The following is a 54,653-nucleotide window of genomic DNA, read 5'->3' on the forward strand; positions in this document are numbered from 1 at the left end:
CTCCCCCCCCCACCCCCACCCACCCCCCCCCCCCCCCCCCCCCCCCCCCCCCCCCCCCCCCCCCACCCACCCCTCCCCCCCCCCCCCCCCCCCCCCCCCCCCCCCCCCCGCCGAGGGGAACACCGCCCCGGCCGCGGAGACCGGCGCCCCGGCCGCCGCCGAGCCGGAGCCGGTCGTCGAACCGCCCGTCTACGCCGACTCCGAGGCCTGGATCGAGCACGTCCCGCAGCCGCCCGTCGAGCCGGCCCCCGCCCCGGTGCCCGCCGAGGCCCAGGCCCCGCTGCCGGCCCCGGCCCCCGCCGAGCAGCCGTACGGTGACGGCGGCTACGACACCGGCGTGTACGACACCTCCGCGCTGACCGGGATGCGCCCCGGCATCCCCGCCCAGGCCGTCGGCGACCAGGTGTACTACCCCCAGGGCTACCCCGAGCAGGCGTACCAGGCCACCCCCGCGCACGGCACCTACGTGCCGGCCGGCTACCCGGACGGCCACCAGCAGCACACCGGCTACGACACCGGCTACGACGCCCCGGTCTACGAGCCCACCCCCGCGCACGGCACCCCGCTGCCCGAGGCCGTCCACGACGGCACGCCCCCGCACGGCACCCCGTACGCGGACCCGCACGGCACCCCGGCCGAGGCCGGCGTCCCGACCACCGGCGTCCCCTACGGCGCCACCCCCGCCCACGGCATCCGGCTCCCCGAGGACGACCACGCATCATGACGTCGCCTACCGACATCGGCGCAGCACTCCAGCAGGACGGCGGCGAGGGCGGCGCCGCACCGGAGCCCTTCGGCCTGGGCAGCTCCCCGCTGCGCAGCGACGCGCTGCCCAAGGCGCTCGGCATCTACCCGTACGCGGCCGACCTCTGGGCCGAGGGGCTGCTGTGGGGCGCGGTGCTGCGCTCGCCGCACCCGCACGCCCGGATCCGCGGCATCGACACCTCGGCCGCGCTCGCCCTGCCCGGGGTGCACGCCGTGGTCACCGCGGCCGACCTGCCGCCCGGCCCGGACGGCCTGCCGGACGGCGCCCCGGCCGGCCCGATCGTCTCCGACCGCCCGGTGCTGGCCGCCGGCGTGGTGCGCCACCACGGCGAGCCGATCGCCGCGGTCGCCGCCGACCACCCCGACACCGCCCGGCTGGCCGTCGGCCTGATCGCGGTCGACTACGAGCCGCTGGAAGCGGTCACCGACCCCGAGCAGGCCTTCACCGCGCCGGCGCTGCACCCGGACGGCAACCTGTTCCGCCACCTGCCGCTGCGCACCGGGGACCCGGACGCGGCCGGCGAGATCATCGTCGAGGGCCTCTACCAGGTCGGCCGGCAGGACCCGGCCCCGCTCGGCGCCGAGGCCGGCCTGGCCGTGCCGCGCCCGGACGGCGGCGTCGAGCTGCACCTGTCCTCCACCGACCCGCACGGCGACCGCGACCGCACCGCCGCCTGCCTGGGCCTGGAGCCGGACCGGGTCCGCCTGGTGGTCACCGGCGTGCCCGGCGCCACCACCGACCGCGAGGACCTCTCCTTCCAGGTCACCCTGGCGCTGCTGGCGCTGCGCACCGGCCGCCCGGTGAAGATGACCCTCACCCGCGAGGAGTCCTTCCACACCCACGCCTCGCGCCACCCCGCGCTGCTGCGCTACCGCCACCACGCCGACGCCGACGGCACCCTGGTGAAGGTGGAGGCGCAGATCCTGCTGGACGGCGGCGCCTACGCCGACGTCTCCGCCGAGGCGCTGGCCGCCGCGACGGCCTTCTCGGTCGGCCCGTACGTCTGCCCGAACGTGTTCGTGGACGCCTGGGCGGTGCGCACCAACAACCCGCCGGCCGGGCGGATGCGCGGCGAGGGGGCGCTCCAGGCCTGCTTCGCGTACGAGTCCCAGCTGGACCAGCTGGCCGCCCGGGTGGGCGTGGACCCGGTGGAGATCCGCCGCCGCAACGCGATGTCCACCGGCGACCCGCTGCCCACCGGACAGGCCGTCACCTGCCCGGCCCCGGTGAAGGCGCTGCTGGACGCGGTGGCCGCCGAGCCGCTGCCGGCCCTGCCGGTGGACGACCCGGACGCCGAGTGGCTGCTGCCGGGCGGTCCCGGCGGGGCCGGGGACCCGGCCGCGGTGCGGCGCGGGATCGGCTACGCCGTCGGCATGGTGCACATGCTGGGCGCCGAGGGCGAGGACGAGGTCTCCACCGCCACCGTGCGGGTCAGCGGGGACCACGCCACGGTGATCTGCGCGGCCGTCGACGCCGGGCAGGGCTTCGCCACGCTGGCCCGGCAGATCGTGCAGACCGTGCTGGGCGTCAGCGAGGTCTACATCGCGCCGGCCGACAGCGACCAGTCGATCGCCGGGCCCTCCGCCCGGGGCCGGCACACCTGGGTCTCCGGCGGGGCGGTCGAGCGGGCCGCGCTGATGGTCCGCCACCAGTTGCTGCAGCCGATCGCGGCCGACTTCGGGATGTCGGTGGAGCTGCTGCAGATCGCCGACGGCAAGATCACCTCCTACGACGGGGTGCTCGGCATGCCGGTCGCGGAGGCGCTGGAGGGCAAGGAGCTCTGGGCCACCGCGCAGTGCCGCCCGCACCCGACCGAGCCGCTGGACGAGTCCGGGCACGGCGACGCCTTCGTCTCCATCTCCTTCTGCGCGATGCGCGCGGTGGTGGACGTGGACATCGAGCTGGGGTCCGTCCGGGTGGTCGAGATGACCGTCGCCCAGGACGTCGGCCGGGCGCTGAACCCGCGCCAGATCGAGGACCGGATCGAGGCGGGCGTGGCCCACGGGGTGGGACTGGCGCTGATGGAGGACCTCCAGACCTCGGGCGGGGTGATGGCCAACCCCTCGCTCACCGGCTACCGGCTGCCGACCTCGCTGGACACTCCGGAGGTGCGGATCGCCGCGCTGCTGGAGGAGCGGGACGTGGTCGCCACCTTCGGGGCCAAGGCGGTCAGCGCCGTGCCCGCGGTGGTCGCCCCCTCGGCGGTCGCCGCCGCCGTCCGGGCCGCCACCGGGCTGCCGGTGGGCCGGCTGCCGATCCGCCCGGAGGACGCCGTCACGGCCTGAGCCGGTGCCCGGCCGCCGCGCCCGGTGCGGCGGCCGTCGTGCCGGGCTCCCGCGGCGGCCGGAAATGGAACGGGAAATGCGGAATTGCCGGTCGACTTCCAGTCGACCGGCAATTCCGTTTCCGAGGCCGTGGCGGGAATTGAACCCGCGTACATCGCTTTGCAGACGATTCCCTGAGCCACTCGGGCACACGGCCAGTGAATTCAGGATGGCGTACCGGCCGAATGGGGTCAATGACGTTCTGTAAATTCTGTGTGGCAATGTGTGCTACCGTCGGAACAGGTGGTTGATTCCCCCGCCACCCCGGACGAGCGCGTCGTACCCGGTGACGACAAGACGGCGCAGTTCAGCGGCAATCCGGCCGCTGTGGACTGCGGAGGTACGGCCGTCATGGCTTGGCTCGTTCTGATCGTCTCGGGTCTCCTGGAGACCGTCTGGGCGGTGGCCCTGGAATCGTCCAAGGGCTTCTCCCGGCTCACCCCCAGCCTCGTGTTCGGCGTCGCGCTGCTGTTCAGCATGGGCGGGCTGGCGTACGCGATGCGCACCATCCCGATCGGCACCGGCTACGCGGTCTGGGTCGGCATCGGCGCGGTCGGCACCGCGCTCTACGGCATGGCCGTCCTGGGCGACGCGGTGACCATGGCCCGGATCGGCTGCCTGCTGCTGATCGTCTGCGGTGTGGTGGGGCTCAAGGTGCTGCACTGACGCCTGTTCCGGGGCCGGTCCTAGGCCCTGCGACGGATCCGGCCAGGGACTCCGGTCAGGAGTCAAGGGCGCGGACGGCTCTTACGATGTCACCCATGACCACTGCCTCCCCCACCTCGGTCGACTCGCCCTCGACACCCTCCGGAGCCGACCCCGGGGGCGGGGTCATGAGCGGCCGCTTCCGGGCCCTGACGCTCGGGATCGTGTCGGTGGTGCTGGTGATCGCCTTCGAGGCGACCGCCGTCAACACCGCGATGCCGACCGCGGCCCGGGAGCTGGACGGCCTGGGGCTGTACGCCTTCGCCTTCTCCGGCTACTTCACCACCACGCTGTTCGCCCTGGTCGTCTCCGGCCAGTGGTGCGACCGGCGCGGCCCGCTCCGGCCGCTGTTCACCGGCATCGCGGTGTTCGGCGCGGGCCTGGTGGTGGCCGGGACGGCGCCGGGCATGTGGGTGTTCGTGGCCGGGCGGGCGATCCAGGGGCTGGGCGGCGGGCTGGTGATCGTCGCGCTGTACGTGGTGGTCGGCCGGGCCTACCCGGAGCGGTTGCGGCCGGCGGTGTTCGCCGCCTTCTCCTCGGCCTGGGTGCTGCCCTCGATCGTCGGGCCGCTGGTCTCCGGGGCCGTCACCCAGCACCTCGGCTGGCGCTGGGTCTTCCTGGCGGTGCCGGTGCTGATCCTGCTGCCGCTGGCGGTGATGGGCCCGGCGCTGGCCCGCTCCGAGCGGGAGCACCCGGTGCCCAAGGGTGCCGACTTCGACCGCCGCCGCACCCTGCTCGCCGCGATGGCGGCGGTCGGTGCGGGCCTGCTGCAGTACGCCGGCCAGCGCCGGGACCTGGTCGGGCTGCTCCCCGGCGTCGCGGGGGCGGCGCTGCTGGCCCCGGCCGTGCTGGGGCTGCTGCCGAAGCGGACCCTGCGGGCCGGGCGCGGGCTGCCGACGGTGATCCTGCTGCGCGGGCTGGCGGCGGGGGCGTTCCTCGGGGCCGAGGCCTTCGTCCCGCTGATGATGACCACCCAGCGCGACCTCTCGCCGACGCTGTCCGGGCTCACCCTGACCAGCGGCGGGCTGACCTGGGCGCTGGGCTCCTGGCTGCAGGGCCGCCCGGGGGCCGAGCGGTACCGCGAGGCGATGATCCGGGGCGGCTTCGTGCTGACGGCGGTGGCGATCGCGGCCGCCGCGCTGGTGCTGGTCCCGGCGGTGCCGGCCTGGGTGGCCTCGGTGGCCTGGGGCGTCGGCGGCATCGGGATGGGGCTGACGGTCGCGAGCGTCAGCGTGCTGATGATGAAGCTCTCCGCGCCCGAGGACGCGGGGGCGAACTCGGCCGCGCTGCAGATGAGCGACGCGCTGGGCAACGTGCTGCTGACCGGTCTGGCCGGGGTGCTGTTCGCGGCGCTGGGCGGCGGCTCGCCGGTCGCGGCGCACGAAGGCGCCGGGGCCGACGGCTCGCCCGGCGCCTTCGCGGTGATCCTGCTGGTGATGGCCGCGGTGGCGGCGCTGGGGGCGCTGCTCGCCGGGCGGGTACGGGTCCGGGCCTGACCGGCGGTCAGGAGGCGGTGGCGGTGGCGGTGGGGGAGGCGGCCGGCGGCGCGGCCGGGGTGCCGAGGAAGGCCTCCCAGCCGCCGGCCGGGGACTGGCCCGGGCCGAGGCTCTGGAGCTTGCGCAGCACCGCCGGGTCCTGGGCGTCCAGCCAGTCGACCAGCTGGCGGAAGGAGACCAGCCGGACCTCCGGCTTGCCCGCGATCGACTTGAGCACGTCCTCGACGGCGTTCATGTAGATGCCGCCGTTCCACTCCTCGAAGTGGTTGCCGATGATGTACGGCGCCCGGTTGCTGTTGTAGGTGCGGTCGAAGCCCATCAGGTAGGAGTCCCGGGCCTGGGCCTGGAAGCCCGGGTAGAGCGCCGGGTCGGCCTTGGTGTTGGGGCCGCACTGGTTGAACATGATGTTGTAGTCCATCGACAGCACCTGGAAGGTGTGCCCGGGGAAGGGGATGGCCTGCAGCGGGAGGTCCCAGAGCGCGCCGCCCTGGATCTTCTGCGGCCAGACCTGGGTGCCGTTGCCGCTGCTGTCGTAGCGCCAGCCGCGCTTGACGGCGGTGGGCAGCAGGTTGCGCTGGCCCTCCAGGCAGGGCGTGCGGCTGCCGATCAGCTCCTTGCGGTAGTCGAAGGGCAGGGCCGGCAGGTCGGTGAAGCCGGTGTTGGTGCGCCAGCTCGTCACGAACTCCATCGCCTGCTGGATCTCGCTCTCCCACTCCTCCGGGGACCACGCGCCGACGCCGGTGGGGCCGCAGAAGTGGCCGTTGAAGTGGGTGCCGATCTCGTGGCCCTCCAGCCAGGCGGCGTGCACGTTCTCCAGGGTGTCGTGGATGTGCTGGTCGCTCAGGTAGCCGATCTCGGAGGCACCGACCTTGTGCTGCGGCGGGCGGTACAGGTCCTTCTTGGACTCCGGCAGCAGGTAGAGGCCGCTGAGGAAGAAGGTCATCGAGGCGTTGTGCTCCTGGGCCAGCCGGCGGAAGCGGGCGAACAGCCCGTTGTCGAGCTCGCCGGCGCCGTCCCAGGAGAAGACCACGAACTGCGGGGGCCGCTGGCCGGGCTGGAGCCGGTCCGGGACGGGCTGGCGGGGCTGGGGGCCGGTGTCGGAGGTGGAGCCGTCGCCGAGCAGGACGGTCTGCGGCTTCTGCGGGACCGCGGCCGGGGTGGCGCTCTGCCCCTCGGACGCCGGGGTGGCCGGGGCCGCGCCGTCGGCCGCGTGCTCCCCGCCCCCGCCGGCCCGGTCGCTGCCGCAGCCCGCCGCCAGGGTGGCGGCGGTGGCCGCTCCGGCGGCCAGCAGGGTTCGGCGGGAGAGCGCGTCCATGGTCACTCCGTTCGTGAGGTGTTCGACGGGCGGGCGGAGTCCGGCAGGCGTGCGGGGTGCGTGCGGCGCGCGGGGGGTCCGGTCGGCCCGGAGGGGGTGGAGCCCGTGACCGGGTCAGGATGGCATGTGGACCGGAACGGTCGTAGAGGCGCAGCGAACGGTCGCAATCGATCGCCCGATTGACGCAACCGAAACGGCGGACCGAAACGTCGAAGGTGTTCGTACGGGTGGGGGCCGGGTGGGGGCGCCGCATCCGGACGCGGAAGCGGAAGGTCACTTTCCGTGGCCGCGCACCCACTCCGTGCAGGTCCGAAGCCGTCATCCCTGCCGATCGGCGGGTGCGGATCGGGCCGTCGTGAGGACGTGCCCCAGGGTCCGATCCGATTGAATGAGTTCCCAGCAAACTCTCAGGAATGGGATCCGGGCCGGCAGAAGGGAGCACCCGTGGGCGACCGGCAGAGCAGCAGCCCCTGGCCGGGCACCCTGGCGGCCGGCGCCGCCCTGGTGCTCGGCGCCTGGCTGCTGAACGGCGGCGGCTCGCCCGTACTGCCGCCCGCGCCGAGCGGACAGTCGCTGTCGGGCTTCGCCCCGGTCTCCGTCGTCCCCCCGCTCGGCCCGTCCGCCCCGACCCGGATCCGCATCCCGGCCGTCCGCCTGGACGCCCCCGTCACCGAGCTGGGACTGGACCCCGACGGCCACCTCCAGGCCCCGCCCGCGGCCGACCGCAACCTCGCGGGCTGGTACCGCGGCGGCGCCAGCCCCGGCCAGCGCGGCACCGCCATCCTGGCCGGGCACGTCGACAACAAGGCCGGACCGGCCGTCTTCTACCACCTGGGAGCACTCCACCGGGGCGACCGGATCGAGATCGCCCGCGCCGACGGCGCCACCGCCGTCTACCAGCTGTACGCCATCGAAGTGCACGACCGAAAGGACTTCCCGGACGACCGGGTCTACCGCCAGGCCGCCGACGCTCAGCTGCGGGTGATCACCTGCGGCGGCGCGTACAGCGAGGAACACGGCTACGAGGGAAACGTCGTCGCCTACGGATTCCTGGCCGACACCACACCGCCGGGCAAAGCCGCATGACCACGCTCACCCTCGCCAGCCGCTGGAACCCGATCGACTGGCCGCTCACCCACGGTCCCATCCCGCAGGCCGTCCTGCTGGCCGGCTGGGCCGCGCTGTTCGCGCTCGCCGTCGGCCGCGGCCGCAGCTGGTGGCGGGTCCGGCTGCCCGCCGCGCTGATCACCGCGGCGGCGCTCAGCCTGCTGCTGGAGGTCGTCGTCGACGGCTGGTGGCACCCCTTCCCGGAGGGCACCCCCCGGTACGTCACCTGGTGGATAGCCGTCGCCCTGCTGGGCTTCTGCCTGGCGGGGTACCGGATGCGCCGGCTGTCCTGGCCGCGCCGGGGCCTGGCGCTCGGCCTCAGCGGGCTGGTCCTGCTGATGGCCGCCTCCGAGGTGAACACCGGCTTCGGCCAGTTCCCCAACGGGCGGGTGATGCTCGCACCGTGGCTGACCAGGACCGAGGGCCTGGTCGCCGCCAAGGTGGCGCAGACCGTCTCCGCCCAGCCGCAGCAGGTGCTGGAGGAGGTCTGGCAGCCCCCGGCGAACCTGCCCGACAAGGGCACCGTCTCGGTGGTCCCGATCCCGGGCCTGCGGTCCGGCTTCAAGGCCCGGGACGCGTACGTCTACCTCCCGCCCGCCTACCAGGCCACCCCGCGGCCGCTGCTGCCCGTGGTCGTGATGCTCCCCGGCCAGCCCGGGCAGCCCGGGGACTGGGTGCTCTCCGGGCAGATCAACGCGGCGATGGACGCGTTCGCGGCCGAGCACCACGGCCTGGCGCCGATCGTCGTGATGCCCGACCAGCTCGGCTCGACCTGGGCCAACACGCTCTGCCTGGACTCGAAGATCGCCAAGGTGCAGACCTACCTCGCGGTGGACGTCCCCCGGTGGGTCCAGCAGAACCTCCAGGCCGCCACCGGCCCGAAGGCCTGGGCGATCGGCGGCGCCTCGATGGGCGGCACCTGCGCCCTCCAGCTCGGGGTCAACGCGCCCGACGTGTACGGCACCGTGCTCGACATGTCCGGGCAGGAGGAGCCCACCCTGGGCACCCGCGAGGAGACCGTCAAGGCGGCCTTCGGCGGCGACGGGAAGAAGTTCGAGGCGGTCGACCCCGCCCATGTGATGGCCCGCCGGAAGTTCCCGGACACCAGCGTCGCGCTGGTCGTCGGCGAACACGACGGGGAGTTCAGACCGCAGATGGAGAAGGTCTACCAGCTCGCCCAGGAGGCCGGTATGAAGGCGAAGTTCGAGCTCATGCCGGGAGGTCACGGCTGGGTCGTCTTCCGCCCGGGCATCGTCCGGCAGATACCGTGGCTGGCCCAGCAGACCGGCCTGACCCGGTGATCGGGACGGCGGCGCGCACCGCCAGGGGGCGGGAGCGCGCGGAGGGGCGGGACGCGCAGGGCGCGCAGCCGCAGGACGCCCACCTGGCCCCGGTCACCCCGACGCCGGAGGCCGGGCCGCAGCGGATCCGCCGGGCCGTCCGGGTGCTCGGCGACCGGCTGCGCTCGGCGCCGCTGACCCTGGCGCTGCTGGCCGGGCTCTGGGCCCTCGGCGCGGCGACCGGCAGCCTGTCCGGCGGGCCGTCCGGGCGGCTGCTCGCCCGGGTCGGCGTCGGCCTGCCCACCCTCGGCGAGGGCCGCTGGTGGACGCCGGCCAGCTCGCTCCTCTTCTCCACGGGCATCGGCTCGTACGTCTTCACCAGCCTGCTGCTGCTCCTGGTCGGCCCGGCCGCCGAGCGCCGGTTCGGCCGGCTGCGCACCCTCGCGCTGCTGGTCGGCGGGCAGGTGGCCGGCACCCTGCTGGGCACCGGGCTGGTCGCCTTCGGCTCCTCGGCCGGGGAGCAGTGGACCGCCTCGGTGGCCGACCAGACCTCGGTCGGGCCCGCCGTCGGCCTGTTCGCCGTGGCCGGGGTGCTCGGCTACCGGCTCACCGTCCTCTGGCGCCGCCGGCTGCACCTGCTGGTGCTGCTCGTCCCGCTGGTCATGACCCTGTACGTGGGGCACCTGCAGAGCGTCCAGCGCTGCGCCGGCGCGCTGTTCGGCCTCGGCCTGGGCGCCCTGCTCAGCCGCGGCCGGCCGTACCTGCGCGCCCACCGCTCCTCGCACGGCGAGACCCGGGTGCTGGTCGCGCTCTGCCTGGTCGCCGCCGCCTGCGGGCCCCTGATCGCCTCGCTGTACGACAACGCCAGCGGGCCGTTCAACACCTTCTCCGAGCTGTACCTCTCGCACCGGCTCAGCCCCGAGGAGGTGGCCGACTTCTGCGCCGCCTCGGCGCACGACTGTGCCCGGGCGCACGCCGTCGAGCGGATCTTCGACACCCCCGCCCGGCTGATGGCAGCGCTCTTCCCGGCCCTGCTGCTGGTGCTCGCCGAGGGGCTGCGCCGGGGCCTGCGGTTCGCCTGGCGGATCAGCGTCGTCACCGAGGTGCTCTGGGCCGCGCTGCTGGCCTGGCTGTACTTCGAGGCCGGGCCGGTCGACGGGGACGCGGTGCAGTACTTCGTCGAGGCGATGCTGCTGCCGCTGCTGACCACCGTGCTGCTGCTGGCCACCCGGCAGCGGTTCCGGCTGCGGCTGGCCGGCCGGGCGGTGCGCCGACTGGCCGCCGTGGTCGGCGGGGCCGCGCTGGTGGCGGCGGCCGCGTACGTGGGCCTCGGGCGGCTGGTGGCCGGGCAGTTCGAGCCGGGGGCAGGCGTGCGCGGGCTGGTGAGCGGGCTGCCCGCCCAGTTCCTGCCGCCCGCGTACAACGACCTGCTGCCGGACTACCCGATAGCCGTCGGCCCGATGGCGCTGTTCCTGGAGACGTACTGCGGGCTGGCGTTCTGGGTGGTCGCGCTGCTCGCGCTGCTGTCGGCGTTCCGCCGTCCGGTGCTGCGCACCGACACGGCGGCGGCCGCCCGGGCCCGGGCGCTGCTCGCCCAGCACGGCGGCGGGACGCTGTCCTTCATCACCACCTGGGAGGGCAACCACTACTGGTTCGACGAGCGGGGCCGGGCGGCCGTCGCCTACCGGGTGGTCGGCACCGTGGCGCTGACCACCGGCGACCCGTTCGGCGCCCCGGAGGAGCGGGCCCGGGCGGTGGCCGGATTCGCCCGCTACTGCGACGCCCGCGGCTGGACGCCGTGCTTCTACAGCGTCTGCGCCGAGACCAGGGCGGCGGCCGCGCAGCTCGGCTGGCGTTCGGTGCAGGTCGCCGAGGACACCGTGGTGCCGCTGCCGGAGCTGGCCTTCACCGGCCGCAAGTGGCAGGACATCCGCACCGCCCTGAACAAGGCCGGCAAGCAGGGCATCACCGCGGAGTGGTGGACCTACCAGGAGGCGCCGCTCGCGCTGCGCGACCAGATCCGGGCCATCTCCGAGGAGTGGGTCTCCGAGAAGGGCCTGCCCGAGATGGGCTTCACGCTCGGCGGACTGGAGGAGCTGGACGACCCGGACGTGCGGGTGCTGGTCGCGGTGGACCAGGACCGGGTGGTGCACGGGGTCACCAGCTGGATGCCGGTGTACGAGGACGGTGTGCCGGTCGGCTGGACGCTCGACTTCATGCGGCGGCGCTCGGACGGCTTCCGCGGCGTGAGCGAGTTCCTGATCGCCTCGGCCGCGCTCGGCTTCAAGGGCGAGGGCGCCCGCTTCCTCTCGCTGTCGGGGGCACCGCTGGCCCGCGCCAGGCAGGACGAGGAGCCCGCCGGTCTGCAGCGGATGCTGGACTGGATGGGCCGGGTGCTGGAACCGGTGTACGGCTTCCGCTCGCTGCTGGCGTTCAAGGCGAAGTTCCAGCCGGAGTACCGGCCGATGTACATGGCGTACCCCGACCCGGCCGCGCTGCCCGGCATCACCAGGGCGATCGGCAAGGCCTATCTGCCGCACCTCACGGCGGCGCAGGGGGTCCGGCTGATGCGCAAGCTGTCCGGCTGAACCGGGTGATGCGCAAGGAGTCCGGCTGAACGGCTGAACGGCTGACCACCCGCCCCGGAGGCGAGCGGGCGAACGGCCGTCAGCCGAGCAGCTGGGCGAGGGCGCGGTCGGCGTCCAGGTGCAGGTGCTCCTCGCCCTCCGGGACGAGCAGGCGGCTGCGCCACAGGAACCGGCGCAGGTCCCCGGTGTCGAACCGGAGCAGCGCGGTGCCCTCCGGGGCCCGCAGCTCGACCATGGTGCGCCGGTCGAGGGTGGGGCGGACGTGGACGTCGCCGACGCCGGCCGGCAGCTCCAGGCCGGCCGAGAGCAGCTGACGGGCGAACACCCAGACGATGTCCTCGCCGGCCCGCTCGTCCGCGGGCCCGTCCAGCGAGAACTCGGCCGGGAAGGCCATCCGGACCGCGTACGGGTCCTCCGGCAGGTACGACAGGACCACGCGCAGCCGGGCGGAACGCTGCGGGGAGAGGATCAGACGGGCCTGGACGGTCTCTTCGACGGCGGAGTACAAGGGGTGGGTCCCTTCGTTCGGCGCGGGCCGCCCGACGGCAGGTGGGGTTGGGGCGGCCTCACCCTGGTGAGAGTGCCGGGGGCGGTGGGGATTACCCGGTTCCACGGGTGAATCGACGTGACCTGCGTCACATCGATTTCCGGCCGTCCGGGCCCGGCGCGGAGCCCGTCCTGGAGGTCCGAGCGGCGCCGGGCCGGTAGGCTGGGCGGGTTGTCCGATCGCCGCCCGACCGCGGGACGGGGCCGCAAAACCGCCTCTGACCTGCGATGATCCCCCCTCGGAGACCGTGAGTACTGCCGCCGCCTCCTCGATGCCGCTGTTCTCCGACGCACCGGAGCAGCAGGAGCCCGCCCGGGTCGTCGGCCACGCCGCGCCCGCCGCCTCGCACCACCTCTCCCCGGCCTTCCCCGGTCGTGCCCCCTGGGGCACCGCGGGCAAGCTGCGGGCCTGGCAGCAGGGTGCGCTGGACAAGTACATCGAGACCCAGCCGCGGGACTTCCTCGCGGTCGCCACCCCGGGCGCCGGCAAGACCACCTTCGCCCTCACCCTGGCCTCGTACCTGCTGCACAACCACCTGGTGCAGCAGGTGACCGTCGTCGCCCCGACCGAGCACCTGAAGAAGCAGTGGGCCGAGGCCGCCGCGCGGATAGGCATCCGGCTGGACCCGGCGTACTCCTCCGGCCCGCTCTCCCGGGACTACCACGGCATCGTGGTCACCTACGCGGGCGTCGGGGTCAACCCGATGCTGCACCGGAACCGGACCGAGGCCCGCAAGACCCTCGTGATCATGGACGAGATCCACCACGCCGGTGACTCCAAGTCCTGGGGCGAGGCCTGCTTCGAGGCCTTCGAGCCGGCCACCCGCCGACTGGCGCTGACCGGGACGCCGTTCCGCTCGGACACCAACCCGATCCCCTTCGTGGCCTACGACGCGGGCAGCGACGGCATCCGCAAGTCCATCGCCGACTACACCTACGGCTACGGGCACGCGCTCGCCGACCACGTCGTCCGCCCGGTGATCTTCCTCAGCTACAGCGGCAACATGCGCTGGCGCACCAAGTCCGGGGACGAGCTGGAGGCCCGGCTCGGCGAGCCGATGACCAAGGACCTGATCGCCCAGGCCTGGCGCACCGCGCTGTCCCCGCAGGGCGAGTGGATCCCCTCCGTCCTCCAGGCCGCCGACCGCCGGCTCACCGAGGTCCGCAAGGCGATCCCGGACGCCGGCGGACTGGTGATCGCCACCGACCAGAACGTGGCCCGCGCCTACGCCAAGATGCTGCGCGAGATCAGCGGCGAGAAGGTCACCCTGGTGCTCTCCGACGAGGCCGAGGCCTCGCAGCGGATCTCCGACTTCGCGGCGGGCACCTCGCGCTGGATGGTCGCGGTCCGCATGGTGTCCGAGGGCGTCGACGTGCCCCGGCTGTGCGTCGGGGTGTACGCCACCTCGATCTCCACCCCGCTGTTCTTCGCCCAGGCCGTCGGCCGCTTCGTGCGCGCCCGCAAGCGCGGCGAGACCGCCTCGGTGTTCCTGCCGACCATCCCGATGCTGCTGGGCTTCGCCAACGAGATGGAGCTCCAGCGCGACCACGTGCTGGACCGGCCGAAGAAGGAGGGCGACGGCCTCTTCGACGAGGAGGACCGGCTGCTCGCCGAGGCCGAGCGCGCCAACGACGGGCCGGACGGCGCGGGCGGCGAGGAGTTCTCCTACGAGGCGCTGGGCTCCGAGGCGGTCTTCGACCGGGTCCTGTACAACGCCATGGAGTTCGGCATGCAGGCCCACCCGGGGAGCGAGGAGGAGGAGGACTACCTCGGCATCCCGGGCCTGCTGGAGCCGGACCAGGTGCAGATGCTGCTGCAGAAGCGCCAGCACCGGCAGATCCAGCGCAGCAAGACCAAGCCCGCCGAGGAGGCCGACCTGCTGGAGCTCCCGGCCGAGCAGCGGCCGGTGGTCACCCACCAGGAGCTGCGCGAGCTGCGCAAGGAGCTGAACGCGCTGGTCGCCGCCTGGCACCACCGCACCAACCAGCCGCACGGCACCGTCCACAACGAGCTGCGCCGCCAGTGCGGCGGGCCGCTGACCGCGCAGGCCACCGCCAACCAGTTGAAGGCGCGGATCGCCAAGATCCGGGAGTGGGCGAAGTAACGGTCCGGCAGGCGATCCGGGCCGCCAGGGCAGTCCTGGGCCCGGACCGCCGCCCCCCCGGGGTGTCCGGACATCGGACCGGGGTCGAACTGGCGCCCTGGTCGGGCCGGTGGATCGGCATGATTTGTCCGGAATTCCCGGCGGCGGTGATGCCGATCACGACCGAATTTTGGACAACCACTTCCGCCGCGGGAATTACTTCACTACCTTTCCCCCACGCTCTTCCGCCGGGCAACCCCCGCGGGACGGGCTCCGCAGGACCGTGCGGTCGTCAGGGACGACGCCGCACGGCCCGAGCGCGGCCACCCCCACCTGCGCGCGACACCGACCTTCTGGCCCGGCGCCGCACGCCCCGCGAGCGCCGCGGAAAGGACTGCCCGTCGTGACAGCAGAGACCTCCCAGACCTTGGACCGCGGCGTCCGCGTCCTCAAGCTCCTCGCCGACTCCGAGCGCGGGCTCACCGTCACCGAGCTGGCCGCCCGGCTCGCCGTCAACCGCACCGTGGTCTACCGGCTCCTCGCCACCCTGGAGCAGCACGGCCTGGTCCGCCGCGACATCGGCGGTCGGGCCCGGGTCGGCCTCGGCGTGCTGCGGCTGGCCCACCGGGTGCACCCGCTGCTGCGCGAGGCCGCACTGCCCGCCCTGCGCAGCCTCGCCGAGGACCTCGGCGCCACCGCCCACCTGACCCTGGTGGACGGCAACGAGGCCCTGGCCGTCGCCGTCGTCGAGCCCAGCTGGACCGACTTCCACGTCGCCTACCGCACCGGCCTGCGCCACCCGCTCGGCGAGAGCGCGGCCGGCCGGGCGATCCTGGAGGCCCGCACCTTCCCCAGTCAGCGCCGCCCCGAACAGGGCTTCGTCATCACCCGTGCGGAGGAGCAGTCCGGGGCCAGCGGGGCCGCCGCCGCGCTGCTCGGGCTGAGCGGCATCGAGGGCAGCGTCGGCGTGGTGATGCTCAACGGGCTGGTGCCCGAACGGGTCGGCCCCCGGGTGGTGGAGGCGGCCACCGAGGTGGCCGACGCCCTGCGGTAGCGCTCGCGCGGGGTGTCGGGTGTGTTTGGATTCCCCTTGTGTCCGACACCAAGCTGCCCAAGGCCCTCCCGTCCCCGCGGACCCGCTCGCTCGCGCTCTGCGGGGTGCTGGTCGCCGCGCTGTTCGGCGTGGCGGCCTTCGTCCCGCTGCCGTACACCGTCACCTGGCCGGGCCTGACCGCGGACACCCTGGGCACCTACCAGGGCCGGCCGGTGCTCACCATCACCGGGGCGCCGCTGCGCAGCACCGACGGTGAGCTTCGGATGGTCACCATCTCGGCCACCAACCCGGGGCAGCAGACCACGTTCTGGCGGGGGCTGCGGGCCTGGTTCGACCAGGACGAGGCCGTCCGGCCGACCGAGACGGTGTACCCGCAGAGCGACCCGGCCAAGGCGGAGCAGGTGACCGCCCAGCAGATGGCCGAGTCCCAGGACAGCGCCACCGCGGCCGCGCTCGGCTACCTCCACCTCTCGCCGGCCCAGGTGAAGGTCAAGGTCGACCTGGGCGACGTCGGCGGCCCCAGCGCCGGACAGATGCTGGCGCTGGGCATCGTCGACAAGCTCGCCGGTGACGGCAAGGGCGGCGACCTCACCGGTGGGCTCAGGATCGCGGGCACCGGCACCATCGCCGACGACGGCACCGTCGGCCCGGTCGGCGGCGTCCCGTTGAAGACCCAGGCGGCGGCCCGGGACGGCGCCACGGTGTTCCTGCTGCCCAAGGAGGAGTGCACGGACGCCAAGGTGAACACCCCCAAGACGCTGCGGCTGGTGCCGGTGGGCACGCTCGCCGAGTCGGTGCAGGCGCTGGAGGCGTTGAAGAGCGGCGGCAGCGTTCCCAGCTGCTGAGCGTTCCCGGCTGCTGGGCGCTTTTCGGCTGCTGGGCGGGCCCAAGTGCTGAGCGGGCCTAGCTGTTGGGCGCTTTCGGCTGCTGGGCGGGCCTCGGGCTACTCGGCGGCCGCCTGGTCCACCAGGGGCAGGATCCGGTACGGCACCGGGTTCTCCAGCACGATCGCGGTGGAGGAGCGGACGATCCCGTCGAAGCCCACCACCCGGTCGATCACCCGCTGGAGGTCCGCGTTGGAGCGGGCCACGATCCGCACCAGCATGTCGCCGATCCCGGTGATCGTGTGCAGTTCCAGCACCTCCGGCACCCGCGCCAGGTGCGCCCGCACGTCCGCGCCCTGGCCCTGGGAGATCTCCAGGGTGGCGAAGGCCGTCACCGGGTAGCCGATCGCGGCCGGGTCCACCTCCGGGCCGAACCCGCTGATCACCCCCTTGGCCTGCAACCGGTCCAGCCGGGCCTGCACGGTGCCCCGGGCGACCTGGAGCCGGCGCGAGCACTCCAGCACGCCGATCCGGGGCTCCTCGGCGAGCAGCCGGATCAGCCGGCCGTCCAGCGCGTCGATGGTGTCGTTGCCGCCGCCGCTGCTGGCCGGGGTTGCGGGGGCGCCCTGGGGGGTGGACGGGTCGGGGTCGGGGGAGCCCGGGGCGCTCGGGGAGTGGGCGGGGGGCATCGCGGCTCGGTCCTCCGGTGGGCATTCTGTACAGCGGTGCCGCCGATTCTCCCGCTCCGGGGCGCAGCTTGACCAGGAGGAAACGGAACAGTTGCGCGTAGGTCGGCCCGGCGCCACCCTCCAGCCACGATCCCGTGCTCCGGGCCCCACCCCGGGTGCCGGGTGGTCCGTACGCCTACCGGGAGGGCCGTCATGACCGACACCGCCGCCGAATCCGTCCTGCTCGCCGCGGGCCCGGCCGGGGGAGCGGAGGACCCCGGCCCGCTGCCGCCCGGCCGCGCCGACGCGGTGGTGTTCGTGGTCGGCGACGCCGAGCGGGCGGCCCGCCGCTACCAGGCGGCGCTCGGGCTGCGCTGTACGGCGTACGCCGGGCCGGGGACCGGCGATCCGGAGGCGGTCTCCTACGTGCTGGCCGGGCCCGGGACGCGGATCGTGCTCACCTCGCCGGTGCAGGTGATCGGCCCGCGCGGCCGGGAGCTGGCGGCACACCTGGAGCGCTACGGGGACGGGGTGCTGGACCTCGCGGTCGGCGTGCCGGACGTCCCCTACGCGTACGACTACGCCGTGGACCGGGGCGCGCTGTCGCTGGCCGAACCGTACGAGGTGCGGGACCGGTACGGCTCGGTGGTGCTGGCCACCATCGCGGTGCCGGGCGGCTCCCGGCACACCCTGGTCGACCGGCCGGGGTACGCGGGGCCGTACCTGCCGGGGTACCAGGCCTTCGCGGGGTGGTGACCGGGGCGGTCGCGGGGGCCGGAGGGGCAGCGGGTGTGGCGGGTGTGGCGGCGGGTCAGCGGATCGCCGTCTCCACGACCGGCGGGTGGCCGTTCCAGTAGACGAAGACCGAGTTGGCCTGGTTGTCCTTGGTGAAGTCCACCCGCATCCACTGGTCGCCGTTCCAGACCTGCATCTGCCAGCCCGGGTCCGGGGTGGCGGAGACCAGCGAGGCCCGGTCGGCGCGGATGTCCAGGGCGACCCGGCCGCCGGGGACCGGGTAGCTCTTCACCGTCGACGTCGGGGTGGTGGCGGCGGGCACGGGCTTCCTGGTCGGCGGGGCGGCCGCGGTGGTGACCGGGGCGTGCGCGGCGGTGGCGGCCGTGCTCGCGGTCGGGGAGGCCGGCGGGGAGGCGGGTGAGGACGGTGCGTCCTCGACCGGCGTCCGGCCGGGGGTGGCGCTCGCTCCGTACGGAGTGCTCCCGGCCTTCGGGGAGGGCAGCGGCAGTGCGGTGGGCCGCTCGGACGCGGCTCCGCCGAGCACGGCGTGCACGCCGAGCCAGGACAGCGCCACCGCCGCCCCGGTGGCCGCCGCCCAGGCGCAGAGCTGTACCAGTCCGTTCCGCATCGTCCGCACATCCTGCCGTACTTCCGGGCAGGTGGTGACGGGTACCCCCGGTGTTCGGCAGGGGAGTTGCACACTGTCCGGAGGCCGTGCGGAGCCGCCCCCGAGGTACAGACCACTGCCTGCCGATGGCGTACCGTGCAGGGCCATGGCAACAGTGCTCGTGGTCGAGGACGACCCCTTCGTACGTTCCGCGCTCATCCGCCACCTGACCGACACCGGTCACGCGGTCCGCAGTGTGGGCACGGCCCTGGAGGCGCTGCGGGAGGTCGCCCAGGTCGGCTGCGACCTGGTGATCCTGGACCTGGGCCTGCCCGACCTGGACGGCAGCGAGGCGCTCAAGATGATCCGGGGACTGACCAACGTCCCGGTGATCATCTCGACCGCGCGGGACGACGAGGCCGAGATCGTCCGACTGCTCAACGACGGTGCCGACGACTACCTGGTGAAACCTTTCTCCGGGGAACACCTGAGTGCCCGGATGGCCGCCGTGCTGCGCCGGCTCGGCGGCGGCGCCGCCCCCGTCGCCCAGGTGCTGCGGGTCGGCGGACTGGCCATCGACCTCCAGCGGCGCGAGGCCGTCCTGGACGGGCGGCTGCTCGACCTGACCCGGCGCGAGTTCGACCTGCTGGCCTTCCTGGCCGCCCGGCCCGGGGTGGTCGTGCCGCGCAAGGAGATCCTCGCCGAGGTCTGGCAGCAGACCTACGGCGGCGACCAGACCATCGACGTCCACCTCTCCTGGCTGCGGCGCAAGCTCGGCGAGACCGCCTCCAACCCCCGCTACCTGCACACCGTCCGGGGCGTCGGGGTCCGGCTGGAGGCGGTCGCGGGCACTGCCGGGGCTGGGGGCGCTGGGGGCACCGCCGGTGCTGGGGGCACTGCCGGTGCTGGGGGCACTGCGGACCCGGCGGACCCGGCGGGCACTGCGGAGCACCGGACATGAAGCGGTTCACCCACTCGCTGCGCTGGGCCCTGATCAAGGCCGCCGTGGCCGGGACCACCATGGTCGCGCTGGCCTTCCTCATCCCGCTCGGCCTGATGGTCCAACAGACCGCCCGGGACCGGGCGTTCACGGCAGCCGAGCGGCAGGCCGCGGCGCTCGGGCCGGCCCTGGCGATCACCACCGACCAGGACGCCATCAACCGCGCGCTGGCCAGCACCGACGCGGGGGGCCAGAGCCGGATGGCGGTGCACCTGCCGGTGCCCCCGGGGGAGTCCTGGGCCCCGGGCGGGGCCGGGGTGGCTGCGGAGGCCGGTGGGGCCCGGGAGTCCGCGGGGGCCGGTGGAGCCGGGGTGGCTGCGGGGTCCGGTGGGGCCGGGGCGTCCGGTGGGCCCGACGGGCCGACCATCGGGGAGGGGCGCGCTGGCGCGGCGGACGTGGCCACGGCCGGTGGCCAGGGCCGGGCCTTCACCGTCGCGGTGCCCGGCGGCTACGCGCTGCTCCAGCCGGTCGCGGTGGACACCGGGCGGACCGCCGTGGTCGAGGTGTTCGTCGCCGAGAGCGACCTCACCCGGGGAGTCTCCACCGCCTGGCTGGTGCTCTCCGCCGTCGCGCTCGGCCTGGTCGCCCTCTCGGTGCTGGTCGCCGACCGGATGGGCGGCCGGATCGTGGCCTCCGCCCGCCGACTCGCCGCCGCCGCCCGCTCGTTGGGCGCCGGGGACCTCGCGGTGCGCGTCCCGGTGACGGGCAAGCAGGTCGACGGCAGCCCGGAGGAACTCCGCGAGGCCGCCCACGCGTTCAACGCCATGGCCGACCGCGTCGTCCAACTCCTGGCAGCCGAGCGCGAGTTGGCCGCCGACCTGTCGCACCGGCTGCGCACCCCGCTGACCGTGCTGCGACTCAACGCCGCCTCCCTCGGCGACGGCGACGCGGCCGACGCCACCCGGCACGCGGTGGCCCAACTGGAGCGCGAGGTCGACCAGATCATCCGCTCCGCCCGCCGCGCCCCCGAGGACGCGCCCGCCGTCGCGGTCGGCTGCGACGCCGCCGAGGTGATCCGCGAACGGGTCGGCTTCTGGTCCGCGCTGGCCGAGGACGAGGGCCGCCGCTGGCAACTGGCCGGTGCCGAACGCGCCGCACCCGTCCCCGTCCAGCGCGGCGACCTGGCCGCCGCGGTCGACGCCCTGCTCGGCAACGTCTTCCGGCACACCGCCGTCGGCACCGCCTTCTCGGTGGACGTCCTGGTCACCGACTCCTCGGTGATCGTGCTGGTCGGCGACGCCGGGCCCGGCTACAGCGACCCGGCCGCCGCCCTCAAGCGCGGCGAGGGCCACGGCGGCGAGGGCTCCACCGGCCTCGGGCTGGACATCGTGCGCAAGCTCGCCGAGTCCACCGGCGGGGACCTGGCACTCGGCCGCTCCGCCGTGCTCGGCGGCGCGGAGACCAGGCTGCGGCTGCGCACCCGCCCGACGGAGGCCCCGACCACCCGGGCCGGCCGGCGGCGGACCCGGGGCGCGCTGTTCCCGAAGTGACGGTGGGTGGGGCGGGAGGGTCGTCGTACGGGCTGCGCCCCGTGGTCCGCCGCTCGGCGGGCCTCTTCCTTGGGCGGACCTCTTCCTTAACTGCGGCCTAAGGGACCTTCACCCCTCGCTCAGCCCACGGCTTCCGGCCCCCGGGCGCGGCTAGCGTCGGTCGCGCCGGTCACCCGACCGAGCCGGGCCGGCCGCCCGGGACGTCCCCGCGCACCCGTGCGCGGCCCGTCCGGACTGCGGCCGACCGCAGGCACCGGCGAACGGTGCCGACCGCAGGCACCCGCGGAGGTAACGCGCATGACCACCCGACCCACCCGCCGTTCCGGCCGCCGCAGGCGCAGCCGTAAGGGGACGATCATCGGGGCCTCGGCGGTCGCCGCCGTCCTGGTCGCGGGCGGGACCGTGGTGCTCGCCTCCGCGGCCAGTGCCGCCCCGCTCGGCGCCGTGTTCAGCCGGACCAGCAGCTGGGACGCCGGCTACACCGGCCAGTACCTGGTCACCAACCCGGCCGCCGACCCGATCGAGGACTGGACGCTGAGCTTCGACCTGCCGGCCGGCGCGAAGATCGACTCGCTCTGGAACGCCACCTTCACCGCCGCCGGGCAGCACGTCACCGTGCGGCCGGAGGCCTGGAGCAGGCGGCTGGACCCGGGGAAGAGTGTGGTGGTCGGCTTCGTCGCCCAGGGCGCCGGCGCGGCGCAGGCCGAGCCGGGGAACTGCCTGATCGACAACGCCTCCTGCAAGGCCGGTGAGGGCCCCGCGCCCACCCCCTCCGGGCGTCCGACCACCACCCCCACGCCCTCGCCCACCGGCCCGGCCTCGCCCACCGCGACCGCCTCGGCCTCGGCCACCGCCACCGGGAAGCCGAGCCCGACCGCCACCGCGAAGCCGACCCCGACCGCGACCCCGACCGCCACCCCCACGGCGACCGGTGTGCCGGTACCCCCGGCCGGCGCCGGGGGCGGCTTCGCCCCGTACGTCGACACCTCGCTCTACCCGCCCTACGACCTGGTCGCCACCGCCAAGGCCACCGGGGTGAAGCGGTTCAACCTCGCCTTCGTGGTCTCCGGTGGCGGCTGCGTACCCAAGTGGGGCGGGGTCAGCGACCTGTCCGCCGACGCGGTGGCCGCCCAGATCGGGGCCCTGCGCGCGATCGGCGGCGATGTCCGGGTCTCCTTCGGCGGCGCCAACGGCAGCGAGCTGGCCCTCGCCTGCGGCTCCACCGCCGACCTGGCCGCCGCGTACCGCACGGTGATCGACGCGTACGGCGTGACCCGGCTCGACTTCGACGTGGAGGGCGGCGCGATCGCCGACAGCGCCGCCAACACCCGGCGGGCCCAGGCCGTCGCCCAGCTCCAGCGCGAGGCCGCCGCGAAGGGCAGGCCGCTCGACGTCTCCTTCACCCTGCCCGCACTGCCCTCCGGCCTGACCCAGGACGGCGTCGACCTGGTCGCCGGTGCCAAGGCCGCCGGTGTCGCGGTCGGTGCCGTCAACATCATGGCCATGGACTTCGGCGACGGCGTCGCCCCCGACCCGCAGGGGCGGATGGGCACGTACGCGATCGCCGCGGCCACCGCCACCCAGGCCCAGGTCAAGAGCGTGCTGGGGCTCGACGACGCGGCCGCCTGGCGCAAGGTCGCGGTCACCCCGATGATCGGCGTGAACGACGTCGCCAGCGAGGTCTTCACGGTGGCCGACGCCGAGCAGCTGGCCGACTTCGCGGCCGGCAAGCACCTCGCCTGGCTGGCCATGTGGTCCGGCACCCGGGACAAGGCCTGCGCCGGCGGCGCCAAGGCCTCCGCGGACGCCAGCTGCAGCAGCATCGTCCAGCAGCCGCTGGACTTCACCCGGGCCCTCGGCCGCTACACCGGCTGAGGCGCTCAGCCCGGGTCCGGCCCCCTGCCCGGGTCCGGCGCCCTGGACCGCCCCGGACGCCCGTGCTCAGCCCGCAGCCGAGCACGGTCGGCCGGGGCCCTTTCGTCACTGTGAGTAGTTGATCGCGCCCAGGACGGGATGGGTCGCATCCGGTATCGTCGCTGGTTGGCCGAGCGGTGGACGGAGTGGACAGTGACAGCGGTGCAAGACGAGCGCAGCCCGGTGCGGACGGTACCCGCCCCGTCGCCCGTTCCCCTGTCCGACCGGCTGCGCGTCGCGCTCGGTGCCCCCGTGCGCGCACTGCGTGAGGCCCCCCGCCGCCCGATGCTGATCGCCTCGTCCGTGGCACTGCTGTCGCTGGTCGTGTACGCAGTGGTCCGCCACTTCGTCCACACCTCGATGGTCGACATGATCGTCTACCGGGCCGAGGGTGCCGCCGTCGCCAACGGCACCGACCTCTACGCGCTGCGCGTCACCGAGTGGAACCTCCCCGCGACGTACCCCCCGTTCGCGGCCATGCTGTTCGTCCCGACCACCTGGCTGCCGATCCCCGTCCTCCGCGTGGTGATCACTCTCGGCAACCTCGGGCTGCTCGCGCTGATGGCCCACCTGTCCTTCAAGCTGGTCGGCTGGCCGCGCCGCGAACTCCGGCCGATCGGCGTGGTCCTGATCACCGGCCTCGGCGTCTGGCTCGAACCCGTCTTCACCACGCTCCGGTACGGCCAGATCAACCTCGCGCTCGGCTGCCTGATCCTCTGGGACCTCACCCGGTCCGACGCCCACCGCAGCAAGGGCATCGCGATCGGCATCGCCGCCGGCCTCAAGCTCACCCCCGGCCTGTTCGCCGTCTACCTGCTGGTCACCGGCCGGGTCCGGGCCGCCTTCACCGCCGCCCTCACCTTCCTCGGCACCTTCCTGATCGGCGCGCTCTTCCTCCCCGACGCCACCTGGGGCTTCTGGACCAAGTACCTCTACGACTCCTCCCGGGTCGGCAAGACCGAGATCGTCGACAACCAGTCGCTGCGCGGCGCCTTCGCCCGCCTGCTGCACAGCGCCGACCCCGGCTTCCTCGCCACCCTCGGGGCGGGCCTGGCCGCGGTGGCCGGCCTCGCCGTCGCCGCCTGGGCCGTCCGCAGCGGCCGCTGGCTGCCCCGGGCCGAGGCCTGGGGCTTCTGCGTCACCGCCGTCACGGCCGTGCTGATCTCGCCGATCAGCTGGACCCACCACTGGGTCTGGTGCGTGCCGGTGCTCGTCCTGCTCGCCGCCGAGGCCTCCGTCGAGCGCGCCCGCCCGGCCGGCGTGCGCCGACTGCGCTGGCGGGCCGCGTTCTGGGCGACCCTGCTGGCCTTCCTGTCCTTCGCGATGTGGGCCGCCAAGCCGGTCGGCGCGGCCGTGCTCCACATGTCACCGCTGAGCCAGCTGCCGACCTCGATCTATCCGTGGGTCGGCCTCTGCTTCCTGCTCGCCGCCGCCATCCGGATAAGGGCACGCCGGCGCTCCGCCGGCGCCCCGCTGGTCCGGCTGCCCGGACAGCGCGACGGCGGCGGCGGCCCGGACGCCACCCGCGGTCGTCAGCAGGCCCCCGCGGCCCGCTGAGCCGACGGGGGCGCCGTCGCTGCTGTGCCGGTGCTGCTGGACGGTCCAGTGCACGCTGCGGCGCACGACCCGTACGCCTCGCCCGTCCCGTACCTCCCGCACGCCTACGCGAGCAGCTCGGCGAGCGAGCCGTCCATGTCGAGGGCGGCCAGCTCACTGCCCGGCGGCACCAGCCGGTGCGCCCGCTCCAGCCAGGCCGCGACGACCGGCAGCGGCGCCTCCAGCAGCGCGTCCCCGGCCGGGGAGCTCAGCGCCATGCACAGCACGCTGCGTCGGCCCGAACGGGTCGGCCAGATCCGCACGTCGCCCTGGCCGCACGGGCGGAAGGTGCCCTCGACCAGCAGCTCGCGGGCGAACACCCAGGTCACCGGGGAGCCGGTGTCCAGGTGGAAGGTGATGTACACGGCGTACGGGTCGTGGCTGCCGTAGGTCAGCCGGGCCAGGACGGGGACGCTGTGCTCCGGGGAGAGCACCAGGTTCAGCTCCAGCTCGTGCTCCACGACGCTAACGGGGCGGTCCATGATCGTCTTCCTCTCTGCCTTCGGTTCGTGCCCGGTTCCGGGCCCTGTGACCTTTGAGAGGGCGGTTCGCGCCGGGTCTTACACGCGTTTCCGGGATTTCTTCGGGAAGTTTTGGGTGGCGGGGGTGTCGCGGCGGGGGCGTTGCCGCTGGGCGGGGCGGCGGGGCGGTGGGGCGGGGGCTCCCGCCCCGGGTGGGCCCTTACCCCGGGCGGGCCTCCGCTGTCCGGGGAATCGTCGGTTTTCCCTCGGGGCTCCGGCGAGGTACTACCCTTTGTGACTGTCCGGCGACTGTCCGCCTTCGGTGGTGCCCCCACGCCCCGAGCGCCCCGTATGCCCCCGGGCGTACGCGGGCGTGTGCGGGCGGCGGCGTGGCCCTGTGCTCGGACCTACCCGGTTCCGACCACGTTCCGATCTTTGGATCTGCCGACTTTGGATCTGCCGAGGCCCGCCCCTCAACGGCCCTCGTCAAGGCCCGACAGGAGAGAAGACCCCCATGGCGGACCGCCCCTTCGCCGCCGACGGCGACCCGGCCGTCGCACCCGAGCCCGGCTACTACCCCGACCCGTCCATCCCCGGGTTCGTCCGTTACTGGGGCGGCTCGGCCTGGGTGCCGGGCACCAGCCGGCCTGCCCCCGTCGAGGGCGAGGTGCTGCAGCCGCCCCGGTACGCCACCCGGCGGGCCGCCCCCGCCCCCGGCCCCGCCCCCGGCCCCGGCCCTGGCACCGCGGCCGCGCGGGCGGTGCCGCCGCCGGTGGTGCCGGTGCCGCTGGCGCGGTCGGAGTCGCCGGCACCGGGGGTCGTGCCGGTGCCGGTGTCGGCGTCCGTGCCTGTGCCTGTGTCGGTATCGCCCGCGCGGGAGGCTCAGGGGGCGGGGGACACCGGGCCGGTGTACCTGGACCAGACCACGGGCGGGGCGTCCTTCGTGGTCGGGCCGCGGGTCGCCGAGGTGATCGGCGGGCCGGTGTTCCGGACCGTCGAGCCCGCGTCGGAGGAGGGTCCCGGGGTGGGCGGGGCCGCCGAGGCCGCTGCCGCCGATGCTGCCGGTGCCTCGGGCTGGCAGGCCGATCCGCGGGCGCAGCGAGGCCTGATGGAGACCGGTGGGGCGCCGCGTTGGGTGTCCTGGGGGGTGCTTCCGGGGGCGCTCGAGGAGGAAGAGGGGCGCGCGGAGGGGGAGCGTGCTGCGGTTGCCGTGGAAGCGGCGGTGGCCGTCGCGCCCGCCGTGACGGGCCCGGTCCGCGAGGTGACGGCGCCGACCGCCGCGGTGGCGGTCGAAGAGGCGGCCCAGGTGGCGGCCGAGGTGGCCGCCGAGCCCGGGGCGGCGCCGGTTCGTACGGTGGCGTCCGCGGTGCCGGTGCCGGCTCCCGCCCCGGTGCCCGTGCCTGTCCCCGCCGTCGCTGCCGCCGCCGCGTTGCCGGTGGCGCGGCCGGCCCGGGAGTCCGCCGTCCGCCGCCGGTCGGCACCCCCGGCGCCCCCGGTGCCCGCCGGGCTGGGGCGGCGGCTGGTGGCCCGGGTGGTGGACACCGCGGTGCTGCTGGTGGTCGCCGTCGCGGCCGGGATCCCGCTCGGCAGCTCGGTCTCCGACCACCTCCAGCAGAAGGTCGACCAGGCCAGGATGGCCAGCTCCCTCGCCCGCCGCCACGTGCAGGTCTGGCTGGTCGACGACGTGGTGCTGGGCAAGCTCGCCGCCCTGGTCGGAATCCTGGTGTTCGTCAGCCTCGTCTACGAGGTGCTGCCGATCGCCCGGACCGGCCAGACCTTCGGCAAACGGCTGGCCCGGATCCGGGTCGTGGACGCCGGCGCCTCCGGTGGACGGACCAGACCGAGCCTCGGCCGCTCGCTGCTGCGGTGGCTCGTCCGGCAGCTCGGCACCGTACTGCTGCTCGGCCTGGTCTGGCCGGTGTTCGACCGCCCGGCCCGGCGTGGCTGGCAGGACCGGGCGGCCCGGACCCGGGTGGTCCGCAGCTGAGGCGGCCGTTGCCGTCCCGGGCCCACCCGCTGGTCCCCTCCGGTCCACCCTCCGGTCCACTCTCGGGTGCGCGACAGCAAAACAGACACAATGTCCCAAAAGCTGAGAATCCGCGATGTTCTACTCGGGGGATGAGCACCCACGACCCCTCAGGCCCCCAGCCGGAGGGGGGCGGTCAGCCCTCCTTCGACAAGCAGCCCCCCACCCCGGGCGGCGGCACGCCGGACGGCGAACCGCCACGCCCCGCCCCGTCCGGTGCCCCCGGGGAGGGCCCCGGCGCCTACCAGGGCAGCTACGGCGGACCGACCCCCGGTCAGAACCCCTACGGCGGGCAGCCCTACGACCAGCCCCCGTCCGGCCACGGCCCCGACTCCGCCCCGTACGGCACCCCCAGCGGCGGACCCGTCCCCGGCATGCCACCGATCGGCACCTGGCCCAAGCGGATCATCGCCCGCCTCGTCGACTACGTCCTGATGCAGGCCATCGGCGTCCTCGTCATCGGCCCCTTCGTCGACCTCAGCACCCGCCAGGGCACCACCGAGGCCTTCTGGCTCGGCTGCGCCGTCTACCTCGTCTACGAGGCGCTGATGCTCAGCCGGGACGGCCAGACCCTCGGCAAGAAGGCCATGAAGATCCGCGTCGCCATGCTGATCGACGGCAACTCGCCGACCCAGTCCGCCGCGTGGACCCGGGCCGCCGTCTTCATCCTCCCGGCGGTGCTCTGCTGCGCCGCCCTGTGGTGGGTCATCGACGGCCTGTTCGGCGTCGTCGACAAGCCCTACCGGCAGTGCCTCCACGACAAGGCCGCGAAGACCGTGGTGGTCACCACCGAGATCTGACCGCGAAAGCGGGAGGACGACGCCCGGCGGCGGATCAGCGCTGCCGGGCGTACTCGCGCCCGGCGGCGGCTGCGGAGGCTCCGGACCGGTCGCCGACCGCGGCCGAACGGGCGGACACCGACATCGAGAGCACCGTCACCACGGTGCCGAGCGCCAGCGCGAACCCCACCAGCACCGCGACCTCCAGGACGCCCGCGGCGCCCGAAACGGCCAGCAGCGCCACTGTGGTGGCGACGACGGTGAACGAGCCGAGGCAGAGCTGGGCAGCGGACGGACGTGGCATGGCGGGGGTCCTTCGCACGTCGGGGGAAACGGGCGGGAATGATGCCGGTGCCAGAAGTCGTACCCGGCAAGGGAGTTCGGCACGACCAGGCTAGCCCGCGAGGCCGGGGGCACAGGGGGCGCACGGGCTCACCCCGGGGTCGTCCGCACCCCTCGGTACGGTGGGACCCGTCCGACACCACGCAGACCCGGGGGAACCGACCGTGCCCATCCCCGCCGACTGGCCCACCACCGAGGCCCAGGCGCTCGCCGAACAGGAACGACTGCGGCCGCTCGTCCGGGCCCAGGACGACGGCACCCCCGGCCGGCTCATCGCCGGAGTCGACGTCGCCTACGACGACGACCACGATCTCGTCGCCGCCGCGGCCGTCCTCCTCGACCGGGACACCCTGGACGTCGTCGAGGAAGCCACCGCCGTCGGCCGGATCGCCTTCCCCTACGTCCCCGGACTGCTCGCCTTCCGCGAACTCCCCGCCGTCCTCGACGCGCTGGCCGCCCTCACCCGCACCCCCGACACCGTCGTCTGCGACGGCTACGGCCTCGCCCACCCCCGCCGCCTCGGCCTCGCCAGCCACCTCGGCGTCCTCACCGGACTGCGCACCCTCGGCGTCGCCAAGACCCCCTTCACCTTCGACCACCACGACCCCGAGGCGGCCCGCGGCTCCTGGACCCCGCTCACCGACCCCGCCACCGGCGAGGAGGTCGGCCGCGCGGTGCGCACCCAGCCCGGCGTCAAACCCGTCTACGTCTCCGTCGGCCACCGGATCGGCCTCGACACCGCCGTCCGCACCACCCTCGACCTCGCCCGCCGCTACCGGCAACCCGAGACCACCCGGCACGCCGACTCCCTCTGCCGCCGCGCCCTCGCCGAAGCCCTGCACACCAGGACGCCCTCGAACTGACCGTGCACCGGGCGGGGTTCCGACCCGGTGTGTTAGACATGAGACACCGGGGCCCGGGCCCCGAAGGCCAGGAACGGACGCACGGGGGGCGCCGCAATGGGAACAGGGACCGGCTCGACCGGCGGGGCCAACCAGGGCTACCGCGTCGAGGTCGAGCAACTGCGCACGTTCGCCGGGCAGGTGCGGCTGCTGTTGAAGGAGTTCGAGAAGGACGCCAACGGCAGCACCACCCACGGGCGCAGCGGCATCGGCAAGACCGCCTTCGGCACCTTCGCGGAGGCGACGGAGATCCACGGCCGCTACAGCACCATGCGGGACGCGCTGCGGGACGTGCTGAACCAGCTCCAGCAGGCGATCGATCAGGCCCAGAAGAAGGCAGAACTCACCGCGACCAACTACGAGGAGCAGGACCAGCACGTGAGCACGAAGCTCAAGCTGGCCGGTGACGGTTGGTCCGTGGCCGCCCCCTCGGCCAGCAGCGAGGTCGCCTACCAGGCCAACCAGGTCCCGTCCCAGCGCGGCAACGCCACCATCTGACCGACCGCCCGACCGGAGGTGAACCACCCGTGACCTACACCGATTTCACCAAGTACAGCCATGCCGATCTCCGCAAGATGGCACAGGCCCTCGACCCGGGCGCGGTGATGGCCGCCGGCGACCCCTGGCGCAAGGCGGCGACCACGCTCAAGGAGATCCGCAAGACCCTCACCAACGTGAGCACCGAGGCGGCCACCACCTGGGAGGGCACCACCAGCGACTCCTTCCACACCTCGATGCTGACCCTCGCCGCCAACATCAACGAGGCCGCCGCGTACGCCAACGACGCGGCCAACACGCTGCACAACATGTCCGAGGCGATGGCGACGGCCAAGCGCACCATGCCCGAGGAACCGGGCACCTGGGACCAGTTCAAGGACAAGGTCGGGGACTTCTTCAGCAGCGAGGACGACCACATCCAGCTCACGGACCAGAAGAAGGCCGAAGCGGCGGCCGTCATGCAGACCCTCGCCATGCACTACCGCATCGCGACCCCGGCCTTGAAGGCTCCGTCACTGCCGGGCTCCAAGCCGCCGGCGAAGCCCGGGTTCTACGGCGAAGACACCCGTGACGTCGGATCGCAGAACGATCCGGGCGGGGCAGCGGCCATGGCAGCCGCAGTGATGTCGGGGACGTCGATCGGAGCAGGGGGGACGTCGGCGAGGTCGGCGTCCGGTGCTACGCCGCAGCGATCGAGGTCGTCCACGCTGTCGGTGGCCTCCGGCTCCTCGTCGAGGAACGCGGCAGTTCCGACGGATTCCGGAATCAAGGGTGGGACGGCACAAGCTCCGCCGAAGTCGGCGACGATGACGAGCAGCGCCGCAGAGGCGGGCATCTCGGGCACTCCGGCGCCTCGTCCCGGCGGAAATGCGTCCGGTCCTGTCACCTCCGGTACCCAGACGTCCGCCCTGGGCACCACCGCGTCCGCGGGTCCTTCGAACGGACCGGTGGCCGGCGGAGGGGGACAGCCTGTCGTCACGCCCACGGGCCCGAGCGTTCAGAGCACTCCGATCGGGCCTGACTTCCGCCAGGGCAAGACCGGTTTTGGCGGAAAGGAGCTTCCCGTCGGCGAGTACCCGGGCATTGGTACCGGGGGCCGCGGAGCGGCCGGGGCTCAGCAGGCGGGCGGCTCCTTGGCCCGGCCCGGTGGCGCTGTGCGGGTGGTGCCGCCGGGCGCTGGAGCGGGCAGGCAGGCCTTCACAGAAGGCGGATCCGGGCTGGGGGCTCGTAATCGGGTCGGTACCGAATCCGGGCCCCGTGGGACCGGCGTCATGTCTCCCGGCATACCGATGAGTGAAGCGCAGCGCCGTAGGAAGGAACGGGGAAATGGTGGCAAGCGCCCGGACTACCTCGTCGAAGACGAGGAGACCTGGGCGTCGGACAAGCCCGCCAACCCGAACGTGGTGGAATGAGACCGGTCCGTGGACGGACGGGTGAGCTGATCTCTGAGTTGGGGTGACCGGGTTTGACGAGCCGCCTGTTGGCGCGCGGTACGGCGATTCTCGCCGCTGGGGCATTGGTTTGGGCCGCTGCTGCACCGGGGGCGTGGGCTGACCAGATCAGGGACCATCAGTGGGCGCTGAAGACCTTCGACGCCGAGACGAAGATCTGGTCGGTCAGCGAGGGCGACGGGGTTGTGGTCGGCGTGGTCGACTCCGGAGTGAATCAGGATCACCAGGATCTGACCGGACAGGTCCTCCCCGGAGCCGACTACTCGGGTGGAAATTCCGATGGCCGTGTGGACAGCAAGGGCCACGGAACTGGAATCGCGAGCCTGATTGCGGGGCACGGGCACGGGACGCAGGAAGGAGTCATGGGGTTGGCTCCCAAGGCCAAGATCCTGCCTGTGAAGGTGGGGGCGGAAGGCGATGGCTCCGATCCCCAGCAGACGGGGTTCGCGGACGCGGTCCGTTTCGCGATCGACCATGGTGCGACCGTCGTCAACTTGTCCCTCGGAGGGAAGTTTCGCCTTGATGCGGAGTTGCGGAAGGCCGTCAACTACGCAATCTCGAAGGATGTCGTGCTGGTTGCGGCGGTCGGAAACTTCGGCGAGGACGCGGACGGTGTTCGATACCCGGCGGCCTTCCCAGGGGTCGTGGCTGTAGGAGCCGTGGACTCGAAGGGGAGCGTATGGGGCCGTTCCACGCCAGGTCCCGAGACCACAATCGTCGCGCCTGGTGTGGACATTTACCTCGCCACGGCCAAATCCTCTACGAGTTATGGAGCTGGAGACGGTACGTCCGAAGCCACTGCGTACGTTTCCGCCACTGCGGCGCTCATCCGCTCCAAGTACCCGAACCTGTCCGCCGGGCAGGTGATCAATCGGATGATCAAGACAGCCACCCCGCCCGCTGATGGGACGGTGGTGCCCAACAACCACTACGGCTATGGGATCGTCTCGCCCGCGAAGGCTCTGGAGGCGAACCCGGCAGTGGACAATGGCCCCCGGGAGAATCCGCTGGTGAAGCGGGCGGAATCGCACGGCACACCACCGAGTGACGATGAGACCGATCCGGCGGAACAGCCCACCGTGGCCCCCGAAGCCAACGCCGGTGGTGGTGGCAGCGGCGGCAGTGGCCCGGTGCTGGTCGCCGGTGCGGCCGGGGTCGTGGTGGTGGGGGCCGCGGTGGCCGCCGTGGTGGTGCGGCGGCGGAGGCGGCGGGTGGGTCAGTGAGTGCTGAGCCAGTCGTCGCGTAGGGCGGCCATGTGGAGGACGTCCCAGTAGCGGCCGTCCCAGTGGTGGGCCTGGCGGGCGCGGCCTTCGAGGACGAAGCCGGCCTTGGTGTAGGCGCGGGCGGCGCGTTCGTTGTACTCGAAGACGTCGAGGTGGACGCGGTGGAGGCCGACGGTGGCGAAGGCGTGGCGGAGGACCAGGATGGTGGTCTCGGTGCCGATGCCGCGGCCGACGCTGTCGGGGGTGAGGGCGATCCGGTAGTCGGCGGAGTTGTTGTCCGGGTCGACGTTGGTGAGGGCGGTGTCGCCGAGGAAGCGGCCGGTGGTCGGGTCCTCGACGGCGAGGTCGAGCCGGTCGGGCCGGTCGGCGCGGGTGGCGCACCACTGGGCGATCTGGTCGCGGGTGAAGGCGGTGCGGGTGCCGGTGAGGCGGTTGGTCCCCTGGTCGGTGCAGTGCGCCCACAGTGGGTCGGTGTGCCGGGCCGCCAGGGGAACGAGGCGGATGGTGGGGCCGTGCAGGGTGGGTTTCACCGCGAGGGCTGAGAGGTCCGTGGCCATGGTGCCCAGGATGCCCGGTGGGGCCGGTTCGTGCCGGGATTTTCGGTGCGGGGCCTATTCGGCGACGGCGATCTGCTGCCGGTGGTGGGCGGGGGTGGTGAGTTCGTCGACGAGGGCGAGGGCGAGGTCGGCCTGGGCGATCCGGGGGCCGAGGACGTGGGGGCCGCCGACCCGGTAGCGGCCGGTGCCGGGGGCGGTGCGGTCGAGGTCCATGGGCGGGGTGACGACGACCCAGTCGAGGGTGGCGGGGGAGGTGTGGAGCAGGTCGAGGGCGGCGGAGTGGCCGAGGGAGAAGGTGCGGTGGGCCTCGGGGAACGCGGGGTCGTCGTGGACGGCGACGCCGGGGGCGGTCTGCAGGGTGGTGGCGACGCCGACACTGAGCAGCCGCGGGACGCCGGCGCGGCCGAGGCCGTCGACGAGGGCGCTGGTGGCGGCGCGGTAGAACTCGGTGGACGGGGTGTCGGGGGTGTAGACGGAGCTGACGGCGGCGGGGTGTCCGGGGGCGGTGGCGGCGACGGCGGCCGGGTCGGTGACGTCGCAGCGCACCAGGGTGACGCCCTCGCGGGCGAGGTCGGCGTGGCGCTCGGGGTCGCGGACGGCGGCGGTGACGGTGAGGCCGCGGCGGCGGGCCTCGGTGATCAGGGCGCGGCCGACCTGCCCGCCCGCGCCGTAGACGATGACGTCCGCGCGGTGCTGCTGCTGGGGCGTGGTGGTGGTCATGGGGGCCTCCGTCGGGTCGGTGGCGGGCCGTTGGGGCCCGCCGGTGCAGTGACGGTAGACCGGGGGGTGCCGGTTACTTCAACGGAACCGGCGCCGACGGCCGGGGACGGGCTGCCGCGGAGCCGGCCCGGCGGGTACGGTCGGGGCATGACGCAGACGGGGCCGGCGCCGTTGCCGGCGGACTTCTTCCCGGCCGACTGCACGGTGCAGTCGGTGCCGGTGCTGGGCAGCCGCAAGTGGGCCTGGCGGATCATCCGTTGTCTGGAGGGCGGGCCGCGCCGGTTCTCGGAGCTGCGGGTGCCGTTGGCGGGCATCACGGCGAAGGTGCTGACGGAGTCGCTGCGGTCGATGGAGCAGGACGGCGCGGTGGTCCGGACCGAGTACGCGGAGAATCCGCCGCGGGTCGAGTACGCGCTGACGCCGTTGGGGCGGACGCTGCTGGGGCCGATGGACGCGGTGTGCGCGTGGAGCCGGGAGAACCTGGGCAGCCTGCTGGAGGCCCGGCTGGAGTACGAGCGCGCCGGGGGCTGATCCGGCTCGCCAGGGGCTGATCCGCGCGCGCCGGGGCTGGCAGCATTTCGGCGGTCGCTGGCGGCATTGCCGCTGGTGGGGCGGGGTGCGGGGCGGCCATGCTGGGCCCATGAGCACTTCTGACCAGCACCTCGCGAACCCCACCGACGCGAACCCCGCAGACGCGAGCCCCGCCGACGCGAGCCCCGCCGGCACCCTCGTCCCCGACGCCCTCGTCCCCGACACCAAGGACTGGACCTGGGTGCTCGAACGCGCCTGCCCCGACTGCGGGTTGGACACTCCGGCGGTGGCCCCGACGGACGTCGCCGCGATGGTCCGGGCGAACGCCGCGGCCTGGCTGGCGGTGCTGGCGGGGGACGAGGACGGGCTGCGCCGTCGGCCGGCCCCGGGGGTGTGGTCGGACCTGGAGTACGCCTGCCACGTCCGGGACGTCTTCCGGCTGTTCCTGGTCCGGCTGGACCTGATGCTCGACCAGGACGGCCCGCTCTTCGCGAACTGGGACCAGGACGAGACGGCGGTCGCCGAGCGCTACCGGGAGCAGCGGCCGCAGGTGGTGTCCGGGGAGCTGGCGGAGGCCGCGGAGGCGTTGGCGGCGGCGTTCGGGGCGGTGTCGGGGGAGCAGTGGGGGCGGACCGGGAGCCGTAGCGACGGGGCGCGCTTCACCGTCGAGTCCTTCGCCCGCTACCTGATCCACGACCCGGTGCACCACCTGTTCGACGTGACGGGCGAGCGGGTCTGACCCGGTCGCCGCGGTTCACCAGCCGGAGGCCTCGCGGAGCATGGTGCGCCGGAGCCGGCCGGCGACGCTGGCGGTGTCGGTGCCGATGACGTCGGCGATCTCGGGGGCGGCGAGGCCGACGACGTAGTGCAGGATCGCCAGGTCGTCGTCGGCGGGGTGGCGGTCGGGGACGGGGGTCTCCTGCGGGGTGTGTTCGGCGACGGTGCCGCGCAGGATCTGCCAGGCGAGCGCGGTCGGGTTGGGGCTGGTGAGCAACTCCCGCCACTGAACGGCGATTTCGGCGAACGCCTGTTGGACGGCGGTGGCCGCGTCAGCGTGCTCGGTCAGCCACACCCGGGCGTAGCTGAGGTACCGGGGGCGGTGGAGTTCGCAGAAGGCCGCGAACTCCAGCGGTACGTCCTCCGGTTCGCCGGACCCCGGGGGTGGTTCGGCGGCGCTCGTGTGACGGTTGGTCATCTCGTCTTCTCGGAAGGGGAGATGGGTTTCTGATGGTCGATCATCTGTGCTCACTCTACGGTAGGCCCTCGGTGCGCTGGGTGACCAATCCGATGGAATGCCTGGAACCCGCTGCGGCGCGTCCGGATCCGGTGACGGGCGGTGCGGCGCGGCGGCGGTACTGCCGGTGGAGGCCGGTGGCGGGCCGATCGAGGGCCGATCGAGGGCCGGTGGTGGGTCGACCGGGGCCGCCGGGGCCCGGCCGGGAGGGAGTGCTGCACAGTGCTGCGGGGGGCGTAGGTGCGAGCGTGTCGTAGCTGGTCAGGTGGTACGGGACGGCAGGGGTCGCACGGCAGTTGAGGTGCCACCGTAGGGCCTGCCGGGTCCGGCGTCCACGCCCAGGGCGCGAAGCCGGGACCGCACAACCGTCTGCGCAACCGCGCTCACGACGGGGGGTTGCGCCGGGCCGGGTGGCGGTGGGTGCGTCGAAAGCGCCCCGGCGGCCTGCGGCGACCGGGGCGCGGATCGGGGCGGGGAGGTGCCGCCCGGTCAGGGGTTCGGCCGGGCCTCCGTGGGGGCGGTCAGGTCGTCGGCGGTGTTGCCGCGCTCGACCTGGGCGGGGAAGGACTCGACGGCCCGGCGCCGGGCCAGCTGGGCGGCCGTCGCGGCCGCTGCCGCGGCAGCAGCGGCGGCGCCGGCGGCGGCCTCCTGGCGCTCGCACCGGTGGGTGCCGGGCGCGGCGGTGGCGTGCGCGGCCGAGGGGTGACCGGCTGCGGCGTGTGCGCCCGAGGGATGCCCGCCGACCTGATGCCCGTTGGCCGGGTGGCTGCCCGCCGGATGCCCGCTGACCTGGTGTCCGTTGGCCTGATGTCCGTTCGCCGGGTGGCCGCCTGCCGGATGCCCGTTCGCCGCGTGGCCGACGGCGTGCTGCCCGGCGGCGTGCGCCCCTCCGGCGTGCGTCGCGCCCGTGCGCGCCCCCGCCGCCCGTCGTCGGCGCCCGAGCTCGACCCGCTCGGCGTGTTCCTCGGCCGCCTGTCTAGCGGCCAGGTAGGCCTGGACGGCGGCCATGCCGTAGACCGGCTGGATGAGCTGGTGGCCCTTGAAGAAGGGTCTGGCCGGGGCGAACCCGGCGGCGACCACGAGGTCGCGGATCTCTGCTATCTCGGCCTCGCTCCGGGCGGTGAAGCGGACCTCCCAGCCCTTCTTGTACGTATGGCCCTTCTCGCCGCTGCGGCGGGCCGGATCCGGGCGGCGGACGTACCCGGGCAGACGGCCGAGGCGGAGCTGGGCCGCGCGGAGGCCGGCGGTCTCGTCACGTGACATGACGTAAGCCTAGGCAATCCCGGAAGCGCGTTTGACGCCCCGGGGGTCCCTCGCCGTATGCCCTTGATCACTCTGGGTCAGACGGCCAGGTGGGCGATCCTTTTCGATCAAACCTGATAGCCATATGAACGTCATTTACTCCAAATGAGTGAGGGTATGAGGACTTTAGTGCAGGCTGGTCCCGGTTTCGCGACGGTTGAGTAACAGTGCGTCAGGCAGTTGCACGGGGGGCGTGGCGGTTGGGGATGGTGGGCGCATGAGCGAACGTAGTGAGCGATTCGTCGAGGGGCGCGCATGAACTACCGGATCCCCTCGCCGCCGCCGTCCCTGGAGGAGCTGGCGAAGCGTCAGCAGAACGTCGTCACCGCGAGCCAGCTGCGCGCCCGGGGCGTGCCGGCCCGGGTCATCACCGAGCACTGCCGCCACGGCGGCCCCTGGCAGCGGCTGCTGCCCAGGGTCTACCTGCTCCAGTCCGGCGAGCCCACCCCGGAGCAGCGGATGTGGGCCGCGCTGCTGTACGCGGCGCAGAACGGCCGGGAGGAGGGCCGCCGGGAGGGCGCGGTGATCACCGGGGCGGCCGCGCTGGCGCTGTACGGCTTCGCCGCCGTGCCCCGGCTGCCCGCGGTGACCGGGGTGGACGTCCTGGTGCCCCGCCAGCGTCGGCTCAAGGACGCCGGCGATGTGCGGATCCGGCGCACCGAACGGGAGTTGGTGGCCCGCTCGGTGCACGGCCTGGCCTGCGCGCCGGTGGCCCGGGCGGTCTCCGACGCGCTGGTCGAGTGGACGGCGGACGGGCTCCCGGTGGACGCCCCGGTGCCGGTGCGCGAGGTGCTCCGGGAGGCCGTCGCCCGCCCGGAGAACCGCTGCACGGTACGGGAGTTGGCCGCCGAGCTGATCGAGTCGGGGCTGACCGGGGAGCCCCGGGTGCGCGCCGCGCTGGACGAACTCCTCGCTGCCGAGCGGGACTTCGTGCTGGAGCAGGTCGACCGGCTGGTGGACGAGTGGCTGCTGCCCGCCCCGCTGGTCGCCCCGGAGCTGCGGATGCGCGGCGGCACCTACATCGGTGTCCCGGACCTCTACTGGCCGGAGCAGGGCGTCGCGGTGGAGGTGGACTCGGACCTGCGCTGTGTCAGCGAGGGCGAGGCCGCCTGGGTGCGCGGCGGCCAGCACCGGATGGAGTACCTGGGGATCCGGGTGGTGTACGTCTCCGGCGCCCGGCTGGCCGTGGAACCGGAGGCGGTCGGCGGCGAGCTGCGCGAGGCCTACCGGGCGGGCGGGACGGACGTGGTGGAGCTGATGGTGGTCTGAGCACGGGCCGCGCACCCGGCCCCCGGGCCCCGATCGGGCCCGGGCCGGGCCCAGCGGCCGGGCTCAGTACGCCGGGCCGAGCGACCGGGCCCAGCAGCCGGATCGAGCGACCGGGCTCAGTACGCCGGGCTCAGTACGCCCCGTTCAGTACGCCCGCCTCACGCCGGCCGGACCACCGGCACGCCGACCAGCTCGACCCCGGCCGCCTCCAGCTCCGCCAGCGCCGCGGCGGTGGTCTCCGGCGCCACCCCGGCGGTGAGGTCGAGCAGCACCCGGGTGGTGAAGCCGGCCCGGGCGGCGTCCAGGGCGGTGGCCCGGACGCAGTGGTCGGTGGCGATGCCGACCACGTCGATCTCGTCGACCTGCCGTTCGCGCAGCCACTCCACCGGGCCGCGGTTGTTCTCGTCCAGCCCCTCGAAGCCGCTGTAGGCCGCCGAGTAGGCGCCCTTGTCGAAGACCGCCTCGACCGCGCCAGAGATCACCGCGGGGGCGAAGTTGGGGTGGAAGCCCACGCCTTCGGTCCCGGCCACGCAGTGCACCGGCCAGCTGGAGACGTAGTCCGGCTCGGCGGAGAAGTGCGCGCCCGGGTCGATGTGGTGGTCGCGGGTGGCGAGGATGTGCTGGTAGCCGGCGGAGGACTCGGCGATCAGGTCGGTGATGGCGGCGGCCACCTCGGCGCCGCCCGCGACGGCCAGGCTGCCGCCCTCGCAGAAGTCGTTCTGCACGTCGACGACGATCAGTGCCCGGTGCATGGCTCGCATCCTCGGATGTGGGGGCGGGTGCGCCCCGGTGGCGGGTTCCTCGCGAACGCCGGACGGCCGGGGAGGAACTCCAGGGGAACTCTACGGCTGACTCTAGGGAGTGGCGCGCGGCGGCGGAAGGCTTGGGGCCCGTCTTCGGGCTCCGGCCCACGGGCCGGAGCCCGGGAGTCGGGCAGTCGATCAGGTCGGTCGGTCGATCAGCTCGGGCAGTCGGTCAGATCGGTCAGTCGATCAGCTCGGTGGGGATGACCGGGTCGCCCTTGGACAGCTGGGTGGCTGACAGGGGCAGCGCGGCCCGGGCCCGGACGTGCCGGTCGCGGGCGGCGGTCAGCGGCTCGCGGCCGACGGTCTCGCCGGCCAGCACCAGCGGCACCTGGACGAGGTGGGGCCGCAGTTCCTCGGGGACCGGTCCGGTGCCGACCACCTCGGCCTCGGCGACGCCCTCGGCGTCGGGTCGGCGGGCGGCCCACTTGCGGCCGCCGATGCTGGTCTTGCCGCCGGCCGCGCGCTTGGCGACCGGGACGAGCGGGCCGTCCGGGGTCTGGGCGCGGGCGACCAGCTTGTAGACCATGGCGCAGGTCGGGTGGCCGCTGCCGGTGACCAGGCTGGTGCCGACCCCGTAGCCGTCCACCGGGGCGGCGGCGAGGGCGGCGATGGCGTACTCGTCGAGGTCCGAGGTGACGATGATCCGGGTCTTCTCGGCGCCGAGCTCGTCGAGCTGACGGCGGACCCGGTGGGCGGCCAGGATGAGGTCGCCGGAGTCGATCCGGACCGCGCCGAGTTCGGGCCCGGCCACCTCGACGGCGGTGCGGACGGCCTCGTGCAGGTCGAAGGTGTCGATCAGCAGGGTGGTGCCCCGGCCCATCGACTCGATCTGGGCCCGGAAGGCGTCGCGTTCGCTGTCGTGCACCAGGGTGAAGGCGTGTGCGGAGGTGCCGGTGGTGGGGATGCCGTGCAGGTAGCCGGCCTCCAGGTCGGAGGTGGCGGCGAAGCCGGCCACGTAGGCGGCCCGGGCGGCGGCGACGGCGGCCTGCTCGTGGGCCCGGCGCGCGCCCAGTTCGATCACCGGCCGGCCGCCGGCCGCGGCGGTCATCCGGGAGGCGGCGGCCGCGACGGCGGAGTCGAAGTTGAGGATGGAGAGGATGACCGTCTCCAGGATCACCGTCTCGGCGAAGCTGCCCTCGACGGTGAGCAGCGGCGAGCCGGGGAAGTAGACCTCGCCCTCGGGGTAGCCGTGGATGTCGCCGCGGAAGCGGTAGTCGGCCAGGAACCGCAGGGTGTCCTCGTCCACGACGCCCTGCTCGGACAGCCAGTCCAGCTGGGCGGTGTCGAAGCGGAAGTTCTCGACGGCGTCCAGCACCCGGCCGGTGCCGGCCATCACGCCGTAGCGGCGGCCGCTGGGGAGGCGTCGGGTGAACACCTCGAAGACGGAGCGGCGGTGCGCGGCCCCGCTGCGCAGGGCGGCCTGCAGCATGGTGAGCTCGTAGCGGTCGGTGAGCAGCGCGGTCGAGCCGGCCGCGCGCACTGATGTGGCGTCCATGAGGATGATGCTACTACCACTTAGCGTCAGAGTGACGATTTCTCTCGACCTGACCCGGGGCGGAATCGCCCGGGTGTCCCCCGGATGGCAGCATGGGGCGTGAGGAGTCACGGACGAGTGTGCAACGAGGAGGCCTGCCGGTGAGTGTCGCGCCCGTGGAGATCGAGCGCCCGGAGGTCGAAGGACAGCCGGTGACGGAGCCGGACACGCCCTGGGTGACCATCGTGCACAACGACCCGGTCAACCTCATGAGCTACGTCCAGTACGTCTTCCAGGCCTACTTCGGCTACCCGAAGGACAAGGCCCGGAAGCTGATGATGGACGTGCACACCAAGGGTCGGGCGGTGGTCTCCAGCGGCTCCCGCGAGGAGATGGAGCGGGACGTCCAGGCGATGCACGGCTACGGCCTGTGGGCGACGCTGCAGCACGACTGACCTCCCCTCCGGCGCCCGACCGACCGGGCGACCGACTGACCGCCCGCCTCCCCGGCGGTGCGGCCGAAGACGACGAAGACGGGCTGACCGATACAGATGGCTGGGTTGTTCGAGAGCACCGGCGATGGTGGCGCGGCGATCGCGCTGGACGAGGTGGAGGCCTCCATCCTGCGCTCGCTGGAAGTGCAGATGCTGGAGCTGATCGGCCCCGGCCCGGGTGGGGAGAGCGACGATCCGCTGGCGGCGCTGTTCGCCGAGGGGCCGAGCGAGGCGCCCGCCGACCCGGCGCTGGCCCGGCTGTTCCCGGACGCCTACGGCGACCCGGCCGCGCCGGCCGACGCCGAGGCGCAGGCGGCCTCCGCCGAGTTCCGCCGCTACACCGAGCTCGACCTGCGGGCCCGCAAGCGGGACGACGCGCTGGCGGTGGTCCGGTCGCTGGACGGCCTCGGGGGCGGCGGGGTGCTCAAGCTGGCGGCCCCCGACTGCCTGCACTGGCTGGGCGCGCTCAACGACCTGCGGCTGACCCTCGGGGCGCGGCTGGAGATCACCGAGGAGGACGAACAGGGCCTCTACGGACTGCCGGACGGCGACGAGCGCAAGCCGCTGGTGATGGCGTACCTCTGGCTCGGGGCGCTCCAGGAGTCGCTGCTGGAGGCGATCACCGACTGACCACGGAGGGGCGATTGCCGACTGACAGTGGAGAGGCGATCGCCGACTGACCGCGGAGCGATTTCCTCCGCTCCGCCCGGCGATCCTGCCCGCTTTCGGGCAAGCCCCGGCCGTTCCGTCCAGTATGTGGACGATCGGCCGGGGCATTTTCGCATAAATCGGGCAAAACCTAGCAGGGCATGCTCAAATATCGCTCAGATGAACACCGGTATCCGGATCGGGCGTGGTACGACTTCTCCCCACAAACGAGACCCACCAGGACGGGTGACCATGGCCGAGCAGATCTACGACCAGGTGGTCGACGGGAAACCGGACGAAGAGGGCTACGAGCGGGGGCTCGGTAGCCGCCAGATCCAGATGATCGCGATCGGCGGCGCGATCGGCACCGGCCTCTTCCTCGGCGCCGGCACCGCGATCTCCAAGTCCGGGCCGAGCCTGATCCTCTCCTACGCGGTGGCCGGCCTGGTGATCTTCGTGATCATGCGCGCCCTCGGCGAACTGCTCACCTACCGCCCGGTCTCCGGCAGTTTCGCCGAGTACGCCCGGGAGTTCCTCGGCCCCTTCGCCGGCTACGTCACCGGCTGGACGTACTGGCTGTTCTGGGTCGTCACCGGCATGGCCGAGACCACCGCCGCCGCCGTGTACGTCAAGTTCTGGGCGCCCGACATCCCGCAGTGGGCCAGCCCGTTGACCTTCCTGGTCATCCTCTACGCGGCCAACCTGATCTCGGTGAAGCTGTTCGGCGAGATCGAGTTCTGGTTCTCCATGGTCAAGGTCACCGCCATCATCGGCATGATCCTGATCGGCATCGGCGTGCTCACCCTCGGGTTCAGCAAGGCCGGTGACACCGCGTCGATCACCCACCTGTGGCAGGACGGCGGCTTCTTCCCCAAGGGCATCGGCGCCACCGTGATGACCCTGCAGATCGTCATGTTCGCCTACCTGGGCGTCGAACTCGTCGGCGTCACCGCGGGCGAGAGCGAGAACCCCGAGAAGACCCTGCCGCGCGCCATCAACACCCTGCCCTGGCGCATCGCGCTGTTCTACATCGGCGCCCTGGTGGTCATCCTCTCGCTGGTGCCGTGGCGGGAGTTCCAGCCCGGCGTCAGCCCGTTCGTCGCCGCCTTCGGCAAGATCGGCATCCCCGCCGCGGCCGGCATCATCAACTTCGTGGTGCTCACCGCGGCGCTGTCCTCCTGCAACTCCGGGATGTACTCCACCGGCCGGATGCTGCGCGACCTCGCCCTGCGCGGCCAGGCCCCCGGTCAGCTCACCAAGCTCAACAGCCGCCGCACCCCGGCCTTCGCGATCACCGTCTCCTGCCTGCTGATGGGCGCCGGCGTGGTGCTCAACTACCTCGTCCCGGCACGGGCGTTCGAGTACATCACCTCGGTCGCCACGGTCTGCGGGCTGTGGACCTGGGCGATGATCCTGATCTCCCAGATCCGCTACCGCAAGGCCTGGCAGGCCGGCCACCTGCCGCCGCCCACCTTCAAGGCCCCCGGCGGCGCCTGGGCCAGCTGGGCCGCCCTCGCCTTCCTCGCCATGGTCGTGGTGCTGATCGCCCTGGACGCCGACAACCGGATCTCGCTGTACGTCTTCCCCGGCTGGGCGCTAGTGCTGGTGATCGGCTACCAGGTGCTCAAGCGCCGCAACCCGGAGTCCGTCCACGGCGTCGCCCACGACCACCTGCACGCCCGCAACGGCGGCTGACACCCCCGGCACGGCCGGGCGTCCGCGGGCCCGCGACCGGGTGGCGGACACCCGGCGACCGGGCCTCGGACGCCCCGGCGGGCATCGGCCGGGGCGTGGCATCCTGACCGACATGCTGACCATCACCCGAGAAATCCGCGACCGGATCGTGGCCCACGCCCGCGCCGACCACCCGGACGAGGCCTGCGGCGTGGTTGCCGGACCGGCCGGCAGCGGCCGGCCCGAGCGGTTCATCCCGATGCTCAACGCGGCCCGCTCGCCCACCTTCTACGAGTTCGACTCGGGCGACCTGCTCAAGCTCTACCGCGAGATGGACGACCTGGACGAGGAGCCGGTGATCGTCTACCACTCGCACACCGCCACCGAGGCCTACCCCTCCCGCACCGACGTGAGCTACGCCTCCGAGCCGTTCGCCCACTACGTCCTCGTCTCCACCGCCGAGGGAACCGCCGAGGACGACCCCTACCAGTTCCGCTCGTTCCGCATCGTGGACGGCGAGATCACAGAGGAAGACGTCCAGGTCGTCGAGGCCTACCCGGCCTGACCGGCACCCACCTGGACCCGGCCCGCCGACCCGCCCCGAGCGGTCGGCGGGCCCCTGTCGTCCCCGAGGAATCTCAGCATCGGAAACGAAAGCATCCGGATCGCGGGACGGGCATGTCGGAGCGGGCCCGGGAATCTATACGATGAGCCCATGCGTTCCGTCGATGTGAGCAACCAGGCCCCGGGCACCCGCCTCGTGGCGCGCCTGCACATCGACCTGTGCCGGCACGCCGGTGCGATCTGTCCCGGCACGCCCGCGCGCTCGCGCTGAGAGCCGCCCCGCCCCACCCGGGCCCCGCCGCCTCCCCGGCGACGCCGAGCCCCGGGCACCCTCCGCCCCGCCGCGCCCGCTGCGGCCCACCCACCTCACACGACTCGCACAGGAGCGCACCCATGGCCATCGAGGTCCGCATCCCGACCATCCTCCGCACCTACACCGACGGCGCCAAGGCCGTCGAGGGCAACGGCAGCAACCTCGCGGAACTCTTCACCGACCTCGACGCCCGCCACCCGGGCATCGCCGCCCGCCTGGTCGACGGCGGCGAACTGCGCCGCTTCGTCAACGTCTACCTGAACGACGAGGACGTCCGCTTCCTGGAGGGCATCTCCACCGCCCTCGCCGACGGCGACAGCGTCACCATCCTGCCCGCCGTGGCCGGCGGCGCCCGCTGACCTCCCGGTTCCCCCGGCGCCGCCCCGCCCCTGCCCGTGACGGGTCCGGGGTCGGGGCCGGGGCCGGGGGAACCGCCCCTCTTCACCCTCACCGCCGTGGCCGGAGGCCTCCCTTGCGATACGACAGTCCGCTCGAAGCCGTCGGCAACACCCCGCTGGTCCGCCTGCCGCGGCTGTCCGCCGCCGTCCCCGGCAACGACGGCGGCCTGGTGACCCTCTGGGCCAAGCTGGAGGACCGCAACCCCACCGGCTCCATCAAGGACCGCCCGGCGCTGCACATGATCGAGCGCGCCGAGGCCGCCGGCCGGCTCACCCCCGGCTGCACCATCCTGGAGCCCACCAGCGGCAACACCGGCATCTCGCTCGCCATGGCCGCCAAGCTCAAGGGCTACCGGATGGTCTGCGTGATGCCCGAGAACACCAGCGAGGAACGGCGCGAACTGCTCCGCATGTGGGGCGCCGAGATCATCGCCTCCCCGGCCGCCGGCGGCTCCAACACCGCCGTGCGGATCGCCAAGGAGATCGCCGCCGAGCACCCCGACTGGGTGATGCTCTACCAGTACGGCAACCCCGACAACGCGGGCGCCCACTACGCCACCACCGGCCCCGAGATCCTCGCCGACCTCCCCACCGTCACCCACTTCGTGGCCGGCCTCGGCACCACCGGCACCCTGATGGGCGTCGGCCGCTACCTGCGCGAAAAGGTCCCCGGCGTGCGGATCGTCGCCGCCGAACCGCGCTACGACGACCTGGTGTACGGGCTGCGCAACCTCGACGAGGGCTTCGTCCCCGAGCTGTACGACGCCGAGGTGCTCACCACCCGCTTCTCGGTCGGCTCCGCCGACGCCGTCCGCCGCACCCGCGAACTCCTCCAGCAGGAGGGCATCTTCGCGGGCGTGTCCACCGGCGCCATCCTGCACGCCGCGATCGGCGTCGGCCGCAAGGCGGCGGCCGCCGGGGAGCGCGCGGACGTCGTCTTCGTGGTCGCGGACGGCGGCTGGAAGTACCTCTCCACCGGCATCTACACCGCCGAATCCACCGAGGCGGCCGTCGAGGCACTGCAGGGCCAGCTCTGGGCCTAGACGCAATGCCACTGACTTAACCGCACCCACAAGCCGTTGACCTGCGGTGATGGCGATGCCAAAAGGCTCTGGTGGGCCGCAAAGTCAGTGGCATTGCGGCTAGCCGTCAAAGTCCGGCCTAGGGTGGGGCACCCCGTCCCACCCTAATGATCTGATGACCCCCAGGACCACTTCATCCTGAGACGATCAGTCAGTGAGGAGTCTCTGTTGTTGTGGGGGGCATCAGGCAGGGCGTGTTGACCTGGAAGAGAAGAAGGCCTCCGGTTGTGGTCCCGACGCTGACGAGGTATCGGCTCGACGCTTGGGTGGCGTCGAGGACTGTGTCCACCTTGCCGTTGGTGGTCTCCCGGTAGCCGTCGACTTTGAAGCCCTGTTGTTCGAGCATCGCGCGGACCTTACGGACGGCCTCCGGGTGCTGTTCGAGCGGGGCGGAGCTGTAGACCGCGTACGACATCGTGTACCGGCCGTCCTTGGCGACCTCGTCGTGTTTGCCGACGCAGACGTTGAAGAACGGTTCCGCGCTGCCGGGGGTGAGGGTGACTCCGGCGGCCTGCGCCATGTATTCGGTCATGTGTTTGGCCCAGTCCTGGGCGTCCTGGCGGGCCTTGACGGGGATGGGATCGTTGGGGCCGGGCGTGGACATGCATCCTCCGAGGATCAGGGGCAGGCAGAGCGCTATCGCGGCAGCGCCGAGGCGTCGGGCTCCGACGCGGCGTGCGGCTAGTCGTGGAAGGGGGGACGGCACAGTGAAGTTCCTTGCGGCCGGGACGGAGTGAACAACCGGAACAGCCGGGCCGGCCGTGGTCGGTCCGACTCGGGTGATCACGGGGAAGGCGGTCCGTACTCCTTGGGAACTGTGGTCGGCGCCTTCCCGACAATGATGCGGCCCTGGTTCAACAGGCTTTGACTGGGCGTGCCATCTGCCTTCGTGTCCCAATAGCCGCTGTGTCCGGAGGTGTCGGTCACGAAGTTGTTCCCACCGAACCGGTCGAGCATCGGGTCTTCGCCGAGGGTGAGGCCGGCGGCGAGCGAGATGTTGTCGTCCGTCGCCCTGCCGGTCCAGAAGTGGCTCGGGTCGATGTGGAGCTGATCGGCGCGCTGGACGGTCATTCCGGGACTCGCGATGGCGATGATGTCGTCGGCGCCCAGTCCGTTCCCACCTGCCGCGGCCGCGCCCACAACCGTCGTCCCGTAGCTGTGGCCGAAGACCGAGAGATGACTGGGGTGGTCGCCCTGGGCGACCCGGGTGCCCTGGGTGAACCGGCGCAAAGCCTCAGCCCCGGCCTCGGCCCGGCCGGTGCCGGCGACGTCGAAGTCTGCCGTTTGCATGACCGGGATCTGGGGGGCGTCGTAATCTTGCCAGTAGACCACCGACACCTTCTGATTCGTCCCCTTCGACCACTGCTTCGCGGCCTCCTGCATGCTGTTGACGCGTGCGAGGTTCCCGCCCGTACTGTCGATCGTCGTTCCCGTCCCCGGCACCAGGACGGCGGTGTGGTCGGCGGTGTCGGGGTTCCCATGGCGATGACCGTCTTACCGTGACCGTCATTAGCCTTGGGATCAAACCCGAGCAGGAACAACTGCTTGTCCTCGGCTGCGCTGTCGTGCTCGGCGAGCTGATCCCTGAGCGTAATCAGATTGTGCTCCCGGGCGTTGTACTCGCCGGCCGTAATGCCGCTTCCGCGCGCGTTGCCGGCCTCCAGCGTGTCCAACTCCTGGTCAAGGGCGAGCCGGTTCGCCTCGTCCCGGACAGTAGCGGGCAGGCCGTCCAGCTGTCCGATCCGATCGGGATAGAGCGCGAGGTAACTGCTCTGCTGCTCCGGGGTCAGCGACTTCCACCAGTCGGCGGACTTCTGCGGGTCCTTGTTCTCCGGGACGTACGGGTCGGCGAGCCCGAGATCTTTCGCCACGTCCTTCACGTCCGCGGCGGTCTCACCGACGGAGCCGAACACCCGAATCCGGGTCAGGATGTCGGCATCGAGGCGGCTGAGGGCATGCTCGCCCTTGTCGTTCGCCTCCTTCGCATCGGCCAGCGCCTTGTTGATCCGCTCCTGGGCCTCCGTACACAGGGTGGCCAGCGCCTTGCGTTCGGGGTCGGATCTGGCCTCAGGGTCATTCTGCTCGCCCTTGCTCAGCGGCGGCAGACTCACCGTTCCGTCGGAGCCGACGGTCAGGCCCCACTCCTCGGCGCGGTGAACGGCGTTCTTCAGATTGGTCTGCGCCTGATAGATCCGGTCGGCGACAGTGTCGAGGGCGAGCGCGACGGTGGCGGACTCGACTCGCACGATCTCCAGGATCTGCTCGGTCCGGCCCAAGGTGGAGAACGCCTGTTTCGCGTCGTCCCCATCCCAGTGCGATTGCCGCAGCGGTCCGTTGACCTGGTTACGGTGCCTGTTGTCGGCAGACTGGGCCCCGCTGGACAACGCGCGCCACGCCTTGGCAGCGCCATGCAGCCCGGCGGGGTCGAAGCTGAGCAGCAGCTCGAAGAGGTTGCTCATTGGCCCGGCTTCTCCCACGCCTCACCGATCTTGTGCTTCCGCCAAACATCGACGTTGGCGTGCTCGTTGTTCGAGTAAGCCTGCGCCGTGGCGGTGAGGTTGTCGGCCGTCTTCTTGAGGCGGTCGCCGACACCCTCCAGCACGGGCGCCCAGCCACTCGCCACCTGACCGAGTCGCGTGGCCACCGACCAACCCGTCAGCCCACTGACAGCCGTCTGGCTGGCAGTAGCGACCGCCTGACAAGGCTTCGCAAAGTCCTCGGCGATGGCCCGCGCCATACCCGCGGATATGTAGATCTCACCCGGATCAACCTTGAGATCGCCCACTGCTTTCCCCTCCCGACAACCTTCGGTCAGCGGGAAGCCTATTTCGGTGATCGGCCGATCCCTATCCGCTTAGATACTCATCCGATATCAGATGATTAGTCTCGTTCTAGCTAAACAAGGCCTTTGTCCTGCTTCTGAACTGAGCCGGCCTGCGTCGTCCACGTTCTGTCCCGGCGTGCGCTGTCTTCGGGCACCCGTCGCGATCGACCTACGCGCTCACCGAGATCGGCATCGGCCGCCGCCGACCGCGGCTGTGGTGCCAGTGAAACTGCCGCGGCGAGACCGAAGAGTGGCTACCTGTCAGACGGAGGCGCCACGATGCCCAACGATGGCCGACGATTTGACGACCGGCGTGGATGCGCTGTCAGCGGCACGGCGGACTCTTGAGCAGATGGCGATCGAGCGGCCGATACCCGACGAGCTGACCGTAGAGGATATCGTCCTTGTCGAACGGGACGCCTGGACTCGAATCCGCGAGTCCGGAGGTGTCTTGGAGGCGCCAGGACATCGGATCTACGCATTGCCCTTTCTTGGCCCGGTGCCCTACATCCGGGCTGGCCGCACCCAAGCTGCTCAGAGTCGAATCGAGAACCACGTTCGCGAAATAGACCGGCAACTGTGCTTCCTCGTGGACGGCTGGGTGAGTAACTGATCGTTTCAGAATGTCGAGCCGGTCGGCCGCCTCGGCAATCGGGCGGCGACTGCCTGGGCTGCTGCGTCAGAATGCGGTGGTGAACGTATAACCCGGGTCTTAACGTGATGGTCGTGACATTGGGCCGAACTCTCCAGGCCCTACGTCGCCACGCCCAGGGATACCGCGCATGAGTAGGGTCGATCCGGGCTGTTGCTGGTACTGCGGACGTCCCACCGCAAGCGTGCCCGAGCAGGTCGTCCGGGACGGACGGTTCTACTGGAGAGACAGCCGGATTTGCTACGAGTGCTCGGACGAGGGCTTTGAGGGAATGGGGCCGGCATGGCTTCGGGATGCTGTCCTGTGGGCCACGGGGGCGCTGTGCTTAGCGTTGTTGCCGAGGAACCCGCCTGGGTCCATGTGCTTCGTATCCTCCGCCAGACCTATAGCGGGACGGTCGCCGAGACTACCGGAATGCTGCGTGACCTACTCGGCTCAGGCCTACGGGTCACGCCGGCAGAGGCTGAAATCCTGACCGCCGAATTCTCTGTTCTGGGGCTCCTCACGAGTGCGATACGGCCGTGCTGATCGCTCAGGGAGACCTCTGCGGAGTCGACGCAAGCAGATGATGCTGCAGGCGAGTTCGGGCAGCCCTTGATGGAGGTCGGCTCGACGTTCGTAGCGGATGCGGAGCCGTGGAGCCAGGTATTCCGAAACGATCAGTTAGTGACCTGAGAGCGCCCGCTGGGCCCGGGACCAGACCTGGCGGTCCACGGTGCCGGCCCGGCGGCGGAAGGCCGAGAGCGGCACCTCGCGCAGCTCGTCGGTCTCCAGCCAGCTGGTCCGGCCCTGCCGGTCGCCCACCGAACCGGGCGGCAGCGGCAGCACGCCCGGGCGCTCGGCGTGGTGCTTGCTGGTGATCTTCGCGACGGTGGCGGTCCGGCCGTGCACCCGCAGCACCAGGCAGGGGCGGTCCTTGGCGCCCGGGCCGTCCTCGAACGGCACCTCGGCCCACCAGATCTCCTGCGGCTCCGGCCCGGCCCCGGTGCGCGGACGCGGCCGCGGGCGGGTCGGGGCGGTCGGGCGGGACGCCGGGCGGGTGCGCCTGACCAGCGCCGCCGCGACGGCGGCCAGCACGGCGACGCCCGCCAGCAGGAGAACGATCCAGATGCCAGTCATGCCGCGAACCGTACCGGGCCGCCGGTGAACGCCACCACCGTGGCGGCCGTGACAGTTGAGCATTTGTCCGTACGTTGCTCCCGGTTCGTCACGGATCCGCCACGACGCCCGTTCTGCGGCCTGCGTCCCGGTGCCGTCCGGAAAGGCTGCCCCACGAACGTCCGCCCCCGTCCCCCCGGAGGTGCCTTCGTGAACAGCGACGCACTGTGGTCGTACGCCGAGATCGCCCGGCACATCAACGTCCAGCCCGAGACCGTCCGCAACTACCGGCGGCACGGCCTGCTGCCCGAGCCGGACGTGATCGACGGCAGCGGACACCCCCGCTGGTACCCCGAGACCATCCGCACCTGGGCCCGCAACCGCCCCCGGCACCGCTGATTCCGCGCCGCGGCCCCCGCCCCGGCGGTCTGGGTGATTCCAGCCACAGCCCGGCACGGGGACGGGGGCAAAGTGCTGCTCCGCCCTTACCCTCGACACACCAACGCAGTGCTACCGGCCGGTCCACCGGCCCGGCCTGCCGTTTTCCATGCTGTTTTCCATGCTGTTTCCATGTCGTACGCCAACAGCAGCCAGGACCGTGTCGGGGCGGAGGGGCTCGGATGAAACTGACCGTGGTGGGGTGCTCGGGGAGCTTCCCGTCCGCCGACTCGCCGTGCTCCAGCTACCTGGTCGAGGCCGACGGCTACCGCGTGGTGCTGGACCTCGGCAACGGCGCGCTCGGCGCGCTGCAGAAGTACACCGGCCTCTACGAGGTCGACGCCGTCCTGCTCAGCCACCTGCACGCGGACCACTGCGTCGACCTGTGCGCCTACTGGGTCGCCCGCAACTACCGCGCCGAGGGCTGCCCCGACCTGCTCCCGGTGTACGGCCCGGCCGGCACCGCCGAGCGGCTCGCCCGGGCGTACGACATGCCGGAGAATCCCGGAATGAAGGAGGTGTTCGAGTTTCGCACGCTCACTCCGGGCAACTTCGAGCTCGGCCCGTTCCGGGTCTCCGTCGCGCAGGTCAACCACCCGGTGGACGCCTTCGCCTTCCGGCTGGAGCACGGCGGCCGTTCGCTGGTCTACTCCGGTGACACCGGTGAGTGCCCCGAGCTGGTCGAACTCGCCCGGGACGCCGACCTGTTCCTCTGCGAGGCCGCCTACCTGGACGGCCGCGACACCTACCAGGCCGTCCACCTCAACGGCCGGGAGGCCGGTGAGCACGCGGCGGCCGCCGGGGCGCACCGGCTCGTGCTCACCCACATCCCGCCGTGGACCGACGCCGAGCGCAACCGCCGCGACGCCGCCGCCGCGTACCCCGGCCCGGTGGAGCTGGCCCGGGCCGGCGCGGTGTACGAGATCTGACCCGTCCGGGGCCGCCCGGGCGGCCCGTGCGTCCGGGGCCACCCGGGCCGCGGCTCAGCGCCGGCCGGGCACCGGCAGGCCGAGGTGGTCGCGCAGGGTCGGGCCGGTGTAGTCGGTGCGGAACACCCCGCGTTCCTGCAGCAGCGGGACGACCCGGTCGACGAACTCGTCCAGGCCGCCCGGAGTGAGGTGGGGGACGAGGATGTAGCCGTCGGCCGCGTCGTTCTGCACGAAGTGGTCGATCTGCCCGGCGACGGTGGCGGGGGAGCCGATGAAGGACTGCCGGCCGGTCACCTCGATGACCAGTTCACGGCTGGTCAGGTTCTTCTCCGCGGCCAGCGCCCGCCAGCGTGCGGCGGTGCCCACCGGGTCCGGGATCCGGACCCGGCCCTGGACCAGCGCGCTGTCCGGGTCGGGGTCGACGCTCGGCAGCGGCCCGTCCGGGTCGTGGCCGGACAGGTCGACGCCCCAGACCTGCTCCAGGTAGTTGATCGTGGTCTGCGGCCCGACCTGGGCCCGGCGGACCTCGGCGGCGCGCTCGGCCGCGTCGGCGTCGGTGTCGCCGAGGACGAAGGTGGCCGCGGGCAGGATCTTCAATTCGTCCGGCTTGCGGCCGTAGGCGGCCAGTCGCCGTTTGACGTCGCGGTGGAAGGCCTGGCCGTCGGCGAGGGTGGAGTGGCGGCTGAAGATGACGTCGGCGGCGGACGCGGCGAACTCGCGCCCCTCGTCGGAGTCCCCGGCCTGGATGACCACCGGGTGGCCCTGCGGCGGGCGGGGCAGGGAGAGCCGGCCCTCGACCTCGAACTGCGGCCCGGAGTGCCGCACCCCGGCGGCCCCGGCGTCCCAGAACTCCCTTGCCAGTTCGACGAATTCGGCGGCCCGGGTGTAGCGGTCGGCACGGTCCAGGTAGCCGCCGCGGCGGAAGTTCTCCCCGGTGAAGGCGTCCGAGGAGGTGACCACGTTCCAGGCCGCCCGGCCGCCGGAGAGGTGGTCCAGGGAGGCGAAGCGGCGGGCGAGTTCGTACGGCTCGTTGAAGGTGGCGTTCACCGTGGCCGCCAGGCCGATCCGTTCGGTGACGGCGGCCAGGGCGTTCAGCACGGTGATCGACTCGGGGCGGCCGACCACGTCCAGGTCGTGGATGCGGCCGTTGGTCTCGCGCAGCCGCAGGCCCTCGGCGAGGAAGAAGAAGTCGAACTTCCCGCGTTCGGCGGTCTGCGCGAGGTGGCGGAAGGAGTCGAACTCGATGTGGCTGCCGGAGGCCGGGTCGCTCCACACCGTGGTGTTGTTGACGCCGGGGAAGTGGGCGGCGAGGTGGATCTGCTTGAGCGGACGGTCCGTCATCGGGTCACCTCGGCGAGGGCGGGGGAGTCGGTGGTGGGGGAGTCGGCGGTGGGGGAGTCGGCGGGGGAGTCGGCGGGGGAGTCGGTGGTGGCGCTCGCCGCGGGGGCGGCGTAGCGGCTGGCCGGGCGGGGCAGGCCGAGGTGGTCGCGCAGGGTGCGGCCGGAGTGGCCGGCGCGCAGCAGTCCGGCGGCGCGCAGGGCCGGGGCGGTCCGCTCGGCGAGCGCGGCCAGGTCGCGCGCGGGCTCGGCGGGGACGAGGTGGAAGCCGTCCACGCCGGTGCCGGTGGCACTGAGTTCGGCGAGCAGCCGCTGCTCGGCGGCCCGGTCGGGCAGGGCGGCGTCGAGCCGGGCGAGGATGCGCAGCTGTTCGCCGGAGCGCAGCCGCAGTTCGGTGGCGGCGGTCAGCCGGGCGGCCCGGTCGGGGGCGTCCAGGACGACGACGTCGGCGTACCGGATCGCGGTGGCGACCCGGGCCCGCCCGCCGGGGGAGGCGTCCGGGGTGAGGTCGGCGGCGGCCACCGGCACCACGACCACCGGGCGGCCCTGCGGCGGGCGCGGGGTGATGGAGGGGCCGCGGACCGAGAAGTGCCGGCCCTCGAAGTCGATGTAGTGCAGCTTGTCGCGATCGACGAACCGGCCGGTGGCGGTGTCGCGGATCTCCGCGTCGTCCTCCCAGCTGTCCCAGAGCCGGGCGGCGACCTCGGCGGCGTCGGCCGCCTCGGCCCACAGCTCGTCCTCGGGGGCGACCGGGCGGCGGCCGAAGGCCCTGGTCTCGGCCTCGGTGCCGGAGACGCCGACCAGCCAGCCGGCCCGGCCGGCGCTCACCCAGTCCAGGGTGTTGAGCGAGATGGAGGTGTGGAAGGGCTCGGTGTGGGTGGTGGTGACGGTGGGGACCAGGCCAATCCGCGAGGTCAGCGGGGCGATCCGGGCGAGGGTGGCGAGCGCGTCGGGGCGGCGTGGCTCGGGGGCGAAGGAGTCGTCGAGGGTGACGAAGTCCAGGCCCGCGCGCTCGGCGAGCAGGGCGAGGCCGGCGTAGTGGGCGGCGTCGAGGTGGTCGGGACTGTCGATGGCGGCGGAGAGGTGCAACTGGCGGGGCATGGCGGGCCTGGCTTTCCTCGTGCGGGGTGCGCGGAGGTGCGCGGACGCGTGCGGACGGCGGCCCGTACGGGTACGGGGGCTGCGGTCGCGCGCGGCGCGGGTGCGCGGTGGCGGCCCGTGGGCAGGCGGAGGCCCGCGACGGGCGGGGGAGGAGGACGGCCGGCGCCGGGCGGGGACTCAGCCGGGCGGCGGCGGGGCGAAGGGTCGGCTCAGCCGCGACACGCCGCCGACCACACGCGACCGAAGTCGATGTGGCTGCGGGTCACCAGCGGGCACGAGGCGTTCACCGGTTCAGTTGACCAGGGCTTCCGGCGGTTCGTCAACCGCCGTTTCCGTACGGTGGAACCTCCCCCGCGGACATCCGGACACGCCGAAGGCCCCGCCCGGCCGCCGGGGGAGCGGCGGTGGGCGGGGCCTTCGGAGCGGGCGGGACGGGCGTCAGGCCTTGGTGACGTCCTCGATCTCGCTGTCGTCCTCGCGACCGGGGGTCTTGAGGTTGAACTTGGTGATCGCGAAGCGGAACGTGAAGTAGTAGATCGCCGCGAAGACCAGGCCGATCGGGATGATCAGCAGCGGGTTCTTGGCCAGGCTGAAGTTGATCGTGTAGTCGATCAGACCGGCCGAGAAGCTGAATCCGTGGTGGATGCCGAGGCCCCAGGTGACGGCCATCGAGACGGCGGTCAGCACCGCGTGGATCGCGTACAGGACCGGGGCGATGAAGAGGAAGGTGAACTCGATCGGCTCGGTCACACCGGTGACGAAGCTGGTCAGCGCGATCGAGATCATCATGCCCATGACGGCCTTGCGGCGCTCGGGGCGGGCGCAGTGGGCGATCGCGAGGGCGGCGGCCGGCAGTGCGAACATCATGATCGGGAAGAAGCCCGCCTGGAACTGGCCGGCCGTCGGGTCGCCCGCCAGGAAGCGGTTGATGTCGCCGTGCACGACGGTGCCGTCCGGCTTGGTGAAGTCACCGGTCTGGAACCAGGCGTAGGTGTTGACGAACTGGTGCATGCCGATCGGGATCAGCGCGCGGTTGACCAGGCCGAAGATGCCCGCGCCGACCGCGCCCGCGCCCACCAGGCTGTTGTTGACGTGCGAGATCGCGTCGCCGACGGGCTGCCAGCCGAGGCCGAACAGGACGCCCAGGCCGGTGCCGACGAAGGCCATGATGATCGGGACGAGTCGGCGGCCGTTGAAGAAGCCCAGCCAGTCGACCAGCTTGGTGCGGTGGAACCGCTGCCACAGGATGGCCGCGAGCAGACCGACCACGATGCCGCCGAGGACACCCGGGTCCTGCGGCTTGCCCGCGGGGAGGGCGGCCGTGACGGTGCCGTCCGCCGGGAAGGCGGTCAGCACGTTCTTGAACACGAGGTAACCGACCAGCGCCGCCAGCGCCGTGGAACCGTCCGCCTTCTTGGCGTAGCCGA

General features: G+C 73.1%; 54 protein-coding genes, 1 tRNA gene and 1 riboswitch (1 of these 56 running past the window's edge). Of the genes, 35 read left to right on the forward strand and 20 right to left on the reverse strand.

All coding sequences use genetic code 11. The annotated features are described in order from the left end of the window. Positions 1-256: 256 nt before the first annotated feature. Together ACZ4W5_RS03970 and ACZ4W5_RS03975 are read left to right on the forward strand one after the other, a co-directional pair. Positions 257-724, forward strand: coding sequence for a hypothetical protein (locus ACZ4W5_RS03970; protein ID WP_465652615.1), 468 nt, complete (start codon positions 257-259; stop codon positions 722-724). Continuing rightward, the gene (locus tag ACZ4W5_RS03975; RefSeq protein WP_360239073.1) at positions 721-3,051 is read left to right on the forward strand and encodes a xanthine dehydrogenase family protein molybdopterin-binding subunit; all 2,331 of its coding nucleotides are present in this window, start codon (positions 721-723) and stop codon (positions 3,049-3,051) included. The genes ACZ4W5_RS03970 and ACZ4W5_RS03975 overlap by 4 nt, the downstream gene beginning before the upstream one ends. A gap of 124 nt (positions 3,052-3,175) precedes the next feature. On the opposite strand, the gene ACZ4W5_RS03980 is transcribed toward ACZ4W5_RS03975, so the two are convergent. Then, positions 3,176-3,247: transfer RNA gene (locus tag ACZ4W5_RS03980), tRNA-Cys, on the reverse strand. Between the two features lie 83 nt (positions 3,248-3,330). Next, positions 3,331-3,397: riboswitch (guanidine-III (ykkC-III) riboswitch) on the forward strand. A 44-nt stretch (positions 3,398-3,441) separates the two neighbouring features. Between ACZ4W5_RS03980 and ACZ4W5_RS03985 the strand changes: the two genes are divergently transcribed. Together ACZ4W5_RS03985 and ACZ4W5_RS03990 are read left to right on the forward strand one after the other, a co-directional pair. Continuing rightward, positions 3,442-3,756: a DMT family transporter gene (locus tag ACZ4W5_RS03985; protein WP_360239070.1), complete on the forward strand. Its 315-nt coding sequence runs from the start codon at positions 3,442-3,444 to the stop codon at positions 3,754-3,756. A gap of 95 nt (positions 3,757-3,851) precedes the next feature. Further along, positions 3,852-5,291: an MFS transporter gene (locus tag ACZ4W5_RS03990; RefSeq protein WP_360239067.1), complete on the forward strand. Its 1,440-nt coding sequence runs from the start codon at positions 3,852-3,854 to the stop codon at positions 5,289-5,291. A gap of 7 nt (positions 5,292-5,298) precedes the next feature. On the opposite strand, the gene ACZ4W5_RS03995 is transcribed toward ACZ4W5_RS03990, so the two are convergent. Beyond that, positions 5,299-6,606 (reverse strand): polysaccharide deacetylase family protein, encoded by a 1,308-nt coding sequence (locus ACZ4W5_RS03995; protein WP_465652618.1) that lies wholly within the window; start codon positions 6,604-6,606, stop codon positions 5,299-5,301. A gap of 444 nt (positions 6,607-7,050) precedes the next feature. Between ACZ4W5_RS03995 and ACZ4W5_RS04000 the strand changes: the two genes are divergently transcribed. The 3 genes from ACZ4W5_RS04000 to ACZ4W5_RS04010 are packed head-to-tail and all read left to right on the forward strand — an operon-like array spanning position 7,051 to position 11,581. Continuing rightward, positions 7,051-7,692: a class F sortase gene (locus ACZ4W5_RS04000; RefSeq protein WP_402486108.1), complete on the forward strand. Its 642-nt coding sequence runs from the start codon at positions 7,051-7,053 to the stop codon at positions 7,690-7,692. Beyond that, positions 7,689-9,014, forward strand: a complete 1,326-nt coding sequence (locus ACZ4W5_RS04005; protein WP_360239058.1) for an alpha/beta hydrolase — start codon at positions 7,689-7,691, stop codon at positions 9,012-9,014. Before ACZ4W5_RS04000 ends, ACZ4W5_RS04005 begins: the two co-directional genes overlap by 4 nt. After that, complete coding sequence (locus ACZ4W5_RS04010; protein WP_465652620.1) at positions 8,981-11,581, forward strand: rhomboid family intramembrane serine protease; 2,601 nt, start codon at positions 8,981-8,983, stop codon at positions 11,579-11,581. Before ACZ4W5_RS04005 ends, ACZ4W5_RS04010 begins: the two co-directional genes overlap by 34 nt. 79 nt (positions 11,582-11,660) lie before the next feature. Here ACZ4W5_RS04010 and ACZ4W5_RS04015 read toward each other — a convergent pair whose 3' ends face one another. Further along, positions 11,661-12,089 carry an SsgA family sporulation/cell division regulator gene (locus ACZ4W5_RS04015; protein ID WP_360239052.1) on the reverse strand — a complete coding sequence of 143 codons (429 nt, stop codon included), beginning with the start codon at positions 12,087-12,089 and terminating at the stop codon, positions 11,661-11,663. 310 nt (positions 12,090-12,399) lie between these two features. On the opposite strand from ACZ4W5_RS04015, the gene ACZ4W5_RS04020 reads away from it, so the two are divergent. The 3 genes from ACZ4W5_RS04020 to ACZ4W5_RS04030 all read left to right on the forward strand — a co-directional run bounded on the left by ACZ4W5_RS04020 (position 12,400) and on the right by ACZ4W5_RS04030 (position 16,110). Next, positions 12,400-14,232, forward strand: coding sequence for a DEAD/DEAH box helicase (locus ACZ4W5_RS04020; RefSeq protein ID WP_402486245.1), 1,833 nt, complete (start codon positions 12,400-12,402; stop codon positions 14,230-14,232). 382 nt (positions 14,233-14,614) lie between these two features. After that, positions 14,615-15,265, forward strand: a complete 651-nt coding sequence (locus tag ACZ4W5_RS04025; RefSeq protein ID WP_030308168.1) for an IclR family transcriptional regulator — start codon at positions 14,615-14,617, stop codon at positions 15,263-15,265. 38 nt (positions 15,266-15,303) lie between these two features. After that, positions 15,304-16,110, forward strand: a complete 807-nt coding sequence (locus ACZ4W5_RS04030; protein WP_465652623.1) for a S16 family serine protease — start codon at positions 15,304-15,306, stop codon at positions 16,108-16,110. Between the two features lie 98 nt (positions 16,111-16,208). On the opposite strand, the gene ACZ4W5_RS04035 is transcribed toward ACZ4W5_RS04030, so the two are convergent. After that, positions 16,209-16,778 carry an Lrp/AsnC family transcriptional regulator gene (locus ACZ4W5_RS04035; RefSeq protein WP_360239046.1) on the reverse strand — a complete coding sequence of 190 codons (570 nt, stop codon included), beginning with the start codon at positions 16,776-16,778 and terminating at the stop codon, positions 16,209-16,211. A gap of 192 nt (positions 16,779-16,970) precedes the next feature. On the opposite strand from ACZ4W5_RS04035, the gene ACZ4W5_RS04040 reads away from it, so the two are divergent. Continuing rightward, positions 16,971-17,513, forward strand: coding sequence for a VOC family protein (locus tag ACZ4W5_RS04040; protein WP_465652625.1), 543 nt, complete (start codon positions 16,971-16,973; stop codon positions 17,511-17,513). A 55-nt stretch (positions 17,514-17,568) separates the two neighbouring features. On the opposite strand, the gene ACZ4W5_RS04045 is transcribed toward ACZ4W5_RS04040, so the two are convergent. After that, on the reverse strand, positions 17,569-18,120 hold the full coding sequence (locus tag ACZ4W5_RS04045; protein WP_465652627.1) for a hypothetical protein: 552 nt from the start codon (positions 18,118-18,120) through the stop codon (positions 17,569-17,571). A 145-nt stretch (positions 18,121-18,265) separates the two neighbouring features. On the opposite strand from ACZ4W5_RS04045, the gene ACZ4W5_RS04050 reads away from it, so the two are divergent. From ACZ4W5_RS04050 to ACZ4W5_RS04065, 4 genes are all read left to right on the forward strand, one after another. Next, complete coding sequence (locus ACZ4W5_RS04050) at positions 18,266-19,060, forward strand: response regulator transcription factor (protein ID WP_465652629.1); 795 nt, start codon at positions 18,266-18,268, stop codon at positions 19,058-19,060. Beyond that, positions 19,057-20,589, forward strand: a complete 1,533-nt coding sequence (locus ACZ4W5_RS04055; RefSeq protein WP_465652631.1) for a sensor histidine kinase — start codon at positions 19,057-19,059, stop codon at positions 20,587-20,589. Before ACZ4W5_RS04050 ends, ACZ4W5_RS04055 begins: the two co-directional genes overlap by 4 nt. 297 nt (positions 20,590-20,886) lie before the next feature. After that, on the forward strand, positions 20,887-22,464 hold the full coding sequence (locus tag ACZ4W5_RS04060; protein WP_465652633.1) for a glycoside hydrolase family 18 protein: 1,578 nt from the start codon (positions 20,887-20,889) through the stop codon (positions 22,462-22,464). Between the two features lie 192 nt (positions 22,465-22,656). Further along, entirely contained in the window at positions 22,657-24,060 is a 1,404-nt protein-coding gene (locus ACZ4W5_RS04065; protein WP_360239028.1) for a glycosyltransferase 87 family protein, read from the forward strand. Positions 24,061-24,164: 104 nt separating this feature from the next. On the opposite strand, the gene ACZ4W5_RS04070 is transcribed toward ACZ4W5_RS04065, so the two are convergent. Continuing rightward, the gene (locus tag ACZ4W5_RS04070; RefSeq protein ID WP_402486077.1) at positions 24,165-24,581 is read right to left on the reverse strand and encodes an SsgA family sporulation/cell division regulator; all 417 of its coding nucleotides are present in this window, start codon (positions 24,579-24,581) and stop codon (positions 24,165-24,167) included. Positions 24,582-25,074: 493 nt separating this feature from the next. Between ACZ4W5_RS04070 and ACZ4W5_RS04075 the strand changes: the two genes are divergently transcribed. Then, positions 25,075-26,547, forward strand: a complete 1,473-nt coding sequence (locus ACZ4W5_RS04075) for an RDD family protein (protein WP_465652636.1) — start codon at positions 25,075-25,077, stop codon at positions 26,545-26,547. Positions 26,548-26,678: 131 nt separating this feature from the next. Further along, the gene (locus ACZ4W5_RS04080) at positions 26,679-27,386 is read left to right on the forward strand and encodes an RDD family protein (protein WP_465652638.1); all 708 of its coding nucleotides are present in this window, start codon (positions 26,679-26,681) and stop codon (positions 27,384-27,386) included. A gap of 34 nt (positions 27,387-27,420) precedes the next feature. Here the strand turns inward: ACZ4W5_RS04080 and ACZ4W5_RS04085 are convergent, their stop codons facing one another. Next, positions 27,421-27,669, reverse strand: coding sequence for a hypothetical protein (locus ACZ4W5_RS04085; RefSeq protein ID WP_402486069.1), 249 nt, complete (start codon positions 27,667-27,669; stop codon positions 27,421-27,423). A 202-nt stretch (positions 27,670-27,871) separates the two neighbouring features. On the opposite strand from ACZ4W5_RS04085, the gene ACZ4W5_RS04090 reads away from it, so the two are divergent. The 4 genes from ACZ4W5_RS04090 to mycP all read left to right on the forward strand — a co-directional run bounded on the left by ACZ4W5_RS04090 (position 27,872) and on the right by mycP (position 31,781). Beyond that, positions 27,872-28,570: an endonuclease V gene (locus ACZ4W5_RS04090; protein ID WP_465652640.1), complete on the forward strand. Its 699-nt coding sequence runs from the start codon at positions 27,872-27,874 to the stop codon at positions 28,568-28,570. 96 nt (positions 28,571-28,666) lie between these two features. Continuing rightward, complete coding sequence (locus ACZ4W5_RS04095; protein ID WP_465652642.1) at positions 28,667-29,107, forward strand: hypothetical protein; 441 nt, start codon at positions 28,667-28,669, stop codon at positions 29,105-29,107. 29 nt (positions 29,108-29,136) lie between these two features. Further along, positions 29,137-30,519: a WXG100 family type VII secretion target gene (locus ACZ4W5_RS04100; RefSeq protein WP_465652644.1), complete on the forward strand. Its 1,383-nt coding sequence runs from the start codon at positions 29,137-29,139 to the stop codon at positions 30,517-30,519. 53 nt (positions 30,520-30,572) lie between these two features. After that, positions 30,573-31,781: a type VII secretion-associated serine protease mycosin gene (mycP, locus tag ACZ4W5_RS04105; protein ID WP_465652646.1), complete on the forward strand. Its 1,209-nt coding sequence runs from the start codon at positions 30,573-30,575 to the stop codon at positions 31,779-31,781. Here the strand turns inward: mycP and ACZ4W5_RS04110 are convergent. Beyond that, positions 31,775-32,338, reverse strand: coding sequence for a GNAT family N-acetyltransferase (locus ACZ4W5_RS04110; RefSeq protein ID WP_360238998.1), 564 nt, complete (start codon positions 32,336-32,338; stop codon positions 31,775-31,777). The genes mycP and ACZ4W5_RS04110 overlap by 7 nt on opposite strands. Before the next feature lie 54 nt (positions 32,339-32,392). Then, a complete protein-coding gene (locus ACZ4W5_RS04115; protein ID WP_465652649.1) occupies positions 32,393-33,058 on the reverse strand; it encodes an NAD(P)-dependent oxidoreductase in 666 nt (221 codons plus the stop codon). A gap of 147 nt (positions 33,059-33,205) precedes the next feature. On the opposite strand from ACZ4W5_RS04115, the gene ACZ4W5_RS04120 reads away from it, so the two are divergent. Together ACZ4W5_RS04120 and ACZ4W5_RS04125 are read left to right on the forward strand one after the other, a co-directional pair. Further along, positions 33,206-33,589 (forward strand): winged helix-turn-helix transcriptional regulator, encoded by a 384-nt coding sequence (locus ACZ4W5_RS04120; RefSeq protein WP_465652651.1) that lies wholly within the window; start codon positions 33,206-33,208, stop codon positions 33,587-33,589. Between the two features lie 109 nt (positions 33,590-33,698). Beyond that, complete coding sequence (locus tag ACZ4W5_RS04125; RefSeq protein WP_465652653.1) at positions 33,699-34,328, forward strand: DinB family protein; 630 nt, start codon at positions 33,699-33,701, stop codon at positions 34,326-34,328. A 15-nt stretch (positions 34,329-34,343) separates the two neighbouring features. Here ACZ4W5_RS04125 and ACZ4W5_RS04130 read toward each other — a convergent pair whose 3' ends face one another. Both ACZ4W5_RS04130 and ACZ4W5_RS04135 read right to left on the reverse strand, forming a co-directional pair. Continuing rightward, positions 34,344-34,784, reverse strand: a complete 441-nt coding sequence (locus ACZ4W5_RS04130; protein ID WP_360238986.1) for an RNA polymerase sigma factor — start codon at positions 34,782-34,784, stop codon at positions 34,344-34,346. A gap of 528 nt (positions 34,785-35,312) precedes the next feature. Then, the gene (locus ACZ4W5_RS04135; protein ID WP_465652656.1) at positions 35,313-36,086 is read right to left on the reverse strand and encodes a hypothetical protein; all 774 of its coding nucleotides are present in this window, start codon (positions 36,084-36,086) and stop codon (positions 35,313-35,315) included. 294 nt (positions 36,087-36,380) lie between these two features. Between ACZ4W5_RS04135 and ACZ4W5_RS04140 the strand changes: the two genes are divergently transcribed. Next, a complete protein-coding gene (locus ACZ4W5_RS04140) occupies positions 36,381-37,394 on the forward strand; it encodes a hypothetical protein (RefSeq protein ID WP_465652658.1) in 1,014 nt (337 codons plus the stop codon). A gap of 158 nt (positions 37,395-37,552) precedes the next feature. Here the strand turns inward: ACZ4W5_RS04140 and ACZ4W5_RS04145 are convergent, their stop codons facing one another. Next, positions 37,553-38,146 carry an isochorismatase family protein gene (locus ACZ4W5_RS04145; protein WP_360238978.1) on the reverse strand — a complete coding sequence of 198 codons (594 nt, stop codon included), beginning with the start codon at positions 38,144-38,146 and terminating at the stop codon, positions 37,553-37,555. A gap of 232 nt (positions 38,147-38,378) precedes the next feature. Continuing rightward, positions 38,379-39,695, reverse strand: coding sequence for a nicotinate phosphoribosyltransferase (locus tag ACZ4W5_RS04150; protein WP_360238975.1), 1,317 nt, complete (start codon positions 39,693-39,695; stop codon positions 38,379-38,381). Positions 39,696-39,835: 140 nt separating this feature from the next. On the opposite strand from ACZ4W5_RS04150, the gene clpS reads away from it, so the two are divergent. The 7 genes from clpS to ACZ4W5_RS04185 all read left to right on the forward strand — a co-directional run bounded on the left by clpS (position 39,836) and on the right by ACZ4W5_RS04185 (position 44,808). Then, complete coding sequence (gene clpS, locus ACZ4W5_RS04155; protein ID WP_030284071.1) at positions 39,836-40,129, forward strand: ATP-dependent Clp protease adapter ClpS; 294 nt, start codon at positions 39,836-39,838, stop codon at positions 40,127-40,129. A gap of 96 nt (positions 40,130-40,225) precedes the next feature. Beyond that, a complete protein-coding gene (locus tag ACZ4W5_RS04160) occupies positions 40,226-40,798 on the forward strand; it encodes a DUF2017 domain-containing protein (RefSeq protein WP_465652661.1) in 573 nt (190 codons plus the stop codon). A 270-nt stretch (positions 40,799-41,068) separates the two neighbouring features. Further along, positions 41,069-42,511: an amino acid permease gene (locus ACZ4W5_RS04165; RefSeq protein ID WP_465652663.1), complete on the forward strand. Its 1,443-nt coding sequence runs from the start codon at positions 41,069-41,071 to the stop codon at positions 42,509-42,511. Between the two features lie 112 nt (positions 42,512-42,623). After that, complete coding sequence (locus ACZ4W5_RS04170; protein ID WP_360238966.1) at positions 42,624-43,055, forward strand: M67 family metallopeptidase; 432 nt, start codon at positions 42,624-42,626, stop codon at positions 43,053-43,055. A gap of 150 nt (positions 43,056-43,205) precedes the next feature. Continuing rightward, positions 43,206-43,325, forward strand: a complete 120-nt coding sequence (locus ACZ4W5_RS04175) for a putative leader peptide (RefSeq protein WP_317621128.1) — start codon at positions 43,206-43,208, stop codon at positions 43,323-43,325. 122 nt (positions 43,326-43,447) lie between these two features. After that, a complete protein-coding gene (locus tag ACZ4W5_RS04180; RefSeq protein WP_097237732.1) occupies positions 43,448-43,726 on the forward strand; it encodes a MoaD/ThiS family protein in 279 nt (92 codons plus the stop codon). Between the two features lie 113 nt (positions 43,727-43,839). Next, entirely contained in the window at positions 43,840-44,808 is a 969-nt protein-coding gene (locus ACZ4W5_RS04185) for a PLP-dependent cysteine synthase family protein (protein ID WP_402486031.1), read from the forward strand. Positions 44,809-44,998: 190 nt separating this feature from the next. On the opposite strand, the gene ACZ4W5_RS04190 is transcribed toward ACZ4W5_RS04185, so the two are convergent. Further along, positions 44,999-45,451, reverse strand: coding sequence for a hypothetical protein (locus ACZ4W5_RS04190; protein ID WP_402486028.1), 453 nt, complete (start codon positions 45,449-45,451; stop codon positions 44,999-45,001). Between the two features lie 179 nt (positions 45,452-45,630). Next, complete coding sequence (locus tag ACZ4W5_RS04195; protein WP_465652667.1) at positions 45,631-46,290, reverse strand: alpha/beta hydrolase; 660 nt, start codon at positions 46,288-46,290, stop codon at positions 45,631-45,633. Between the two features lie 56 nt (positions 46,291-46,346). Here ACZ4W5_RS04195 and ACZ4W5_RS04200 point away from each other — a divergent pair, with 56 nt between their 5' ends. Continuing rightward, positions 46,347-47,384 (forward strand): hypothetical protein, encoded by a 1,038-nt coding sequence (locus tag ACZ4W5_RS04200; protein WP_465652669.1) that lies wholly within the window; start codon positions 46,347-46,349, stop codon positions 47,382-47,384. Here ACZ4W5_RS04200 and ACZ4W5_RS04205 read toward each other — a convergent pair. Then, positions 47,303-47,632 (reverse strand): hypothetical protein, encoded by a 330-nt coding sequence (locus ACZ4W5_RS04205; protein ID WP_465652671.1) that lies wholly within the window; start codon positions 47,630-47,632, stop codon positions 47,303-47,305. The two genes, ACZ4W5_RS04200 and ACZ4W5_RS04205, sit on opposite strands and share 82 nt — an antisense overlap. Positions 47,633-47,960: 328 nt before the next feature. Here ACZ4W5_RS04205 and ACZ4W5_RS04210 point away from each other — a divergent pair, with 328 nt between their 5' ends. Next, entirely contained in the window at positions 47,961-48,284 is a 324-nt protein-coding gene (locus ACZ4W5_RS04210) for a hypothetical protein (RefSeq protein ID WP_465652673.1), read from the forward strand. A gap of 702 nt (positions 48,285-48,986) precedes the next feature. Here the strand turns inward: ACZ4W5_RS04210 and ACZ4W5_RS04215 are convergent. Continuing rightward, entirely contained in the window at positions 48,987-49,442 is a 456-nt protein-coding gene (locus ACZ4W5_RS04215) for a type II toxin-antitoxin system PemK/MazF family toxin (protein ID WP_360238960.1), read from the reverse strand. 189 nt (positions 49,443-49,631) lie between these two features. Between ACZ4W5_RS04215 and ACZ4W5_RS04220 the strand changes: the two genes are divergently transcribed. Together ACZ4W5_RS04220 and ACZ4W5_RS04225 are read left to right on the forward strand one after the other, a co-directional pair. Beyond that, positions 49,632-49,820 carry a MerR family transcriptional regulator gene (locus ACZ4W5_RS04220; RefSeq protein ID WP_360238957.1) on the forward strand — a complete coding sequence of 63 codons (189 nt, stop codon included), beginning with the start codon at positions 49,632-49,634 and terminating at the stop codon, positions 49,818-49,820. Between the two features lie 221 nt (positions 49,821-50,041). Continuing rightward, a complete protein-coding gene (locus ACZ4W5_RS04225) occupies positions 50,042-50,788 on the forward strand; it encodes an MBL fold metallo-hydrolase (RefSeq protein ID WP_465652676.1) in 747 nt (248 codons plus the stop codon). A gap of 54 nt (positions 50,789-50,842) precedes the next feature. On the opposite strand, the gene ACZ4W5_RS04230 is transcribed toward ACZ4W5_RS04225, so the two are convergent. The 3 genes from ACZ4W5_RS04230 to ACZ4W5_RS04240 all read right to left on the reverse strand — a co-directional run. Continuing rightward, on the reverse strand, positions 50,843-52,129 hold the full coding sequence (locus ACZ4W5_RS04230) for an LLM class flavin-dependent oxidoreductase (protein ID WP_360238951.1): 1,287 nt from the start codon (positions 52,127-52,129) through the stop codon (positions 50,843-50,845). Next, positions 52,126-53,226, reverse strand: coding sequence for an LLM class flavin-dependent oxidoreductase (locus ACZ4W5_RS04235; RefSeq protein WP_465652678.1), 1,101 nt, complete (start codon positions 53,224-53,226; stop codon positions 52,126-52,128). The genes ACZ4W5_RS04230 and ACZ4W5_RS04235 overlap by 4 nt, the downstream gene beginning before the upstream one ends. A 438-nt stretch (positions 53,227-53,664) precedes the next feature. Next, positions 53,665-54,653, reverse strand: the 3' portion of a protein-coding gene (locus ACZ4W5_RS04240) for a PTS transporter subunit EIIC (RefSeq protein ID WP_360238945.1). It continues 271 nt past the right edge of the window; only the last 989 of its 1,260 coding nucleotides appear in the window; its start codon lies beyond the right edge, outside the window; it ends in the stop codon at positions 53,665-53,667.

It is taken from the genome of Kitasatospora sp. NPDC029367 (assembly GCF_055569135.1).

What these genes read in the sequence shown, in the direction of transcription:
- ACZ4W5_RS04120 (WP_465652651.1), top strand. Translation starts at nt 33,206, where the DNA reads ATGACGCAGACGGGGCCGGCGCCGTTGCCGGCGGACTTCTTCCCGGCC.
- ACZ4W5_RS04150 (WP_360238975.1), bottom strand. Translation starts at nt 39,695, where the DNA reads ATGGACGCCACATCAGTGCGCGCGGCCGGCTCGACCGCGCTGCTCACC.
- ACZ4W5_RS04045 (WP_465652627.1), bottom strand. Translation starts at nt 18,120, where the DNA reads ATGCGGAACGGACTGGTACAGCTCTGCGCCTGGGCGGCGGCCACCGGG.
- ACZ4W5_RS04210 (WP_465652673.1), top strand. Translation starts at nt 47,961, where the DNA reads ATGGCCGACGATTTGACGACCGGCGTGGATGCGCTGTCAGCGGCACGG.
- ACZ4W5_RS03985 (WP_360239070.1), top strand. Translation starts at nt 3,442, where the DNA reads ATGGCTTGGCTCGTTCTGATCGTCTCGGGTCTCCTGGAGACCGTCTGG.
- ACZ4W5_RS04235 (WP_465652678.1), bottom strand. Translation starts at nt 53,226, where the DNA reads ATGCCCCGCCAGTTGCACCTCTCCGCCGCCATCGACAGTCCCGACCAC.
- ACZ4W5_RS04050 (WP_465652629.1), top strand. Translation starts at nt 18,266, where the DNA reads ATGGCAACAGTGCTCGTGGTCGAGGACGACCCCTTCGTACGTTCCGCG.
- ACZ4W5_RS04125 (WP_465652653.1), top strand. Translation starts at nt 33,699, where the DNA reads ATGAGCACTTCTGACCAGCACCTCGCGAACCCCACCGACGCGAACCCC.
- ACZ4W5_RS04095 (WP_465652642.1), top strand. Translation starts at nt 28,667, where the DNA reads ATGGGAACAGGGACCGGCTCGACCGGCGGGGCCAACCAGGGCTACCGC.
- ACZ4W5_RS04225 (WP_465652676.1), top strand. Translation starts at nt 50,042, where the DNA reads ATGAAACTGACCGTGGTGGGGTGCTCGGGGAGCTTCCCGTCCGCCGAC.
- ACZ4W5_RS03990 (WP_360239067.1), top strand. Translation starts at nt 3,852, where the DNA reads ATGACCACTGCCTCCCCCACCTCGGTCGACTCGCCCTCGACACCCTCC.
- ACZ4W5_RS04165 (WP_465652663.1), top strand. Translation starts at nt 41,069, where the DNA reads ATGGCCGAGCAGATCTACGACCAGGTGGTCGACGGGAAACCGGACGAA.
- ACZ4W5_RS04115 (WP_465652649.1), bottom strand. Translation starts at nt 33,058, where the DNA reads ATGACCACCACCACGCCCCAGCAGCAGCACCGCGCGGACGTCATCGTC.
- ACZ4W5_RS04020 (WP_402486245.1), top strand. Translation starts at nt 12,400, where the DNA reads ATGCCGCTGTTCTCCGACGCACCGGAGCAGCAGGAGCCCGCCCGGGTC.
- ACZ4W5_RS03975 (WP_360239073.1), top strand. Translation starts at nt 721, where the DNA reads ATGACGTCGCCTACCGACATCGGCGCAGCACTCCAGCAGGACGGCGGC.
- ACZ4W5_RS04135 (WP_465652656.1), bottom strand. Translation starts at nt 36,086, where the DNA reads ATGTCACGTGACGAGACCGCCGGCCTCCGCGCGGCCCAGCTCCGCCTC.
- ACZ4W5_RS04085 (WP_402486069.1), bottom strand. Translation starts at nt 27,669, where the DNA reads ATGCCACGTCCGTCCGCTGCCCAGCTCTGCCTCGGCTCGTTCACCGTC.
- ACZ4W5_RS04070 (WP_402486077.1), bottom strand. Translation starts at nt 24,581, where the DNA reads ATGGACCGCCCCGTTAGCGTCGTGGAGCACGAGCTGGAGCTGAACCTG.
- ACZ4W5_RS04145 (WP_360238978.1), bottom strand. Translation starts at nt 38,146, where the DNA reads ATGCACCGGGCACTGATCGTCGTCGACGTGCAGAACGACTTCTGCGAG.
- ACZ4W5_RS04005 (WP_360239058.1), top strand. Translation starts at nt 7,689, where the DNA reads ATGACCACGCTCACCCTCGCCAGCCGCTGGAACCCGATCGACTGGCCG.
- ACZ4W5_RS04140 (WP_465652658.1), top strand. Translation starts at nt 36,381, where the DNA reads ATGAACTACCGGATCCCCTCGCCGCCGCCGTCCCTGGAGGAGCTGGCG.
- ACZ4W5_RS03995 (WP_465652618.1), bottom strand. Translation starts at nt 6,606, where the DNA reads ATGGACGCGCTCTCCCGCCGAACCCTGCTGGCCGCCGGAGCGGCCACC.
- ACZ4W5_RS04055 (WP_465652631.1), top strand. Translation starts at nt 19,057, where the DNA reads ATGAAGCGGTTCACCCACTCGCTGCGCTGGGCCCTGATCAAGGCCGCC.
- ACZ4W5_RS04110 (WP_360238998.1), bottom strand. Translation starts at nt 32,338, where the DNA reads ATGGCCACGGACCTCTCAGCCCTCGCGGTGAAACCCACCCTGCACGGC.
- ACZ4W5_RS04170 (WP_360238966.1), top strand. Translation starts at nt 42,624, where the DNA reads ATGCTGACCATCACCCGAGAAATCCGCGACCGGATCGTGGCCCACGCC.
- ACZ4W5_RS04075 (WP_465652636.1), top strand. Translation starts at nt 25,075, where the DNA reads ATGGCGGACCGCCCCTTCGCCGCCGACGGCGACCCGGCCGTCGCACCC.
- ACZ4W5_RS04215 (WP_360238960.1), bottom strand. Translation starts at nt 49,442, where the DNA reads ATGACTGGCATCTGGATCGTTCTCCTGCTGGCGGGCGTCGCCGTGCTG.
- ACZ4W5_RS04175 (WP_317621128.1), top strand. Translation starts at nt 43,206, where the DNA reads ATGCGTTCCGTCGATGTGAGCAACCAGGCCCCGGGCACCCGCCTCGTG.
- ACZ4W5_RS04080 (WP_465652638.1), top strand. Translation starts at nt 26,679, where the DNA reads ATGAGCACCCACGACCCCTCAGGCCCCCAGCCGGAGGGGGGCGGTCAG.
- ACZ4W5_RS04180 (WP_097237732.1), top strand. Translation starts at nt 43,448, where the DNA reads ATGGCCATCGAGGTCCGCATCCCGACCATCCTCCGCACCTACACCGAC.
- ACZ4W5_RS04035 (WP_360239046.1), bottom strand. Translation starts at nt 16,778, where the DNA reads ATGCCCCCCGCCCACTCCCCGAGCGCCCCGGGCTCCCCCGACCCCGAC.
- ACZ4W5_RS04040 (WP_465652625.1), top strand. Translation starts at nt 16,971, where the DNA reads ATGACCGACACCGCCGCCGAATCCGTCCTGCTCGCCGCGGGCCCGGCC.
- ACZ4W5_RS04230 (WP_360238951.1), bottom strand. Translation starts at nt 52,129, where the DNA reads ATGACGGACCGTCCGCTCAAGCAGATCCACCTCGCCGCCCACTTCCCC.
- ACZ4W5_RS04160 (WP_465652661.1), top strand. Translation starts at nt 40,226, where the DNA reads ATGGCTGGGTTGTTCGAGAGCACCGGCGATGGTGGCGCGGCGATCGCG.
- ACZ4W5_RS04060 (WP_465652633.1), top strand. Translation starts at nt 20,887, where the DNA reads ATGACCACCCGACCCACCCGCCGTTCCGGCCGCCGCAGGCGCAGCCGT.
- ACZ4W5_RS04190 (WP_402486028.1), bottom strand. Translation starts at nt 45,451, where the DNA reads ATGTCCACGCCCGGCCCCAACGATCCCATCCCCGTCAAGGCCCGCCAG.
- ACZ4W5_RS04130 (WP_360238986.1), bottom strand. Translation starts at nt 34,784, where the DNA reads ATGACCAACCGTCACACGAGCGCCGCCGAACCACCCCCGGGGTCCGGC.